Annotated in this window: 59 protein-coding genes and 1 tRNA gene (2 of these 60 running past the window's edge); 32 read left to right on the plus strand and 28 right to left on the minus strand. The window is 68.3% G+C overall.

The features are described from left to right. From ACRYA2_RS06415 to ACRYA2_RS06425, 3 genes are all read left to right on the plus strand, one after another. A protein-coding gene (locus tag ACRYA2_RS06415; RefSeq protein ID WP_433625473.1) for an alpha,alpha-trehalose-phosphate synthase (UDP-forming) crosses the window boundary here: on the plus strand, nt 1-306 show its final stretch. 1197 nt of this gene lie to the left of the window's left edge; only the last 306 of its 1503 coding nucleotides appear in the window; its start codon lies off the left edge, out of view; it ends in the stop codon at nt 304-306. After that, nucleotides 303-1160, plus strand: a complete 858-nt coding sequence (gene otsB, locus ACRYA2_RS06420; protein WP_433625475.1) for a trehalose-phosphatase — start codon at nt 303-305, stop codon at nt 1158-1160. Before ACRYA2_RS06415 ends, otsB begins: the two co-directional genes overlap by 4 nt. A gap of 170 nt (nt 1161-1330) precedes the next feature. Continuing rightward, the gene (locus ACRYA2_RS06425; protein WP_433625477.1) at nt 1331-1930 is read left to right on the plus strand and encodes a hypothetical protein; all 600 of its coding nucleotides are present in this window, start codon (nt 1331-1333) and stop codon (nt 1928-1930) included. Nucleotides 1931-1935: 5 nt separating this feature from the next. On the opposite strand, the gene ACRYA2_RS06430 is transcribed toward ACRYA2_RS06425, so the two are convergent. The 4 genes from ACRYA2_RS06430 to phoU all read right to left on the minus strand — a co-directional run bounded on the left by ACRYA2_RS06430 (nt 1936) and on the right by phoU (nt 7589). After that, a complete protein-coding gene (locus tag ACRYA2_RS06430; protein ID WP_433625479.1) occupies nt 1936-3894 on the minus strand; it encodes an ABC transporter ATP-binding protein in 1959 nt (652 codons plus the stop codon). Nucleotides 3895-4045: 151 nt separating this feature from the next. After that, nucleotides 4046-4315, minus strand: coding sequence for a DUF7538 family protein (locus ACRYA2_RS06435; protein ID WP_113276857.1), 270 nt, complete (start codon nt 4313-4315; stop codon nt 4046-4048). Between the two features lie 149 nt (nt 4316-4464). Continuing rightward, nucleotides 4465-6687: a CDC48 family AAA ATPase gene (locus ACRYA2_RS06440; RefSeq protein WP_113276856.1), complete on the minus strand. Its 2223-nt coding sequence runs from the start codon at nt 6685-6687 to the stop codon at nt 4465-4467. A gap of 224 nt (nt 6688-6911) precedes the next feature. Beyond that, the gene (phoU, locus tag ACRYA2_RS06445; protein ID WP_433625482.1) at nt 6912-7589 is read right to left on the minus strand and encodes a phosphate signaling complex protein PhoU; all 678 of its coding nucleotides are present in this window, start codon (nt 7587-7589) and stop codon (nt 6912-6914) included. Between the two features lie 91 nt (nt 7590-7680). Here phoU and ACRYA2_RS06450 point away from each other — a divergent pair, with 91 nt between their 5' ends. The 4 genes from ACRYA2_RS06450 (at nt 7681) to ACRYA2_RS06465 (ending at nt 11880) form a co-directional block, all read left to right on the plus strand. After that, nucleotides 7681-8211: a CBS domain-containing protein gene (locus tag ACRYA2_RS06450; protein ID WP_433625484.1), complete on the plus strand. Its 531-nt coding sequence runs from the start codon at nt 7681-7683 to the stop codon at nt 8209-8211. 352 nt (nt 8212-8563) lie between these two features. Next, the gene (locus tag ACRYA2_RS06455) at nt 8564-9583 is read left to right on the plus strand and encodes a phosphoribosylaminoimidazolesuccinocarboxamide synthase (protein ID WP_433625487.1); all 1020 of its coding nucleotides are present in this window, start codon (nt 8564-8566) and stop codon (nt 9581-9583) included. A gap of 88 nt (nt 9584-9671) precedes the next feature. After that, nucleotides 9672-10913 (plus strand): Glu-tRNA(Gln) amidotransferase subunit GatD, encoded by a 1242-nt coding sequence (gene gatD, locus ACRYA2_RS06460; protein WP_433625490.1) that lies wholly within the window; start codon nt 9672-9674, stop codon nt 10911-10913. A gap of 1 nt (nt 10914) precedes the next feature. After that, nucleotides 10915-11880: a GNAT family N-acetyltransferase gene (locus ACRYA2_RS06465; protein ID WP_433625493.1), complete on the plus strand. Its 966-nt coding sequence runs from the start codon at nt 10915-10917 to the stop codon at nt 11878-11880. 40 nt (nt 11881-11920) lie between these two features. Here the strand turns inward: ACRYA2_RS06465 and ACRYA2_RS06470 are convergent, their stop codons facing one another. From ACRYA2_RS06470 to ACRYA2_RS06480, 3 genes are all read right to left on the minus strand, one after another. After that, nucleotides 11921-13057 (minus strand): DUF7972 family membrane protein, encoded by a 1137-nt coding sequence (locus tag ACRYA2_RS06470; protein ID WP_472850123.1) that lies wholly within the window; start codon nt 13055-13057, stop codon nt 11921-11923. Between the two features lie 69 nt (nt 13058-13126). After that, a complete protein-coding gene (surE, locus tag ACRYA2_RS06475; protein ID WP_433625498.1) occupies nt 13127-13891 on the minus strand; it encodes a 5'/3'-nucleotidase SurE in 765 nt (254 codons plus the stop codon). 1 nt (nt 13892) lies between these two features. After that, a complete protein-coding gene (locus ACRYA2_RS06480) occupies nt 13893-14165 on the minus strand; it encodes a ubiquitin-like small modifier protein 1 (RefSeq protein WP_433625501.1) in 273 nt (90 codons plus the stop codon). Nucleotides 14166-14353: 188 nt separating this feature from the next. On the opposite strand from ACRYA2_RS06480, the gene ACRYA2_RS06485 reads away from it, so the two are divergent. From ACRYA2_RS06485 to ACRYA2_RS06510, 6 genes are all read left to right on the plus strand, one after another. Next, nucleotides 14354-14995 (plus strand): hypothetical protein, encoded by a 642-nt coding sequence (locus ACRYA2_RS06485; RefSeq protein WP_433625504.1) that lies wholly within the window; start codon nt 14354-14356, stop codon nt 14993-14995. Nucleotides 14996-15032: 37 nt separating this feature from the next. Beyond that, nucleotides 15033-15428: a DUF8135 domain-containing protein gene (locus ACRYA2_RS06490; RefSeq protein WP_433625507.1), complete on the plus strand. Its 396-nt coding sequence runs from the start codon at nt 15033-15035 to the stop codon at nt 15426-15428. After that, nucleotides 15425-15964: a DedA family protein gene (locus ACRYA2_RS06495; RefSeq protein ID WP_433625510.1), complete on the plus strand. Its 540-nt coding sequence runs from the start codon at nt 15425-15427 to the stop codon at nt 15962-15964. Before ACRYA2_RS06490 ends, ACRYA2_RS06495 begins: the two co-directional genes overlap by 4 nt. Before the next feature lie 123 nt (nt 15965-16087). Next, complete coding sequence (locus ACRYA2_RS06500; protein WP_113276845.1) at nt 16088-16417, plus strand: transcription factor S; 330 nt, start codon at nt 16088-16090, stop codon at nt 16415-16417. A 60-nt stretch (nt 16418-16477) separates the two neighbouring features. Continuing rightward, on the plus strand, nt 16478-19171 hold the full coding sequence (gene ppc / locus ACRYA2_RS06505; RefSeq protein ID WP_433625514.1) for a phosphoenolpyruvate carboxylase: 2694 nt from the start codon (nt 16478-16480) through the stop codon (nt 19169-19171). 57 nt (nt 19172-19228) lie between these two features. After that, nucleotides 19229-19591, plus strand: coding sequence for a rhodanese-like domain-containing protein (locus ACRYA2_RS06510; protein WP_433625516.1), 363 nt, complete (start codon nt 19229-19231; stop codon nt 19589-19591). Between the two features lie 95 nt (nt 19592-19686). Here ACRYA2_RS06510 and yciH read toward each other — a convergent pair whose 3' ends face one another. Then, entirely contained in the window at nt 19687-19980 is a 294-nt protein-coding gene (gene yciH, locus ACRYA2_RS06515) for a stress response translation initiation inhibitor YciH (RefSeq protein ID WP_113276842.1), read from the minus strand. A 295-nt stretch (nt 19981-20275) separates the two neighbouring features. Between yciH and ACRYA2_RS06520 the strand changes: the two genes are divergently transcribed. The 4 genes from ACRYA2_RS06520 to ACRYA2_RS06535 all read left to right on the plus strand — a co-directional run bounded on the left by ACRYA2_RS06520 (nt 20276) and on the right by ACRYA2_RS06535 (nt 24631). Further along, a complete protein-coding gene (locus ACRYA2_RS06520; protein WP_433625520.1) occupies nt 20276-21544 on the plus strand; it encodes an eIF2B alpha/beta/delta subunit family protein in 1269 nt (422 codons plus the stop codon). Nucleotides 21545-21775: 231 nt separating this feature from the next. Continuing rightward, entirely contained in the window at nt 21776-22708 is a 933-nt protein-coding gene (gene ddh / locus ACRYA2_RS06525; protein ID WP_433625523.1) for a D-2-hydroxyacid dehydrogenase, read from the plus strand. A 91-nt stretch (nt 22709-22799) separates the two neighbouring features. Further along, the gene (locus ACRYA2_RS06530; RefSeq protein WP_433625526.1) at nt 22800-23486 is read left to right on the plus strand and encodes a PHP domain-containing protein; all 687 of its coding nucleotides are present in this window, start codon (nt 22800-22802) and stop codon (nt 23484-23486) included. Nucleotides 23487-23494: 8 nt separating this feature from the next. Continuing rightward, complete coding sequence (locus tag ACRYA2_RS06535) at nt 23495-24631, plus strand: asparagine synthase C-terminal domain-containing protein (RefSeq protein ID WP_433625528.1); 1137 nt, start codon at nt 23495-23497, stop codon at nt 24629-24631. 17 nt (nt 24632-24648) lie between these two features. On the opposite strand, the gene ACRYA2_RS06540 is transcribed toward ACRYA2_RS06535, so the two are convergent. The 4 genes from ACRYA2_RS06540 to ACRYA2_RS06555 all read right to left on the minus strand — a co-directional run bounded on the left by ACRYA2_RS06540 (nt 24649) and on the right by ACRYA2_RS06555 (nt 26879). Further along, nucleotides 24649-24846, minus strand: coding sequence for a hypothetical protein (locus ACRYA2_RS06540; protein ID WP_433625531.1), 198 nt, complete (start codon nt 24844-24846; stop codon nt 24649-24651). 132 nt (nt 24847-24978) lie between these two features. Next, nucleotides 24979-25131 (minus strand): hypothetical protein, encoded by a 153-nt coding sequence (locus ACRYA2_RS06545; RefSeq protein ID WP_433625533.1) that lies wholly within the window; start codon nt 25129-25131, stop codon nt 24979-24981. Between the two features lie 48 nt (nt 25132-25179). Continuing rightward, nucleotides 25180-25656: an NUDIX hydrolase gene (locus tag ACRYA2_RS06550; RefSeq protein ID WP_433625536.1), complete on the minus strand. Its 477-nt coding sequence runs from the start codon at nt 25654-25656 to the stop codon at nt 25180-25182. Between the two features lie 251 nt (nt 25657-25907). Next, entirely contained in the window at nt 25908-26879 is a 972-nt protein-coding gene (locus tag ACRYA2_RS06555) for a transcription initiation factor IIB (protein ID WP_433625539.1), read from the minus strand. Nucleotides 26880-27176: 297 nt separating this feature from the next. Here ACRYA2_RS06555 and gatC point away from each other — a divergent pair, with 297 nt between their 5' ends. The 3 genes from gatC to ACRYA2_RS06570 all read left to right on the plus strand — a co-directional run bounded on the left by gatC (nt 27177) and on the right by ACRYA2_RS06570 (nt 28918). After that, nucleotides 27177-27455, plus strand: coding sequence for an Asp-tRNA(Asn)/Glu-tRNA(Gln) amidotransferase subunit GatC (gene gatC / locus ACRYA2_RS06560; protein WP_433625542.1), 279 nt, complete (start codon nt 27177-27179; stop codon nt 27453-27455). Next, nucleotides 27452-28720 carry an Asp-tRNA(Asn)/Glu-tRNA(Gln) amidotransferase subunit GatA gene (gene gatA / locus ACRYA2_RS06565; protein ID WP_433625544.1) on the plus strand — a complete coding sequence of 423 codons (1269 nt, stop codon included), beginning with the start codon at nt 27452-27454 and terminating at the stop codon, nt 28718-28720. The genes gatC and gatA overlap by 4 nt, the downstream gene beginning before the upstream one ends. 63 nt (nt 28721-28783) lie before the next feature. Then, the gene (locus ACRYA2_RS06570; RefSeq protein ID WP_433626026.1) at nt 28784-28918 is read left to right on the plus strand and encodes a transporter; all 135 of its coding nucleotides are present in this window, start codon (nt 28784-28786) and stop codon (nt 28916-28918) included. A gap of 42 nt (nt 28919-28960) precedes the next feature. Here the strand turns inward: ACRYA2_RS06570 and ACRYA2_RS06575 are convergent, their stop codons facing one another. The 3 genes from ACRYA2_RS06575 to ACRYA2_RS06585 form a co-directional block, all read right to left on the minus strand. Further along, nucleotides 28961-29140 carry a hypothetical protein gene (locus ACRYA2_RS06575; RefSeq protein ID WP_433626034.1) on the minus strand — a complete coding sequence of 60 codons (180 nt, stop codon included), beginning with the start codon at nt 29138-29140 and terminating at the stop codon, nt 28961-28963. A gap of 265 nt (nt 29141-29405) precedes the next feature. Beyond that, on the minus strand, nt 29406-30476 hold the full coding sequence (locus ACRYA2_RS06580) for a hypothetical protein (protein ID WP_433625547.1): 1071 nt from the start codon (nt 30474-30476) through the stop codon (nt 29406-29408). A gap of 54 nt (nt 30477-30530) precedes the next feature. After that, nucleotides 30531-30932 carry a GtrA family protein gene (locus tag ACRYA2_RS06585; RefSeq protein WP_433625550.1) on the minus strand — a complete coding sequence of 134 codons (402 nt, stop codon included), beginning with the start codon at nt 30930-30932 and terminating at the stop codon, nt 30531-30533. Between the two features lie 149 nt (nt 30933-31081). Here ACRYA2_RS06585 and ACRYA2_RS06590 point away from each other — a divergent pair, with 149 nt between their 5' ends. Beyond that, on the plus strand, nt 31082-31339 hold the full coding sequence (locus ACRYA2_RS06590) for a hypothetical protein (RefSeq protein WP_433625552.1): 258 nt from the start codon (nt 31082-31084) through the stop codon (nt 31337-31339). Nucleotides 31340-31402: 63 nt separating this feature from the next. Here ACRYA2_RS06590 and ACRYA2_RS06595 read toward each other — a convergent pair whose 3' ends face one another. Together ACRYA2_RS06595 and ACRYA2_RS06600 are read right to left on the minus strand one after the other, a co-directional pair. Next, nucleotides 31403-32146, minus strand: a complete 744-nt coding sequence (locus tag ACRYA2_RS06595) for a hypothetical protein (protein ID WP_433625554.1) — start codon at nt 32144-32146, stop codon at nt 31403-31405. Nucleotides 32147-32395: 249 nt separating this feature from the next. Next, nucleotides 32396-32469, minus strand: a tRNA-Val gene (locus tag ACRYA2_RS06600). A gap of 163 nt (nt 32470-32632) precedes the next feature. Here ACRYA2_RS06600 and trpD point away from each other — a divergent pair. Genes trpD through trpG form a run of 4 tightly spaced genes read left to right on the plus strand, consistent with a single transcriptional unit; the run spans nt 32633 to nt 36556 of the window. Beyond that, nucleotides 32633-33637, plus strand: coding sequence for an anthranilate phosphoribosyltransferase (trpD, locus tag ACRYA2_RS06605; RefSeq protein ID WP_433625557.1), 1005 nt, complete (start codon nt 32633-32635; stop codon nt 33635-33637). Continuing rightward, nucleotides 33634-34269 carry a phosphoribosylanthranilate isomerase gene (locus tag ACRYA2_RS06610; RefSeq protein ID WP_433625560.1) on the plus strand — a complete coding sequence of 212 codons (636 nt, stop codon included), beginning with the start codon at nt 33634-33636 and terminating at the stop codon, nt 34267-34269. Before trpD ends, ACRYA2_RS06610 begins: the two co-directional genes overlap by 4 nt. Then, on the plus strand, nt 34266-35960 hold the full coding sequence (gene trpE / locus ACRYA2_RS06615; protein ID WP_433625562.1) for an anthranilate synthase component I: 1695 nt from the start codon (nt 34266-34268) through the stop codon (nt 35958-35960). Before ACRYA2_RS06610 ends, trpE begins: the two co-directional genes overlap by 4 nt. Beyond that, nucleotides 35957-36556: an anthranilate synthase component II gene (gene trpG / locus ACRYA2_RS06620; RefSeq protein ID WP_433625565.1), complete on the plus strand. Its 600-nt coding sequence runs from the start codon at nt 35957-35959 to the stop codon at nt 36554-36556. Before trpE ends, trpG begins: the two co-directional genes overlap by 4 nt. A gap of 87 nt (nt 36557-36643) precedes the next feature. Here the strand turns inward: trpG and ACRYA2_RS06625 are convergent, their stop codons facing one another. Further along, on the minus strand, nt 36644-36853 hold the full coding sequence (locus ACRYA2_RS06625; protein ID WP_433625567.1) for a DUF8029 family protein: 210 nt from the start codon (nt 36851-36853) through the stop codon (nt 36644-36646). A 382-nt stretch (nt 36854-37235) separates the two neighbouring features. Here ACRYA2_RS06625 and ACRYA2_RS06630 point away from each other — a divergent pair, with 382 nt between their 5' ends. Next, nucleotides 37236-40370: an adenosylcobalamin-dependent ribonucleoside-diphosphate reductase gene (locus ACRYA2_RS06630; RefSeq protein ID WP_433625569.1), complete on the plus strand. Its 3135-nt coding sequence runs from the start codon at nt 37236-37238 to the stop codon at nt 40368-40370. A 107-nt stretch (nt 40371-40477) separates the two neighbouring features. Further along, the gene (locus ACRYA2_RS06635) at nt 40478-41761 is read left to right on the plus strand and encodes an MBL fold metallo-hydrolase (RefSeq protein ID WP_433625572.1); all 1284 of its coding nucleotides are present in this window, start codon (nt 40478-40480) and stop codon (nt 41759-41761) included. A 232-nt stretch (nt 41762-41993) separates the two neighbouring features. Here the strand turns inward: ACRYA2_RS06635 and gfo6 are convergent, their stop codons facing one another. From gfo6 to ACRYA2_RS06660, 5 genes are all read right to left on the minus strand, one after another. Next, nucleotides 41994-43076 carry a D-xylose 1-dehydrogenase Gfo6 gene (gfo6, locus tag ACRYA2_RS06640; RefSeq protein WP_433625575.1) on the minus strand — a complete coding sequence of 361 codons (1083 nt, stop codon included), beginning with the start codon at nt 43074-43076 and terminating at the stop codon, nt 41994-41996. A 49-nt stretch (nt 43077-43125) separates the two neighbouring features. After that, entirely contained in the window at nt 43126-43536 is a 411-nt protein-coding gene (locus ACRYA2_RS06645; protein WP_433625578.1) for a Rieske (2Fe-2S) protein, read from the minus strand. A 71-nt stretch (nt 43537-43607) separates the two neighbouring features. Further along, nucleotides 43608-44651 (minus strand): YeiH family protein, encoded by a 1044-nt coding sequence (locus ACRYA2_RS06650; protein WP_433625581.1) that lies wholly within the window; start codon nt 44649-44651, stop codon nt 43608-43610. Continuing rightward, on the minus strand, nt 44648-44773 hold the full coding sequence (locus ACRYA2_RS06655; protein WP_433625584.1) for a hypothetical protein: 126 nt from the start codon (nt 44771-44773) through the stop codon (nt 44648-44650). Before ACRYA2_RS06655 ends, ACRYA2_RS06650 begins: the two co-directional genes overlap by 4 nt. A 214-nt stretch (nt 44774-44987) precedes the next feature. Next, on the minus strand, nt 44988-45449 hold the full coding sequence (locus tag ACRYA2_RS06660) for a DUF8215 family protein (RefSeq protein WP_433625586.1): 462 nt from the start codon (nt 45447-45449) through the stop codon (nt 44988-44990). Nucleotides 45450-45581: 132 nt separating this feature from the next. Between ACRYA2_RS06660 and ACRYA2_RS06665 the strand changes: the two genes are divergently transcribed. Further along, on the plus strand, nt 45582-46277 hold the full coding sequence (locus ACRYA2_RS06665; RefSeq protein ID WP_433625589.1) for a DUF7119 family protein: 696 nt from the start codon (nt 45582-45584) through the stop codon (nt 46275-46277). On the opposite strand, the gene ACRYA2_RS06670 is transcribed toward ACRYA2_RS06665, so the two are convergent. Further along, on the minus strand, nt 46274-47593 hold the full coding sequence (locus tag ACRYA2_RS06670; RefSeq protein WP_433625592.1) for a M20/M25/M40 family metallo-hydrolase: 1320 nt from the start codon (nt 47591-47593) through the stop codon (nt 46274-46276). The genes ACRYA2_RS06665 and ACRYA2_RS06670 overlap by 4 nt on opposite strands. Before the next feature lie 140 nt (nt 47594-47733). On the opposite strand from ACRYA2_RS06670, the gene ACRYA2_RS06675 reads away from it, so the two are divergent. Next, complete coding sequence (locus ACRYA2_RS06675; RefSeq protein ID WP_113277173.1) at nt 47734-48000, plus strand: MarR family transcriptional regulator; 267 nt, start codon at nt 47734-47736, stop codon at nt 47998-48000. A gap of 18 nt (nt 48001-48018) precedes the next feature. Here the strand turns inward: ACRYA2_RS06675 and ACRYA2_RS06680 are convergent, their stop codons facing one another. Next, nucleotides 48019-49869 carry a PINc/VapC family ATPase gene (locus ACRYA2_RS06680; RefSeq protein WP_433625595.1) on the minus strand — a complete coding sequence of 617 codons (1851 nt, stop codon included), beginning with the start codon at nt 49867-49869 and terminating at the stop codon, nt 48019-48021. 157 nt (nt 49870-50026) lie between these two features. On the opposite strand from ACRYA2_RS06680, the gene ACRYA2_RS06685 reads away from it, so the two are divergent. Next, the gene (locus ACRYA2_RS06685) at nt 50027-50203 is read left to right on the plus strand and encodes a hypothetical protein (protein WP_433625598.1); all 177 of its coding nucleotides are present in this window, start codon (nt 50027-50029) and stop codon (nt 50201-50203) included. A 25-nt stretch (nt 50204-50228) separates the two neighbouring features. On the opposite strand, the gene ACRYA2_RS06690 is transcribed toward ACRYA2_RS06685, so the two are convergent. The 3 genes from ACRYA2_RS06690 to ACRYA2_RS06700 all read right to left on the minus strand — a co-directional run bounded on the left by ACRYA2_RS06690 (nt 50229) and on the right by ACRYA2_RS06700 (nt 53444). Next, entirely contained in the window at nt 50229-50657 is a 429-nt protein-coding gene (locus tag ACRYA2_RS06690; RefSeq protein ID WP_433625601.1) for a DUF5810 domain-containing protein, read from the minus strand. 33 nt (nt 50658-50690) lie between these two features. Next, nucleotides 50691-51161: a ribosomal protein S18-alanine N-acetyltransferase gene (rimI, locus tag ACRYA2_RS06695; protein WP_433625603.1), complete on the minus strand. Its 471-nt coding sequence runs from the start codon at nt 51159-51161 to the stop codon at nt 50691-50693. Between the two features lie 300 nt (nt 51162-51461). After that, nucleotides 51462-53444 carry an aconitate hydratase gene (locus ACRYA2_RS06700; protein ID WP_433625606.1) on the minus strand — a complete coding sequence of 661 codons (1983 nt, stop codon included), beginning with the start codon at nt 53442-53444 and terminating at the stop codon, nt 51462-51464. Nucleotides 53445-53647: 203 nt separating this feature from the next. Between ACRYA2_RS06700 and ACRYA2_RS06705 the strand changes: the two genes are divergently transcribed. Further along, nucleotides 53648-54130 (plus strand): deoxyuridine 5'-triphosphate nucleotidohydrolase, encoded by a 483-nt coding sequence (locus tag ACRYA2_RS06705; protein ID WP_433625608.1) that lies wholly within the window; start codon nt 53648-53650, stop codon nt 54128-54130. Nucleotides 54131-54315: 185 nt separating this feature from the next. Next, nucleotides 54316-54323, plus strand: the 5' portion of a protein-coding gene (locus ACRYA2_RS06710; protein ID WP_433625611.1) for a S8 family serine peptidase. Its footprint extends 1762 nt past the window's final position; only the first 8 of its 1770 coding nucleotides appear in the window; it begins with the start codon at nt 54316-54318; its stop codon lies beyond the right edge, outside the window.

Genomic DNA, 54323 nt, shown 5'->3' on the forward strand with positions numbered 1-54323 from the left:
GTGGCGAAAGAGTTCATTGCCTCGCAGGTGCAAGACCCCGGCGTACTCGTGTTGAGCGAACTCACCGGCGCCAGCGAGGAACTGGGCGAGGAGGCACTGACCATCCACCCCCGCGACACGCACGGGTTCGCCGACGCCATCGAGCGCGGACTCCGGCTCCCGTCGGACGACCGCAGCAGGCGAATGTGCGAACTGCAGCGGCAGGTGCACGCGAGCGACGTGTACGCCTGGCTCGACGCGCAGTTCCGCACCGTCCGGGCGATTCGTCGCGGGCGCCAACGAGCGACGCCGCCCCGTGGCCGATGACCGACGCGACGAATCCGCTCGGCGAGCACCTCTACGCCCTCGTCGACCGACTGCGCGAGGCTGACGGACTGCTCGTCCTGCTCGACTTCGACGGGTCGCTCGCTCCCATCGTTGAGGACCCCGACGCAGCCGCGCTCCCGGACGAGACTCGGGAGGCCGTCGTCGACCTGCGTGACGCCCCGAACGTCCAGGTCGGCATCGTCAGCGGCCGCCAGCTGGCCGACCTGCGCGAGCGCGTCGACGTCGACGGCGTGGCCTACGCCGGCAACCACGGACTCGAACTCTGGGCGGACGGCGAGGAGCAGGTCAACCCGACCGCCCGGGAGCTACGCGAGGACGTCGACGCCGTCGTCGAGACGGTCGAGTCGGAACTGGCCGACGTCGACGGCGCGTTCGTCGAGGATAAGGGCGTGACCGCAACCGTCCACTACCGTCGCGCGAGCGAGGACGCCGTCCCGGACGTGAAAGACGCGGTGCGGGAGGCCGCGGTCGACGTCGACGACGTGCGCGTCACCGCCGGCAAGTCGATACTGGAACTGCGGCCGGACGTCGACTGGGACAAGGGCCGGGCGACCGACTGGCTCTCGGATCGCTTCGTGCCCGACGACGAGGAGTGGCTCTCGCTGTATCTCGGCGACGACCGGACCGACGAGGACGCCTTCGACGTGCTGACGGACGCTGACTCCCCGGGGATGGGCATCAAGGTCGGCCACGAACCGCCGACCGTCGCGGAGTACCGCGTCGACGGCCCCGTCGCCGTCCACGCGACGCTGCGGTGGCTGGTGGACTACGGCCTCTCGTTCCTCGACGCCGAACCGGGCGAGCACCCCCGGTCCAGTCGCCCGACGGAGTGAGACCACCGCGTCGCTCTCCTCCCCGTAACTCGAAGTTACGCTCCCGTCTCGCCCGGCGACCGTCGGTACCGACGCCGGCGACGTATCGGTAACCGCGCGACGACCGCGTCGAACGGTCTGAACGGACTGTGCCGTTTATCGACGGATTTGGAGTACGAGCGTACTGTACCATGGCACCCGAAGACGACGCGACCGAGTCCGGCGAGGGCGACGAAGAGCGAACCGAGACCGACGAGGAGCGCCAGCGTCGAATCGCCGACGCGGCCAGCGAGCGAGGCGAGGCGGAGCGAGAGGGACGACGCCGTCCGGACACGTATCGACCGCCACTGGGGTACCCCCAGCAGCGGACGAACGCCTACGGCGGTCGAGGCGGGAGCGGCGGGTACGGGGTCGACGAACCCCAGCAGCGCGGCTGGCAGCAGGTCCCCCGCCGGCAGTTCGGCGGACGCGAACCGGAACGAGGTCGACGTGCAGGGGCGGGCCGCCGCGAGTCGGCATCCGCCCCCGAACGTGGGGAGGGCGACGAACGCGAATCCGACGAGTCGGAGGCCGGACGGAGCGAGGACGAGGGGGAGGAAACAGAAGAGGAGGAGACGGAGATTCCGAAGTACGGCGGCCCGTTCGAACCCGACTGGCAGTCCCGGCGTCGATGGGGACGCAGCGAGGCAGAACTGCGGTCGTACGAGTACCGCATCGACCGGGCGCTGGAACGCCAGCGCGACCTCCAACGGAACAAGAGCGGCCAGCCGTACCACCGCGGTCGGCGGTAGTGCCGTCAGTCGTCGCCGGCTTCCGTCCGGGCGGTGCGGCGCGCGGCGCGCTCGATGAACTCCTCGGGGAGTTCGTCTATCTCGCCGGCCTGGACGCCCCAGAGGTGAGCGTAGAGCCCGTCGTCTTCGAGCAGGTCCGCGTGCGTGCCGCGCTCGACTATCCGTCCACCCTCGAGGACGACGATCTTGTCGGCGTCCTTGATGGTCGAGAGGCGATGAGCGATGGCGAACGTGGTGCGGTCCTCGGTGAGTCTGTCCAGCGAGCGCTGGATGAGCATCTCCGTCTCCGTGTCCACGTCGCTGGTCGCCTCGTCCAGGACGAGGATGTCGGGGTCTTTCAGGATGGCTCGCGCGATGGAGATGCGCTGGCGCTGGCCGCCCGACAGCTTCACGCCGCGCTCGCCGACCTCGGTGTCGTAGCCCTCCGGCAGGTTGGTGATGAACTCGTGGGCCTCTGCGGCCTTCGCCGCCTCGACGATGTCCTCGTCGTCCACGTCGAACGTGCCGTAGGCGATGTTCTCCCGCACCGTCCCGTAGAACATGAACGTGTCCTGGCTGACGTAGCCGATGGCCTGTCGCAGGCTCGGCAGGCTCACGTCCCGGAGGTCGGTGCCGTCGATGCGAATCGCACCCTCGTCGACGTCGTACATCCGCAACAGGAGCTTGAGGACGGTGGACTTGCCCGCGCCGGTGGGGCCGACCAGCGCGAGGGTGTCGCCGCCGTCGACGTCGAAGGAGACGTCCTCGACGATGGTCTCGCTCTCGTCGTAGCCGAAGGTGACGTCGTCGTAGACGACCTCGCCGTCGTCAACCACGAGGTCCTCCGCGTCGGGGTCCTCCTTGATGCGGCTCGGCTCGTCCATCAGTCCGAAGATGCGCGCGCTGGAGGCGTAGGCGCGCTGGTACATGTTGATGATGGAGCCGAACTGCGCCATCGGCCAGATGAACCGCTGGGTGAGCAGCATGAACGTGATGAACTCACCGGCGCTGAGGTCGCCCGTGAAGAGCCACGGACCCGCATCGTTGAGCACCCACAGCCCGCCGACGATGAACGTCAGCGCGAAGCCGAGACCGGAGAGTATCTGGAGCGACGGGAAGAACTTGATGCGCGTGACGATGGCGCCCCAGTTGGAGTCGAAGTAGTCGTTGGAGACGTCCTCGACGCGGTCGGACTCGTAGGTCTCGGTGTTGCTCGTCTTGATGACCTGGATGCCGCCGAGGTTGTTCTCCAGCCGGGAGTTGACCCTGCCGACCGCCGAGCGCACGTCGGCGTACTTCGGCTGGATTATCTCGATGAACTTGTAGGTGAAGGCGGCGATGAGCGGCACCGGCACCATCGCGACGAGCGCGAGCTGCCAGTTGATGCCGAAGAGGATGGCCGCGATGGCGACCACCATGACGCCCAGCCGGAACGCCGAGTTCATCCCGTCGTTGAGGAACCGTTCGAGGCGGTTCACGTCGTTGGAGAGGATGGACATCATCTCGCCGGTCTGCTTGTCGGCGAAGAAGTCCATGTTCAGCCGCTGCATCTTGTCGTACGTGTCCGTCCGGACGTTGTGCTGGATGTTCTGAGCGAAAGAGTTCCAGCCCCAGTTGCGCGCCCAGTGGAACGCCGCGCCGAACGCGAACGCGAGCCCCACGACGACGACGGAGAACCAGAACTGGGCATCCACAGTCGCCGGAGCGATCCGGGCGGCCAGGCCCTCGGACATGAACGGCACCTGTCCGGCGAGCGCCTGCGAGTACGGAATCGTCCCGTCCTCGGCGAACAGCGCGTCGATGGCGACGCCGAGAATGATAGGCGGCAGCAGGTTGAGCACCCGGGCGAAGATGCTCGCCACGACGCCCGTCACGAACGCGAGCTTGTTCTCGGCCCCGTATTCGAGGAACAACCGCCGCATCGGATTCTCCGCCTGCTCCTTCTGCTCCTCGAAGGGGTCGTCTTCTTCATCGTGAATGTCCATTATCGAGACAGAGAGGCCGCTCGATTGATAAGAGTTTCCTACGAATCGAAACAGTGGGAGATGCGACAGGAGCGCTTCGCCGGCGGAGTCGATGGCTCTCCGACCAGTGACAAAAGTCTGACGTTCAGTGCAGGACGTGACGCCCCGGGCGTCACAGCGGCCGGTCTTCGATGGCGGGGTCGAGGCCGGCGTCCGCGAGGTCCTGGCGCACGCGTTCGCGCAGGGGCGTCGGCACCGTTCCGCGCCCGACGGGAACGGCCGTCTCGCCGTCGCCTTTCACCTTCCAGTAGAGCACGCACTCGCTGGGGTCGTAGTACTCGATGCTGTAGTAGTCGTCCGCGCCGCGGTAGTGGACGCGGGCCGCGAAGCCCTCGACCTGCCAGCCGTCCTGTTCGGCGAGTCCGTCCAGCGCGTCGTCCATACCTCGTCGCTGGGCCGCGAGCGTGGTAGCCGTTACGGAATCGCCGGCGGGAACCGCGCTCTCGACCGGGCGCAGAGACGCGTCCGATGCGGCCGCTCGTCACGAACCGACGGAAGAAAGAACGAAGCTGCCGGGACGACGGACTCCGGTTACTGGAAGCCGATGCGACCGCTGGTCCGGCGCTGCGGGCCCGACGAGCCGCCCTTGAACTCCTGTTCCATCTGCTCGTAGTAGTCGAGCAGGTCCTCGGTGATGGTCGCGCGGACGCTCTCCATCGCCGAGCGGAAGTGTCGCATCTCGACCTCCTCGGCGTCGTCGTCCTCGCGCAGCGCCTGGATGGCCGCCTCGCGCCCGATGGATTCGAGGTCGCTTCCGACGTAGCCGTCGGTCATCTCCGCGAGTTCGCGCAGGCTCACGTCCGGTGCGAGCGGCGTGTCGTCCGTGTGAATCTTGAGGATCTGCTCGCGGCCGTCCGTGTCCGGTTCGCCGATCATCACGAGACGGTCGAACCGACCGGAGCGGATGAGCGCCGGGTCTATCATGTCCGGGCGGTTGGTCGCACCGATGACCATCACGTCGCCGGCCTCCTCGAGTCCGTCGAGTTCCGTCAGGAGCTGGTTGACGACGCGCTCGCTGACGTTGCTCCCCATCTCCTGGCTCCGACTGGGGGCGAGGCTGTCGAGTTCGTCGAAGAAGATGACGGTGGGGCTGACCTGCCGGGCCTTCCGGAACGTCTGGCGAATCGCCTTCTCGCTCTCGCCGACCCACTTCGACAGTAGTTGCGGTCCGCGGACGCTGATGAAGTTGGCGTTCGTCTCGTTGGCGACCGCCTTCGCCATCAGGGTCTTCCCCGTGCCGGGCGGGCCGTACAGCAGGACGCCGCTCGGCGGGTCGATGCCCATGCGTTCGAACTTCTCCGGCGAGGACAGCGGCCACTCGACGCTCTCTTTGACCTCCTCCTGGGCCTCTTCGAGGCCGCCGACGTCGTCCCAGGAAATCTTGGGGAGTTCGACGAGGACCTCCCGCATCGCGGAGGGTTCGACCTCGTTGAGCGCGCCGTGGAAGTCCTGGCGCTTGACGATCATCCGGTCGATGAGCGACGGCGGAATCGACTCCTCGTCGAGGTCTATCTCGGGCAGGTAGCGCCGGAGCGCCTTCATCGCGGCCTCCTTGGTGAGGCTCTCGATGTCGGCGCCGACGAACCCGTGCGTGTCGTTGGCGAGACCGCCGAGGTTCACGTCGTCCGAGAGCGGCATCCCACGCGTGTGAATCTGGAGAATCTCCTTGCGCCCCGACTCGTCCGGCACGCCGATCTCTATCTCGCGGTCGAACCGGCCGGGACGGCGCAGCGCCGGGTCGACGGAGTCGACGCGGTTCGTCGCCGCGATGACGATGACCTGGCCGCGCGCCTCGAGGCCGTCCATCATCGTCAGCAACTGGGCGACGACGCGGCGCTCGACCTCGCCGGTCACGTCCTCGCGCTTCGGCGCGATGGAGTCGAGTTCGTCGATGAAGATTATCGAAGGCGCTTCCTCGGCCGCGTCCTCGAAGATTTCACGGAGTTGCTGTTCGGACTCGCCGTAGTACTTCGAGATTATCTCCGGCCCCGCGATGGAGAAGAAACTCGCGGAGGTCTCGTTGGCGACCGCCTTCGCCAGCAGCGTCTTCCCCGTGCCGGGCGGGCCGTGCAGGAGGACGCCCTGCGGCGGCTCGATGCCCAGTTTCTGGAATATCTGGGGATGCTTCATCGGGAGTTCGACCATCTCCCGGACCCGCTGGATTTCGTTCTGCAGACCGCCGATGTCTTCGTACGTTATACCCCCACCGGTCTTCTCGAAGCCCGATATCGGCTCTTCCCTGAGTTCGACGTCGGTGTCTTCCGTGATGAGACACACCCCCTCCGGTTCCGTCTCGACCGCGATGAGCGGAATCGCCTGACCGGGCGAGCGCATGAACGGATGGTTCGTACTCGACATGACGGGCACGATGTCGCGCTCGACGACCGGCCGTTTCAGTATCTGGCGTTTCACCATGCCAGCCGCGTCGCTACCGAACTGGACGCTCGCTTCCTCCGGGGGCGCGAGCACCAGTTTGTCGGCCTTCTCCGCTTCGGCCTTGCGGATTTCGACGCGTTCGCCGATACCGACGTCGGCGTTCTGGCGCGTGAAACCGTCTATTCGCACGGTATCGGTGTTCCAGTCCTGACGGTCTGCACGCCAGACCTTCGCCGCCGTGGTGTCGGCACCTTCGATCTCGATGATGTCTCCTGGACTCAACTTCAGGTGCAGGAGCGTATCAGGATCGAGACGGGCGATACCGCGTCCCGAGTCGTTCGGGTACGCTTTCGCCACCTCTAGTTGCACTTCGTTCATGGTTTTACACTCGCGGGGATGTTCGTGGGTCGTGGTTCGCGAGGCATAAGCCCTTTGTTACCGGGGGTTTCGACCAGAGAGTCACCCGATATCGCCGGACTCATCCTGCGTTCGCTACGGGTAATTACGTGTTGGCCCTACAAAGGGATAGTGGTGTACGTACGGCGCTTTCAAATCGGCTCCCGAATCGACGCGCCGGAGCGGTGCCGCGCAAACGCGCCGACTCAGTAGATGAGTTCGTCGTCGTTCTCTATCATGTACAGCGTCCGGGCGGCGATGTTGACCGCGTGGTCGCCGACGCGTTCCAGGTCCCGGACCGTCAACAGCAGCCGCGAGACGTCCTGGAGCAGTTGCTCGACCTCCTCGTCGGAGTTGGCCTCCAATTCCGTCTCGATGAGGTCGCGGACGACGAGTTCGCTCGCGCGCTCACAGAGGGCGTCCAGTTCGTCGTCCTGCTCGGCCACCGCGTAGCAGTCGTCCGCGTTCTCGGCGTCGTACGCGGCCATCGCGTCCTCTATCATCGAGAGCGCGAGGTCGCCGAGCGCCTGGACGTCGACCTCGGGGAACACGTCCTTTTCCGCCTGGAGCGTGTACTCGCCGAGGTTCACCGCGAGGTCGCCGATGCGTTCGAGGTCCGTGATTATCTTGAACGAGGCGGCGATGAGCCGGAAGTCGCTCGCGATGGGTTCGTGCAGGCGCAGCAGGTCGATGCAGTCGCTCTCGATGTCGAGGTAGAGCTGGTTGATCTCGTGGTCGGTGTCGATCAGCTCGTCGGCCAGTTCCGTGTCTTTCTGTTCGAGGGCGTTCAACCCCTTGCGGACGCGCTCCATGACGAGTTCGCTCATGTAGAGCACGTCCTCTTGCAGTTCGAGGAGACCCTCCTCGTAGGACGTTCCGGGCATACTTCCTCTTTACCGGAGTCGAGTGATGAACCTTGTGGAGGGTCGGGGAACGGACACAAGAGCTTACACGCATCCTCGCCTCCCCCCGAACATGGCAGTCACTGCTCGCGACCTGATGACGACGGACGTGGAGACAGTTAGCCCCGACGACGACATCAGCGAGGTGCTGACGCGTCTCGCCCGCGCGGAGTTCAACGGCTTCCCCGTCGTCGAGGACGGAGACCTCATCGGCATCGTCACCCAGAGCGACCTCGTCGACCTGTTCCAGCCCAGCGACCGGACGCTGTGGATTCCCATCGGCTTCCCGCCGTTCCTCGAGAGCCTGGAGTACGCCATCGACCTCTCGTGGGACGAACTCGACACCGGCATCGACCTCGTGAGGAACGCCGGCAAGCCCGTCCGGACGGTGATGACCGAAGACGTCGTGACCGTCGAGCCGGACGACGACCTCGACCACATCCTCGACCTGCTGGCGGACGACGAGCGCGACATCAACCGTCTGCCGGTGGTGGAGCGCGCGGAGCGTGGCTCCGCGAACGGGTCGAACGGTGACCTCGTCGGCATCATCGCTCGCCAGGACGTGCTCCGGACCGTCCGCGACGAGCGCCGGGCGTCGGAGTAGAGCCGGCCGCGCTCGCCGCTCGGCGGTCGTCGATTCAGGAGAGCAGTGATGCGGGATGCTAGCTCGATGCACACCCATGAACCACCGTTTCGACGGAGGTTCGCAGGGTATTTGTTCCCGAATGCATATAAATCTTTGCTGAGATGAAGGCGGCGACCGGGCGGCGACGCGTCAGGCGGCGCACTGCCGACCGAACCGGGCAGCGTTCCCGTCGCCGTCGCGACACCGAAGTCGCGTGGACTCCGTCGACCGGCCGGCCATCCCACGTTCGTGCACAGTACTCCCCGTGCCGAGACGACGGTTCAGCACGGAGATGGAAACTACTTAGTCGGGTCACGGCAACTCCACCTGCATGACGAGTGTCAAGGAGTTCCGGGTCGAACGCGAGCCGACTCCGGACTCGCTCGGGCAGGGGGCGTTCGTCTTCACCGACGACTACTCGGTGTTCGACTGGGGGAAGATGCCGGACGAGATTCCCGACAAGGGTGCGAGCCTCTGTACGATGGGGGCGTTCAACTTCGAACTCCTGGAGGAGGAGGGCGTACCCACCCACTATCGCGGAGTCGTCAGCGACGGGAACGTCGTCTCGGTCTCGGACACCACGTCGCCACCGACGGAGATGGCCATCGACCTCACGCAGGTGCCGAACCTGCCGCGAGAGGGTCGGAACTACGACTACGAGATGTTCCACGGCGCGGCCGACGACAACTACCTCGTCCCGCTGGAGGTCGTCTTCCGCAACAGCGTCCCCGTCGGCTCCAGTCTGCGGCGACGCACCGACCCCGAGGACCACGGACTGGACTTCCCGGAGTGGCCCGATGGCGCGGTCCAGCTGGAAGAGCCTATCGTCGAGTTCTCGACGAAGTTCGAGGAGAGCGACCGCTACCTCTCCCGCGAGGAGGCCGACCGCATCGCGGGCGCCGCCGACGTCGACGAACTCGAATCGGTCGCCCGCGAGGTGAACCGCGTCGTCACCGAGCGGGCCGCCAAGGCCGAACTCACCCACGAGGACGGGAAGATAGAGTGTCTGTACTACGAGGGCGAGGTTCGCGTCGCCGACGTGGTCGGCACGTTCGACGAGAGCCGGTTCACGTTCCACGGCCAGCCGGTCAGCAAGGAGTTCCTCCGGCAGTACCACAAGCGCGAGCAGCCCGCCTGGGCCGACGCGGTAGCGGACGCCAAGGCGGAGGCGAAGCGCCGCGACGTCGCCGACTGGAAGTCGCTGTGCGACGAGCGGCCCGCGCCGCTGCCCGACGAGGTCGTCTCGGCCGCCCGCGACCTCTACGTCGCCGGCACCAACGCCTACGTGGGCCGCGAACTGTTCGACGCGCCGCCGCTCGACGAGGCCGTGATGAACGTCTCCGACCTCTGACGTCGGCCAGGTGTCGGCGCGGACGCACGCTCGCACCGAACGACCCGGAACGGGGGGATTCAAGTCTGGCGGAGCGTAACTCCGAGACATGAACGCAGGGGACCGCGTCCGCGTCGAGCGGGCGGACCAGACGTACGAAGGGGTGCTGTTGCCCTCGACGACGCAGGACCACCTCGTCGTCAAACTCGACGGCGGGTACAACGTCGGCGTCGACCGTGAAGACGCGTCGGTCGACGTGCTCGAATCGGACGTCTACGAGATAGAGGAGGGCGAGACGAGCGAGTCGTCGGTCGTGGAGTTCGACGACGACCTGCCGACGATATCGCTCATCAGCACGGGCGGCACCATCGCCTCCACCGTGGACTACCGCACCGGCGCGGTCACCGCACAGTTCGACGCCGAGGACGTGCTCCGGGCGGTGCCCGACCTCGCCGGTCGCGCGAACTACCGCGGCCGCGTCGTCGCCAACATCCTCAGCGAGAACATGACGCCGGACGTGTGGCAGGACCTCGCTCGCGCCGTCCACGAGGAGATAGAGAACGGGGCCGACGGCGTCGTCGTCATGCACGGTACGGACACGATGCAGTTCACCGCGAGCGCGCTCTCCTTCATGCTGGACACCCCCGTTCCGGTCGTGTTCACCGGGAGCCAGCGCTCGGCGGACCGGCCCTCCTCGGACAACGTGATGAACGCGGTCTGCTCGGTGGAGGCCGCCAAGTCAGACGCCGCCGAGGTGATGGTCTGTATGCACGCCTCCGAGAGCGACGACGTCTGCGCGCTCCACCGCGGTACCCGCGTCCGGAAGAACCACACCTCCCGCCGGGACGCCTTCGAGACGGTCGGTGCGAAACCGCTCGGCGAGGTCGACTACGACACCGGCGAGGTCGCGTTCCGGCGCGAGCACGACGAGCGCGGCGCAGCAGACCTCGCGCTCGCGGCCGACGTCGAGTCCGATGTCGAACTGCTGAAGTTCACGCCCGGTACGGACGAGTCCGCGCTCGACCTCGCGGAGGGGAAGGCCGGCCTCGTCCTCGAAGGCACGGGCCTGGGGCACGTCCACTCCGACTGGGCCGACCGCATCGCGGACCTAGTCGACGACGGTACCACCGTGGTCATGACCAGCCAGTGCATCCAGGGACGGGTCTGCGACCGCGTCTACGACACGGGACGGGACCTGCTCGACGCGGGCGTCGTCGAGGGGGAGGACATGCTCCCCGGCACGGCGAAGGTGAAGTTGATGTGGGCGCTGGCGAACGCCGGCGACCCCGCGGCGACGATGCGGGAACCGCTCGCGGGCGAGATACGCGAACGGTCGGTGCCCTGGGAGTGAGATGACGGGCGCGACCGTCGAACTCAGGGAGGCGACGCACGACGACTTCGAGGCGGTCGCCGAGTTCACCCGGGACACGTGGCCCGAACGTGACGGCGGCGACTACATCCCCGACGTCTACCACGACTGGATAGAGGGCGACGACAAGCGAACGGTGGTCGCGGACGTCGTCGAACGGGATTCGACGGGCGGTCGGGGGTCGTCCGACGAGGTCGGCGACGCCATCGCCGGCATCGCCCAGGGCGTCCTGCTCTCGGACTGGGAGGCGTGGGGCCAGGGGATGCGCGTCAACCCCGCGTTCCGCGGCGAGGGCGTCGGGATGCGCATGACGCGCGACCTCTTCGACTGGGCGCGCGAACGGGGAGCGACGGTCCTCCGGAACATGGTGTTCTCGTGGAACGTCGCCGGTCTCGGCCAGTCCCGGGCCACCGGCTACGACCCCGTCACCGAGTTCCGGTGGGCGACGCCCGACCCGGACCCGGACGCCGACCCGGCCCTCGACGTGACCGCGGACCCGCGGGCGGCGTGGCGCTACTGGACCGACAGCGCGGCCCGCGAACATCTCGCGGGGCTGGCGCTCGACGCTGAGGAGTCGTGGGCGGTCTCCGAACTCACTCGCGAGGACCTCCGCCGGGCCGCCGACGAGGACGGTCTGTTCGTCGTCCAGGCCGACGGAACGAGGGGGCTCGCGTATCGCGTCCGAGAGTACGACCGCGAGGGCGACGACGGCGGCGAGGAGAGGTGGGTCGAGTACGGCGTCGGAGCGTGGGCGGACGTCGACGCCGCCCGGAGCCTATTCGCCGCCGTGGCCCGGGACGCCGCCGAACGCGGCGCGACCCGGACGCGGATGCTCGTGCCCGAGACCACACGGTACGTCAGCGACGCCGCCTACTGCCGGACGGGGGTCGCCGACGAACCGGACTTCGTGCTCGCGGCCGACCTCACTGCCGACCACCGTCGTCGATAGCGTCGAGTCCGGCGACGGGGTGACCCCGTCGGTTCCGGACTCAGTCGTCAGCGGTGGGGGTTTCGGGGTCCGTTATCTCCCAGTCGTCCTCGTTCTCGTGTTCCCAGTCGAACTCGTCGATGGCCGCGCCGCGTTCGAGGATGAACGGACCGGCGGCGAGCGTGTTGAGCGTCACCGTCACCGCACGGATGACGTACGCGGTGAGGATGACGAACGGCGCGAGCGCGACCATGTACGCGAAGCTGACGAACAGCGGGAGCGGCGGGATGCTGAACGCGCGCCAGATGGGGAGCGCCATCTGGCGCGGGAAGAGCCTCGCGTCCAGCGCCAGCAGGACGTAGGACGTGAACACGATGGCCGGCAGTGAGACGTACAGCAGGCGACTGGAGAGGCGCGCGAGTTCGCGCTTGTAGTACAGCGACTTGAAGTACTCGCGGCCGGTCGCGAAGAATTTCAGCGTGTCGACGAGGTCGTCGATGGCCTCGGCTTCCTCGTCGTCGAGCTGGTTGCGGTACTTGCGCTTGAACCGGCGGGCGGCGTGGAGCTGGCGCGAGTAGTCGTAGTTCAGGCCGGCGAGCAACACCTTGAACGTGCCGAACTGAGCGTCCGCCAGCGTCTCGCCGGCACGTTCGGCGTCGGCGGTCACGCGGTCGGCGAACGCCCTGGCCTCCTCGCGGAACTCGCCGTCGTCGCTGTCTTCGGCGATGTTGGCGAGCGCCATTGCCTGCCGGTCGATGACCTGGAGGATGGCGCGGAGGAACTCCGCCGGACGAGCGGGGCTCACGTCCGATTTCATGAACTGGTCGATGCGGTCGCGGTACCGAATCGAGGCGTCGATGCGGTCGCGCTGGTCCTCGATGTCGGTGATCTCCTGAGAGAAGACGATGGAGTTGATGGAGACGACGATGGAGACCAGCAGGATGATACCGCTCAACAGCGTGTTGAAGAGCGTCTGCACCGTGTTCGTCTCCGTCAGCAACCTCCGCATGTCCACCCCGGTTCCCTGAACCGACATCACCAGGAGGACAGCGAGGACGCACAGTAGCAGAAACAGCGTCACGGAGGTACGCCTGCCGAGAAGGAGAAACCACCTGCTAATCTTCTTGAAAATCGACCTTCGGTCTCTCATCTCCGATTCCGGGAAGAGAGACTCGAAGGAGTGGTCGTCAGGATTCATATTTCTCGTTCTATTTTACTCGTAGCGAGGGGTAAGGGCTTCTGGTTTACATATCATGCCGACAGTCGTCTACGCGAAATCGTCGGCGATATCGGCGAGCGTCTCCATCTGGCGCGTTTCGTGACCGACGCCGAGCGGCGAGACGCTGACCTCGCCGTCGGCCAGCGCGCGACGGTCGGTTCCAACGGGGTCGTCGAGTTCCTCGGGGCGGTCCGGGCGCAACGGGTCGTAGAAGCAGTCCCGGAGCGCGAGTTCGTCGCCGTCCTCCTCGACGCGGACGTCGAAGTCGCTGGTCGGCCGGGTGACGCGGAGCGGGGGACGCTCGTCGGCCACGGGCACGTTGACGTTGAGGTAGGTGCGGTCGGCGAGCGCGTCGGCGCGCTCTACCAGGAACCGCGCGACGTCGGCCGCCGGGTCGAACTCCCCGTCCTCGAACTCGCGGTTGCCGACGACCGGGTCGTACAGCGAGACGGCGACGCCCGGCACGTCGAGGAACGCCGCCTCCTTCGCGGCGCTGACCGTCCCGGAGCGTCCGAGTTTGTGCGCGCCGACGTTGGGACCGTCGTTGACGCCCGAGACGACCACGTCCGGTTCCGGGGCGAGCGTCCGGAGGCCGACCGCGACGCAGTCGCAGGGCGTTCCGTCGACGACGACGCCGCGGTCGCGCTCCTCGACCCCGACCGCGTGGGAGTTCGCCCGACCGACGCCGCTGCGGTCCTCGGCGGGGGCGACGACCGACACCCTGGTCACGGACGGAGCGGCGGCGAACTCGTCGTACAGCGCGTCCAGACCGGGTGCTCCGACGCCGTCGTCGTTCGTCAGCAGGACGTGCACGTCACCCTCCGCTCACCGGCGGGAACAGCGCGAGTTCGTCGCCTTCTTCCAGTTCGGTCCCGAGACCGTCCTCGTTCGCCACGTTCGTCCCGTTCCGGAGGAGGTTGACGTGGTCGCGTAGCCGACCGTTCTCGACGACGCGTTCGCGCAGCTCCGGACGCGCTTCCAGCAGCGCGTCGAGCGCGTCGCCGACCGTGTCGCCCGGTTCGGCGTCGACCGCCACCTCCTTTCCCCCGGCGACGTCAGCGAGGTCCGCGAAGAGCTTCCACTGCATGTCTCTTCGAACGGGACGGTCCGGCAAGTTCCTTTCCTTCCAGTGGGGAGCGACGAGCCGCGGTCGCGTTCCCACCGGAGGGCCGCGAGAGGTCGTCGAGCGTTCGACGGCGACGCGTCCCGCGTGGCGGGGAAACCTCACCAACCGAACAGTTAAGTCGAGCGTGTGAGAAGAACGCAAGGACTCGAATGGCGAGCGAAGATCCGAAGCAGGCGTCTGACGGAGAGGGCCTCCGAGAGGAGTTCGCGGCGAAGATAGAGGACGTTCGCGAGCGCGTCATTCAGGTCAAGCGCGAAACGGACGCGAAAGCTCCCGCCGACCACGGCCATCCGGACCTCCGGGACGACGTCGAGGACCTCCGGACGGCCGTCGCCGAGGTCGAAGAACTTCGCGAGCGGGTGGTCGAGAACCGCGACCGTATGGACTCCGGCTTCGAGAACTACGAGGAGGTGCTCTCCTACCTCACCGAGACGACCGACGAACTGGAAGAACGCCTCGACGTGCTCGCGACGGCGCTGGTCGGCGTGCGCGACCGCACCCGGAAACTCGCCGTCGACGAGGAGAAGCGGGCGGCCGTCGCCGAACTGGCGCGCACCGCGAACCGCAACGGCGTCGAGACCGCCGTTTGCGAGAGCTGCGAGCTGAGCGTCACCGTCTCGCTGCTGTACGAACCCGAGTGCCCCCACTGCGGTGCGTCGTTCGGCGACCTCCGGCCGAAGGAGGGCTGGTTCGGTTCGTCGACGCTGCTCGTCGGCGACCCGCCGGCGCTGGAGGGGGAGACGCTCGACGACGACGTCGACGACCTGCTGACGGAGGACGACGAGGAATGACCGACGGAGGTAAGTCTCCCGGGGAGGTAACGGGAGCGTGAGCGACGACGAAGAGCCGCTGGCAGACCTCGCCGCGGAGGTCGACGGCCGCCGGGACCGCGAACGCGAGGCGGACGACGACGCGTTCACGGAAGTCGACGTGGCGGCGATCGACCGCGAGAAGCTCTGGGCCGACCTGCGGGGCGAAACCGCCCCGGACCGGACCGCGGCCGGAGAGGCGGACGACGACGACCGCGACGTCCGGACCGTCGACAAGAGCATCTGTCACGGCTGCCCGCATTTCGGCGACCCGCCGGCGCTCCGCTGCACCCACGACGGAACCGACATCCTGTCGGTCGTCGACAGTGGACGGTTCCGCGTGGCGAACTGTCCGGTGGTCGTCGAGGAGTCCGAACTCGACCTCGACGCGATGGAGTTCGACGCCCGGGAGTGAGCGTCGCCACCCGCGACACGATGAATTTCGCCAACACGATACTGGAGTTCGTCCACCAGTACGGCTATCTCGCGCTGCTCGCGTTCGCCTTCCTCGAATCGTCGATGCTGTTCCCGTTCGCGCCGAGCGAACTCGTCGTGCCGGCGGCGGCGGGCATCCTCGTCCAGGGGCCGCTCTCGTTCGCCCTGTTCGTCGCGGCGGCGACGGTCGGGGCGACCCTCGGCGGCCTCGTCCCCTACCTCCTCGGTCGGGAGGGCCACGAGGCGGTGGACCGCTACGGGCGCTACGTCCGCGTCTCCGACGACGAGGTCGACCGCGGGGTCCGGTGGTTTCGCCGGTGGGGCGAGACGGCGGTGTTCTGGGGCCGACTGCTGCCCGTCCTGCGGTCGATAATCTCGATTCCGGCCGGGTTCGCGGAGATGGACCGCTGGCGGTTCCTCGCGTACACCGCCGGGGGAGCGGCGCTGTTCAACGCGATAATCGCCGCGCTCGTGTTCTTCGGTCGCGACGAACTGCTGCACGCCCTGCCGACGTGACCGCCGAATTCGGCGGCGGCGGTGGGCGGAGAAACTCCGGGAACCTCGCCCGACCCGTGGTCTGACGGCGCTACCGCAGGTCCAGTACGTGGCGCTTTTGAACGCCGAACGAGTAGGGCGAGTATGCAATTCTGCGACGACTGCGGCTCCATGATGAAGTCCATGGGGTCACAGATGGTCTGCGCGAACGACGACTGCCAGGCGACGGTCGTAAAAGACGAGGAGAAGGCGGCCGAGTTCGTCTCGACCGAGGAGCAGAGCGGCGACGAGGTCATCGAGACCGAGGAGGGCGCGAACTTCGAGGGGAAGCCAACCGCCACCGACGTCACCTGCGAGGAGTGCGGTCACGGCGAGGCGTGGTACACCATCAAGCAGACCGGGGCCGCCGACGAACCGCCGACGCGCTTCTTCAAGTGCAAGGAGTGTGGCTACCGCTGGCGGGAGTACAACTGAACCGTTCGCAGTTTTTGCGGTGGCAGGGACGTTTTACTTGTGGGTGCGTAATGTTGTGCTATGGATTTGCACGCCAGAGACGTTCGTCGGGACGTACGCGAACTCGCCGGGCTGCTCGGCGAGGCGCTGGAACGCCACGCGTCCGAGGAGGCGTTCGAGACCGTCGAAGCCCTTCGCACCGACGCCATCGACTACCGACGCGGTGACGCCGACTCCCGCGACCCGCTCCGCGACTGCGTCGAGCGACTCCCGCCGGACCAGGCCGTCCACGTGGCGCGGGCGTTCGCCCTCTACTTCGAACTCATCAATCTCGCCGAGGAGCGCCAGCGCGTCAGGGCCATCCGCGAGGGCCGCGAAGGTGGCACGCTCTCGAACGACGTGGCGGCCGCCGCGGAACGGTTCGCCGCCGAGGACGTCGACTCGGAGACGGTCCAGACGGTACTCGACGACGTGTTCGTCGAACCGACGTTCACCGCCCACCCGACCGAAGCCCGCCGGAAGACGGTGAAGTCGAAGCTCCGCTCTATCGCCGAACTGCTGGAGGAACTCGACGAGCACCGGCTCACCGACCGCGAGCAGGAGCGCCTCGAACGCAGCCTCGACGCCGAGATAGTCGGCCTGTGGACCACCCGGCAGGTGCGCGAGCGCCGCCCGGAGGTGGCCGACGAGGCGCGCAACGTCCAGTGGTACCTGGAGAACGTCCTGTTCGACGTCATCGGCGAGGTGTACGACGAACTGGAGCGGGCGTTCGCGGACTTCGACGCGGACGTCTCCCGCCTCGTCGAGTTCCGGTCGTGGGCGGGCAGCGACCGCGACGGCAACCCCCACGTCACGCCCGATGTGACCGCGGAGACGCTGGAGAACCAGCGCGGCATCGCCTGCCAGCGGTACACCGAGGCGCTGGAGCGGCTCATCGGCGTGCTCAGCCAGGACGGCGAGCGCGTCCCGACGACGGCGGCGTTCGAGGAGAGCCTGGACGCCGACCGCGAGCGACTGCCCCGGGTCGCGGAGGAGGCGAAGGAGCGGTACCCCGACGAGCCGTACCGCCAGAAGCTGGCGGTGATGGTCCACCGCGTCGACCGCGTGGGTAGCGTCCGGCCGGGCGGGTACGACGACGCCGACGAACTGCTCGACGACCTCGAGACGGTCGCCGACAGCCTGCGGGCGAGCGGGATGGAGGACGTCGCCGACACCGAGGTCGACCCCCTCCGTCGGCAGGTCGAGACGTTCGGCTTCGCGCTCGCGAGCCTCGACCTCCGGGACCACCGCGAGAACCACACGAAGGCGGTCACCGAGGCCCTGGAACGCGAGGGCATCGACTACGCGGGGATGGACGAGAACGAGCGCCAGGAACTGCTCACCGAGGCGATGCTGGACGACGAACGGCTCCTGTCGTTCGACGGCAGCCTCTCCGAGACGGCTGAGCGCGTGCTGACGCTGTTCGAGCGACTCGGCGAGTGGCAGCGCGAGTACGGCGCGGACGCCATCGACACCTACTGCATCAGCATGACCGAGCAGCCGAGCCACGTGCTCGAAGTGCTCTTCCTGGCCGACCAGGCCGGCGTCGTCGACCTCCCGGGCCACTCCGGGCTAGACGTCGCGCCCCTGCTGGAGACCGAGTCGGCGCTGTCGAACGCCCGGACGATTCTCGGGACGCTGTTCGAGAACGAGGCGTACGCCGCCTCGCTGGAGGCCCGCGGCGGCACCCAGGAGGTGATGCTGGGGTACTCGGACTCGAACAAGGAGAACGGATTCCTCGCCGCGAACTGGGAGCTCAACCGCGCTCAGACCGACTTGGCGGCCATCTGTGCCGACTACGACGTCGACATGCGGCTGTTCCACGGGCGCGGCGGCTCGATATCCCGCGGCGGCGGCCCGATGAACGAGGCGCTGCTGGCGCTGCCGCCCGAGACCGTGTCCGGCGAGGTGAAGTTCACCGAGCAGGGCGAGTCCATCGCCGAGAAGTACGCCAATCCGGCCGTCGCCGAACGGGAACTCGAACAGATGCTGAACGCCCAGATTCGGGCGCGCCACGCCACCGTCGCCGACGAGCGCGACGCCCCCGACGAGGCGTGGGTCGACGCCATGGACACCGCGGCGTCGGCCGCCCGGGAGGCGTACCGCGACCTGCTCGACGCGGAGGGGTTCGTCCGCTACTTCGAGGAGACGACGCCCATCACCGTCATCGAGGAGCTGAACCTCGGCTCCCGACCGGCGTCCCGGTCGGGCGAGCGCACCGTCGAGGACCTCCGGGCCATCCCGTGGGTGTTCTCGTGGACCCAGACGCGCTGCATCCTGCCCGGCTGGTACGGGCTGGCGTCGGGAATCGACGCCTACCTGGAGAGCGCAGCGAACGAGGACGAGGCGCTCGCGACCCTCCAGGAGATGTACGAGGAGTGGCCGTTCTTCCGGACGACGCTCGACAACGCCGCGCTGGCGCTCGCCCGGACCGACCTGGAGATCGCCGAGGAGTACGCCGCGCTCGCCGGGAGAGAGCGACGCGAGCGGTTCTTCCCCGACATCCGGTCGGAGTACGAGCGCGCGGTGGAGCTCGTCACCGCCATCGCGGGGCGCGACGATCTGCTCTCGCGAACGTGGCTCCGCGAGAGCCTCGACCGGCGCAACCCCTACGTCGACCCCCTGAACCTGCTTCAGGCGCACCTGCTCGGCCAGACCCACCGGAACGAGACCGAGAAGCGTGCGCTCCGGCTGACGGTGACCGGCATCGCCGCCGGGATGAAGAACACGGGATAACGCCGCCGGTGGGGGCTACCGGGGCGCTTATTCGGGCGGCGACCCAACGTGGCGTCGATGGACGCCGAAATCTCCCCAGCGGAGGTGTACGAACTCCTCGACGACGAGGACGTCCGAATCGTCGACATCCGACCCGAAGCGCAGTTCGAACGCGGCCACGTCCCCGGCAGCGAGTGCATCCCGTTCCACGCGCTCGCCGACCGCATCGACGAACTCGACGGCGCGGACCGCATCGTCACGGTCTGTCCGGAGGGCAAGTCGAGCGTCCAGGCCGCGCGGCTGATCGCTTCCTACGAAGGGGTCCCCGACGACGCCCGCGTCGAGAGCATGGAAGGCGGACTCAGAGCGTGGGAACGCGAGCTGGAGTCCAGCGACGCGCCCGACGAGGACGGAGAGACCGCCTCCGACGCGCCGTTCTAATCGGTCGTCGGGAGCGAAAAGACAGAACGTCTACGGGTCCGGAGGGGCCGCGTGATACTCCTCGACCCGCGAGAGCGGCAGAGTCGGCGACGCTATCAGGCGACGTTGAATCCTTTATCGCGGAGGAAATCCTCGACGCGCCCGGTGTGGTTGCCCTGGAGTTCTATCTGGCCTTCTTCGACGGTCCCGCCGCAGGCGAACTTCGATTTCAGGTCAGAGGACAGACTGTCCAGGTCGACGTCTTTGGGGTCGAATCCTTCGATGATCGTTACTTCCTTTCCGTAACGGCGCTCGTCGATGCGGATGTTGATCTGCTGGGACTCTTTCGCAACGTCCTCGCAGACGCAGAGCTCCTGGGGCAGCCCGCACGTCGAGCAGACTTCCGACATTACGTTTGGGCGTACGAAATCAACCTATTAAACATTGTCGGGAAGATTGCCATATCATGTAGTATTTAGACACGGAACGACGGTCCCGGAGTTCGTCCCGCCACGGCGACGCACGACCGGCTGACTGCGCGCGACCGGGACGCTACCGCGGAATCCGTCGCCTCTCGCCACTCCCTCACCGGCGACGGAAGGGTCGGTCAGCAGTTCGTTACGAACCGCTTACATCTTCACAGCAGACGCAGTCCGGAGAGGGGCCACCCGCACGTTCAAGGCCGAGAAGGGGGACAGGTCCGGTATGGAAGAGACGGACGTGGTCACCTGCTTCCTGCGGAACCGGGGCGACGTGCTCCTGCTCCGCCGGAGCGACGAGGTCGGGTCCTACTCGGGCCGGTGGGGGGCGGTCGCCGGACACGCCGAGGGCGACCCCGACGCTGCGGCGCGCGCGGAGATAGACGAGGAGTCGGGCCTGCTCGACGCCTGCACGTTCGTCCGGTCGGGCGACGCCTTCGACGTCGAGGACGAGGACCTCGACACGCGCTGGGTCGTCCACCCCTACCTCTTCGACTGCGACAGACGCGCGGTCCGGACCGACCAGGAGACGACGACGGCCGAGTGGGTTCCCCCGACCGAAATCCTCCGGCGCGACGCCGTCCCGCGGCTCTGGACCTCCTACGCCCGCGTCGCGCCCTCTATCGAGTCCGTCGCGGCGGACGACGAACACGGCTCCGCCTACGTCTCGGTGCGCGCGCTCGAAGTCCTGCGCGACCGGGCGGGAGCCGTCGCGGCGGGCGAGCGCGACGGCGACTGGTCCGACCTCGCCGCCCTCGCCGAGGCGCTGTGCGACGCCCGGCCGAGCATGGCCGCGCTGGGCAACCGGGTCGACCAGGCGATGGCGACCGCGAGCGACGACCGCACCCCCGCGGCGGTCGAGCGGGCGGCCGCCGTCGGGGTCGAACGCGCGTTCTCGGCCGACGACGAGGCGGCCGCCGTCGCCCGCGAGCGAATCGAGGGCGACGCCGCGCTGACGCTCTCGCGCTCGGGCACCGTCCTCGCCGCGCTCGACGCGGCCGAGCGGGTGTTCGTCGCGGAGTCGCGGCCGGCCCGCGAGGGCGTCGGCGTCGCCGAGGAACTCGCCGGGGGCGGTGACGCCCCGGTGACGCTCCACACCGACGCCGCCGTCGCGCACGTGCTGGCGACCCGGGACGTGGACGCGGTAGTCGTCGGGGCGGACACCGTCCTCCCGGGCGGCGACGTGGTGAACAAGACCGGGACCCGCGCGACCGCGCTGGCGGCCGACCGCGAGGACGTCCCCGTCTACGCGGTGGCGGCCAGCGACAAGGTGGCGACCGACGACGACCCCGCGCTGGAGACGGGCGACCCCACCGCGGTGTACGACGGCAGCGCCGACGTCGAGGTGCTGAACCCGACGTTCGACGTGACCCCCGCCGACTGCGTCGCAGGCTACGTCACCGAGCGGGGCGTCCTCGACGCCGGCGGCGTCCGGGACGTGGCGGACGAACACCGGGAGCTGTCGGCGTGGCGCGAAACCGGCGGAGAGCAGTGAGACGCACAAGAGTCAAATCGCTTGGGGGACTACCTCCGTCCGGGCGGCGGTGACGAAAGTTACCCCCTCCGAGCCCCTTGTGACGAGGCACTTCTCCCGAGCCGCCCTTCCGACGACCCCGACCAGCGGAGCGGGCAGTTCTCCTCGACTACCGGGTCGGCGTCGGACGTTTCGCGTGCCTCGATTTCCTCCGTGCGAAGATTCAACCCGCCGCCGACGCTACTCGCAGCCATGCAGGTGTCCGAACTCGGCGTCCACGAGTCCGTGGTAGCCATCTTCCCGCCGGAGCGACTCCGCGACGCGCTCGCGGACCGCGACCCCGACGTTCGCGTCGTCGGCGACGACCCGGACGACCTCCGGACGTGCGACGCAATCGTCACGTTCGAGCACCGCGACGCCTTCCTCGACGCCGTGGACTGGGTCCACTCGATCCAGGCGGGGTACGACCGTTTCCCGCTAGAGGAGTTCGAGGAGCGGGGCGTCGTCCTGACGAACAGCACCGGCATCCACGACACCAGCGTCGGTGAGACGGTGCTCGGGATGATGCTCTCGCTGGCGCGCCGCCTCCACGCGTTCGCCCGGAACCAGACCGAACGCGTCTGGGACCGTCCGGCGTGGGACGAACCCTTCACGCTCGACGGCGAACGGCTGTGCGTCGTCGGTCTCGGGACGCTCGGCCGCGGTATCGCCGAGCGGGCGGACGCCGTCGGGATGACCGTCGATGGGGTGCGGCGCTCGCCGGACCCCGTGCCGCACGTTCGGGAGGTTCACGCCGCCGCCGACCTCCACGAGGCGGTCGCGGACGCGCGGTTCGTCGCACTGGCGACGCCGCTCACCGAGGAGACGCGGGGGCTGATGGACGGGGCGGCGTTCGAGGCCATGCACGAGGACGCTTACTTCATCAACGTCGCGCGCGGCGAGTGCGCCGACCAGGACGCGCTGGTCGCGGCGCTGCGCGAGGGAACCATCGCGGGCGCGGCGCTGGACGTGTTCGAGACGGAGCCGCTACCGGACGACTCCCCGCTCTGGGAGATGGACGACGTCGTCGTCACGCCCCACGCGGCGGCCGCCGAGCGCGACTACTACCGCCACATCGCCGACCTCGTCGGCCGGAACGTCCGGCAGGTCGCCGCCGGCGAGTCGTTCGTCAACCGGGTGGCATGACCGAGGGACAGCTACCGGGTCGGTGACCGGTCGGTCGGCCGTCGATTTCCAGACCGGGGCGCTTTTGCCACCGCCATGCGAACCCACTCGCGTGCTCACGGTCGAGCTCCACTGCCACTCGGAACTCTCCCACGACGGTCGCGACCCGGTCGAGCTCCTGCTACAGCAGGCCGAGGCGGTCGGTCTCGACGCGCTCGCGGTCACCGACCACGACCAGATCGAGGCGAGCCGTCGTGCCGCGAAGCTGGCACCCGACTACGGGCTCGTCGGCATCCCGGGCATCGAGATAACGACCCGGGCCGGCCACGTGCTCGGACTCGGCGTCGACGAGCGGGTCCCGGCCGGTCTCCCGTTCGGGGAGACGCTCGACCGCATCCGCGCCCAGGGCGGCGTCGCGGTCGTTCCCCACCCGTTCCAGAAGTCCAGGAGCGGCGTCGCCGCCAACATTTCCCGGCGAGAACTCGCCGAGGCGGACGCCATCGAAGTGTACAACTCCCGGCTGCTGACCGGGCGCGGGAACCGCCGCGCCCACGCGTTCGCCGACGCCCACGGACTGCCGATGACGGCCGGCAGCGACGCCCACATCAGCGAGATGGTCGGCCAGGCCGTGACGAAGATAGACGCCGACGGCCGCAACGCCGGTGCCATCCTCGACGCCATCGAGGCCGGCCGCACGGAGATCGACGGCAAGCGAACGCCGTGGCGCATCAGCTTCCGACAGGCGGCCGGCGGCGCGAAGCGCCGCGTCCTCAGCCGCGTCACCGGCTTCCTGGGGTGAGACGCCGGATGGCAGGGGAGAGCGGGCTATCCGGGGCCGAGGTCGAACTCGTCCGCCGGGCCGTCGACGCCGGCGACCCCCTGCCGGGAACGCGGGGGTTCGCAGGACGGCTCCTGGACGGTCGCCTCGTCCGGGACGTGCTCGGGCGCGTCCCGCTCTTCTCGGAGGCCGATGACGCGACGGCGTGGAGCCACGACCCGACCGACCTCGACGCTCCGGACCCCGTCCCGGCGGGACACGCCCGGGTTCCGGCGAGCGACGCGAACGACGGAGCGGCCCGCGACGAGCGACTCTGGAACCTGCCGGACCCGCCCCCAGTTGACGACCGGCGCGAGGCCGTCGACGCGGTTCGAACGGCCGTCGACGCGTCGCTTTCCGACGCGCCCGCCGACGGGACCGCGGTGGCGTTCTCGGGCGGCGTCGACTCCGCATTGGTCGCCGCGGCGCTCGACCGGCCCTGCTACGTCGCGGGATTCCCGGAGAGCCACGACGTGACCGCGGCCCGCGAGGCGGCGGCGATGCTGGACTGCGACCTGACCGTGGTCGAACTCGACCACGACGCGGTCGAGCGCGCTGTCCCCGCCGTGGCGCGCGCGACCGGGCGGACGAACGCGATGGACGTGGAGATAGCGCTGCCGCTCTTCCTGGTCGCAGAGCGAGTCGCGGCCGACGGCCACGACCGCCTCGCGGTCGGACAGGGCGCGGACGAACTCTTCGGCGGGTACGACAAGGTGGCGCGCGCCGACCACCGCGTCGCGGCCGACACCGTGCGCGGCGCGGCCCGCGAGACGGTCCGGAGTCTCGCCGAGCAACTGCCCCGCGACGCGCTGGCGGTCCGGGCCGGCGGCGTCGAACCGGTCGCCCCCCTGCTGGACGACCGAGTGGTCGCGGCGGCGCTCCGGTTGCCGGGCGAGTTGCTGGTGAGCGAGTGCGGCGAGCGCAAGTGGGCGCTCAGGCTCGCCGCCAGGGAGTTCGTCCCCGACCGCGTCGCGTTCAGGGAGAAGAAAGCGGTGCAGTACGGGAGCCTCGTCGCCCGGGAACTCGACCGTCTCGCCCGGCAGGCCGGGTTCAAGCGCCGTCGGGACGACCACGTCACGAGCTACGTGGAATCGCGCGTCCGAGCCGAACGGGCGTCGCGCGACTGAGGTGCGTCACCCGCGAGTCAGTGCGTGTTCTCGGTCGCGGCCACGTCGTCGAGTTCTCGCTCGAGCCACGAGTCGCGATAGCCGATGCTGAAGCCGTCGCACTCGGGACAGGCCTGTCGGTCCAGCGCGTACGTGGCCCCGCAGGTCTTGCACTCGAACGGCTCCGGTTCGGCGTCCCGGACGAACGGCACCGTGAACCGACTGACAAATTCCATTTCTTATTGGTCAGAGAACGTTATACTGTTTTATTATACGTCGCATAACCCCCTCTAGTCGGCGCTTACTGGCCATCTTCGTCCTGTAGTTCCTCTCACCTGTATTACTTCTGTGACGTCCGGCGACGACGGTCAGGTGCCGGCACGGAGGACGCGCTGGCCGCCGCATTCGGAGCAAAGCTTGCACTTTTCGGCGTACGCCCGACCGCAGTCGGGGCAGACGTACGTGGGTTCGTCTTCCTGGTCGTCCGAGAGTCGGTGACGGAGGCGGGCGATGAGGCTCACGGCAGACGCCACCCACCGTGACGACGTTATTATACACCGCTTAATCCCCTACCAGCGTCGGGACGCGACGCGTTCGATGGCCTCGTGGCCGAGCGCGACGACCTCGTCGGTCAGTCCGTCGTGCGCTCGCAGGTCGTCGCGGTCGAACCACTCCCAGCGCTCGCTCGCGGCTTCGCCGTCGTCGGGAGTCAGCGCGCGGTCCTCGGCCACGCCGTAGTAGACGAAGTCGACGTGCTGGTGGGCCACCTCGCCGTCGAGACGGTCGATGTCGTACAGCATGACGTGCTCGGCGGGCGGGAGTTCGCGGCCGAAGTCGGGAGTCACGTCCGTCGCGGGTGCGAGCAGGTCCACGGCGAGGCCGGTCTCCTCGCGGACTTCGCGGCGGGCTGCCTCGCGCGGCAGTTCGTCGCGGTCGAGGTGTCCGCCGGGCGGGAGCCACATGTCGAGGCGGTCGTGGTTGTGGAGGAGCGTCGCGCCGTCGTGGACGACGAACGTCGTCGCGGTGAAGTGACGTGTCGTCTCCATGCGCGAGACCAGCGAGCGAGGGAATTTCGCCCTTGCGGTTCACGGTCCCGGCGAACAACAGTCGCGGCAACCGGAGGGTCGTACCCGTCGACGTACCGCCGAGGGCGACCGACCGACCAGCAGCCGACAACTGGGCGACCGGCAGTCGGGGGCGGCGGGAAACGGCCGAAAATCGCCGCGAGCGCGTCGTCGACGCGCCGCTCGAGAGACGGGCACCGACCGGTTCCGCGTACGGGCAGAGAACAGGAGTTTCAGGGCGCGACGGTGCCTTCTTCGGCTTCCAGCAGTTCGTGGTAGCGGTTGCGGATGGTGACCTCGCTGATGCTGGCGACGTCGCTGACCTCGCTCTGGGTCACCTTCTCGTTGGTGAGCAGGGCGGCGGCGTAGACGGCGGCGGCCGCCAGGCCGACCGGCGACTTGCCGCTGTGGAGGCCCTTCTCGGTCGCCGTGTCCAGCAGCGAGCGTGCGCGGCGCTCGGTCTCCTCCGAGAGGTTGAGTTCGGAGACGAATCGCGGGACGTAGCTCTTCGGGTCGGCGGGTTCGATCTCCAGGCCGAGTTCACGGACGACGTAGCGGTACGTGCGGGCGATTTCGTCCTTCTCGACGCGGGAGACGGCCGCGACTTCGTCGAGGCTGCGGGGCGTGCCGGTCTGCCGTGCCGCGGCGTACAGCGACGAGGTGGCTACGCCCTCGATGGAGCGGCCCGGCAGGAGGTCCTCGTCGAGCGCGCGGCGGTAGATGACCGACGCCGTCTCCCGGACGTTCTCGGGGAGACCGAGTGCGGAGGCCATGCGGTCGATTTCGCCGAGCGCCTGCTTGAGGTTGCGCTCTTTGGAGTCGCGGGTGCGGAAGCGCTCGTTCCACTTGCGCAGACGCTGCATCTTCTCGCGCTGGCGCGACCCCAGCGAGTTGCCGTAGGCGTCCTTGTCGCGCCAGTCGATGTTCGTCGACAGCCCCTTGTCGTGCATCGTGTTCGTCGTCGGGGCGCCGACGCGGGACTTCTCGTTCTTCTCCTTGGAGTCGAACGCGCGCCACTCGGGGCCGCGGTCGACGTTGTCCTCCTCGACGACGAGGCCGCACTCGGCACAGACCGTCTCGCCACGTTCCTCGTCGGTTACCAGTTGCCCGTCGCACTCGGGGCACTGCTGGCTCTCGTCGACCGTTTCGTCGGTTCGTTCACTGCGTGTTTCTTCGCGGTTCGTTCGGGTTCGTGTGTCAGTCATGGGCGTAGTATCGGGAACACCGCAAAAACGTGGAGAGCCCAGAGAATCCGATAGACATATCTCGTATGGTTTCCTGCTACTTAAATCCAGTGGATTGTGGAGCGGTTTTTCTCGACTGGAATCGGCCGTATTAATGGACTGCGTCGGGACAGAACCCGGATATCGAGTTTTTCTCCGACGGAACAATTCTGTCGGCGTTTATCTGTTACGTGGTGAACGGACGAGCGGCGGGCGTGGCGAGAATCCGGAGACGGGTGTATCGAAACCCTTACCGCGCGTCCGGGGCTTCCTCAACACATGAGCGACACGGCCCCAGGCCCCGACGAGGTCCGCTACGTCGCCCGGCTGGCGCGCGTCGGCGTCTCCGACGAGGAAGCCGAGGAGTTCGCCGAGCAGTTCGCGGACATCCTGGGTTACTTCGAGACGCTGGACGAGGTGCCGGAGGTGGAGCGCGACGTCGAGCTCGTGAACGTGATGCGCGACGACGAGGTGCACGACGGTCTCTCCCAGGAGGAGGCGCTGGCGAACGCGCCGGAGACCGAGGACGGTTACTTCAAGGGACCGAACGTCTCATGAGCCACAACGCGTTCATCACCGAGGAGACCATCGAGGGCGACGACGACGGCCCGCTCTCCGGCAAGACGGTCGCGGTGAAAGACAACATCAGCACCGAGGGCGTCCGGACCACCTGTGGCTCCGAGATGCTCGACGACTACGTCCCGCCGTACGACGCGACGGTCGTCGCCCGACTCGCGGACGCCGGGGCGACCGTCGCCGGCAAGGCGAACATGGACGAGTTCGGCATGGGCACGACAACCGAGACCTCCGCGTTCGGTCCGACCGAGAACCCGGTCTCGGAGGGACGGGTTCCCGGCGGCTCCTCCGGCGGGAGCGCCGCCGCGGTCGCGGCCGGCGAGACGGACCTTGCACTCGGCACCGACACCGGGGGCTCCATCCGCTGTCCCGCCGCATTCTGCGGCGTCGTCGGCATCAAGCCCACCTACGGTCTCGTCTCGCGATACGGCCTGATCGCGTACGCCAACAGCCTCGAACAGATCGGCCCCATCGCACCAACGGTCGCGGAGGCCGCCGAACTGCTGGACGTCATCGCCGGTCCGGACGACCACGACGCGACCACGCGCGAGGAGGGAGCCGACTCGAACTACGCCGCTGCCGCGGACGGCGACGTCGAGGGGCTGACGATCGGCGTCCCGACCGAACTCGTCGAGGGCGCCGACGAGGGCGTCGTCGAGCAGTTCGAGGCCGCGCTGGACGACCTCGAATCGCAGGGTGCGACGGTCGAGAAGGTCTCGCTGCCGTCGGTCGAACACGCCGTCGAGGCGTACTACGTCATCGCCATGTCCGAGGCGTCCTCGAACCTCGCACGCTACGACGGCGTGCGCTACGGCCACTCCGGCGGCTTCGAGGGTAACTGGAACGAGACGTTCGCGAAGGCGCGCGAAGAGGCGTTCGGCGACGAGGTGAAGCGCCGCGTCCTGCTCGGCACCTACGCGCTCTCGGCGGGCTACCACGACAAGTACTACAAGAAGGCCCAGGACGCCCGGGCGTGGGTGAAACAGGACTTCGACGCGGCGTTCGAGGACGTGGACGTGCTGGCGAGTCCGACGATGCCGACACCGCCGTTCCCCATGGGCGAGAGCCTGGACGACCCGCTGAAGATGTACCTCGCGGACGCCAACACCGTCCCGGTCAACCTAGCGAACCTCCCCGCCATCTCCGTGCCGGCCGGCGAGACGGACGGTCTCCCCGTTGGCGCGCAGTTCATCGGTCCGAAGTTCGACGAGGAGACGGTCGTCCGGGTCGGTAGCGCGCTGGAGTAGCTTTCACGCCGTCTCGAGCCGACAGCCACAATTCATATTCGGTTTCTCGCCGTACTTCGTAGTATCGTGAACACGTCGACGATAGTCATCCTCGCCGGAATCGTACTGTTGTTCGTCCCGATACCGCCGATAGCGACGATTCTCGGGATCATCGTCATCGCCCTCGGGGTGGCGCTCCGGTTCCTCGGCGGTAACTGAACGACTCGACGAGCGGTCCGAGTACGGCCCGCGCCGACGCCGTCACTCCAGCTCGTCGAGGTCGAAACTGTACTCGTTCTCGCGAGTGGGCGGACTCGACCAGTTGGACAGGTCCGGGAAGAAGAACCACACGAGTACGACGATGCCGACGAACGCCGGTAACACCGCGAAGAATGGGATAGTGGCGTCGAGCGAGCGAGCAACGGCTGACATGTCGGACACTGAGTGAGCGAGTCCCACGGTACTCTATCTCAACCTACACGACTTATCCTTGATATCTGTTTTGGAATATTTCAGACACGAGTCCGCGCCGGAACGTTCCGGAGCGACCGACCACCGCCGGAGGGACAAGTTGGAAGCGCGACCGCCGCTGACCGAACATATAATCTCTCTCTCATATGTTACGTTATCTGTGCGATTACATATAGTTCGGGAGTTCGACGACAGGACCCGTCCCCGACGGGTCCACGCCGACTCGCTACCGACGCTACGGCTCCGTGGACGCCTGCACGTCGGCGTACACCTCGTACCAGAGCGAGGCCGACTCCGACACCGCACGGCTGCCCTCGACGACCTTCCCGACCGTCCCGGGCTGACCGGCGACGCGGCTGAACGCCGCGAACGACTGGGTCGCGGCCTCCTGGGTCCTCGCCCAGTCGACGCTCGCCGCGACCACGCCGAGGTGCTCGACGGTCTCCCGGTTCTCGGCCAGCACCGCTCCCGTCCGACGAACGCCGTCTTCGAGCGCGTCGCCGACCGGTCCGAGGCGGTTGCCGACGCCCGACGCGACACCGACGACCGGTTCGAGGCGGTCGTCTGCCAGCAGTTCCCCGATCGACTCGTCGTCCCCGGAGTACTCCCGGAGTAGCGCCGCGAGGAGGCTCACGCCGCCGCCCAGCGCCGCGCCGGCGATCTTCCCTTCGGTTCCCAGCTTTCCACCGACCCTGTACTCCGTCTTCGCGTGCCGGACGCCGTCGAGGTAGCGGCCGGCGTCGACCCCCTCCGTGACCGACTCGACCCGCTCGCCGACCGGACCGGACGGGTCGTCCGGGTCGAACGCGCCCCGGGTGCTGCTGTAGGCGCCGTACGCCGTCCCGACGCCGGCCCCGACGGCGGCACCGTACGGACCGGCCGTTATCCCGTATCGCGCGCCTTCGAGGGCGTTTCTGGCCGCGTATCGGCGGTCGACGTCCTCGACGATGGCCTGAATCTCCTCGGCCACCGCGGCCGCCGACGCCGACTCCCCGGTCGGGGCCGCGACGTCCGGCGGATCTATCGCGACATCCGACGGAGTGATTCCGACGTCCGGCGGCCCGACCGCGACGTCCGGGAGGTCGAAGCGCTCGAACGCCGTCTCGACCGTCTCCCGCGTCGCGTTCGTCGCGTCGGCGACCCCGTCGCGGGCGACCGATCCCGCGCTCGTCGTCTCACGGACGACCTCGCTCCCCGTCGAGGCCGCCCGCCGTGACGCCTCCGTGGCCCGCTCTTTCACCGCTTCCCGCACGTCCCCGACGGACGCCGACTCGGCCGCGTCGCCGACGCGCTCTCTGAATCCCATACGGATTCGTGACGGCCAGCACGGGTAGGTCTTGACCTTGCGATGTCACCCTTGTCACAGCCCCGGGTCGAACACCCAGAATTCGCTTCCGACGAAGTTCAGCGCGCCGCTGAGCGTGACCGCGACCGCGAGCGCGAGGAAGCGGTCGACGAACAGCCCGAGCAGCGACAGCGCGACGACGTACACCGCGAACCCGACAACGTACACCGAGAGATGCCGGAGGTAGCCGCGGAGATAGCCGTACTCGACGTCGCTGAAGGTGAACCGGCGGTTCAGGTTGTAACTGGAGAAGTTCGCGACGGCCCAGGAGATCACGCCGGCCAGGACGTACTGGAGAGCGGGCGTCGTCACCGCGAAGACGAGGAGGTTGACGACGAACCCGGAGACGCCCACGGTCGCGAACCTGGCGAGACGCGCCAACCGGTCGCGAGTCGCGAGTGCTCCGCTCGTGTCCATCCGTCGTCCCTCCGACGAGAGCGCGGCGCACGGCCGTCGGTGGTTCGCATCGTAGCGAGGGGAGACGGGTAGAAGTGACGGCCTTCGCCGTCGTCGACGAGTCCCGCTCGGCGATAGCTTGAAACGTCGCCTCCACATAGGGGACGGCCGTGACCCTCCTCGCCGCCATCGCCGTCTTCGTCGTCGGGTTCCTCTCCGGCACGGTGGTCCGCTGGTTCGCCGGGCTCGCCGCCGTCGTCGCGCTCGTCCTCGTCGTCCTCCAGATTACCCCCGACCCGATACTGCCGCTCGTCGACCACGTCGTCCGGCGGTACTACGTCGGCAACGAACTGCTGTTCGTCTCGGGGTTCCTGTTCGGCGTCGACGCGAAGAAGACGAAGGAAGTCGTCGTCGAGCGTCGCAGCTAGAGTCGTCAGTTCTCCGAACCGGCGAACGGCGAGTCGCGCCGTTCGCGGCACGGCGAACGCCCGTCAGACTGCCCCTTCTCTACCGGTCCCAACGTCCGCAAGCCGAACTCGTGAATCATCGGACCGCCCCAGGGCGACACCGAACCAGAGGGTCCACAGGCTCATCACGATCGTGGACGCTATCCAGACCGGACCGCCCAGGGCGATTCCGAGCAGTAACCCCAGGACGACGAACCCCACGAAGGCCACGACCCCTGCAGCGGCACCGATCCACGAGGCCCACACGGGAATCACAGAACGGGTACTCCGAGCCTCGTTGCCGGCGATTATGGCGACGGCCAGTGCCAGGAATCCGAACCCGACGGCTTTGCCTTCGGCGAAGAGCTGCCACGCTTCGAACGTCGCTGTGTCACCGGCTACGGCGGCCTCGGTGATCACGGTGGCCTCTGCGACAGCAGTCGTCGTGACCCACAGCGCGCCCACGACCAGCACGGCCCACGCGGTCATCGTCCATCCGTTCTGGGTGAGACGCGACCCCGCCGTAAGCACGATTAGACCCGCTATCGCGAAGAGGGTGAGCGCCATCGCTGCCGTCCAGTGGGCCGCTACCCACCGGGTGGGTCCGTCGGCGATGGTCGCCATGAACTCGCCTGGATCGGGGGAAAGCGGTGGGTGGAGGACGAGGCTCACCACGAAAACGAGGGACCCGACCGCGAGCCAGACTCCCGCTACTTTCGTGCCCGTGTGCCACGCCTTTCGGCCGACGGTTTCCTCGACTTGTTCCGAATGGTGTTCCGATTCACTCATGGGTACTCCCTGGAAGGGAGTACGACGCTCCAAGATATAAGCTAGCACGTACCAATGGCCGTTAGTTGAGGATACCGGTCCGGTTCGGTTCGTTCGACCACGTTCCTACCGGTCGGAGACGCTCACTCGTCCACGGGCGTTCCTCGTCGGCAACTGGAACCTCACACGTTTCTCGTTCGAACGTCCAAAAGCATCTTCCGCGATACCGCGACTCGCTTCGCTCGTCGAGAGCGTCGCGGAGAGAAGTAGTGGGTTTGGGCAGATTTGAACTGCCGGCCTCCTCCATGTCAAGGAGGTGTCATAACCAACTAGACCACAAACCCAGTCGGCTTCTCGAACGCATCTCATCGTTTGCGACAGGGATAATTGAAGGTTTCGGAATCCGGCGCAGTCGGCGAGTTCCCTCCGGGCCGGCCGGCCCGGCAGATTTAAGGAGATGTACGAACTTGTCCATTACAACTCGAAACAGTACATCGGTGTTCCAAAATGCAGGCACATATCGAACGCGTCGCGGACGGACAGGATCTCACGCTCGACGAGGCGCGCGAGGCGGCGACGGCGGTCTTCGAGGGCGCGACCGACGCGCAGATCGGCGCGCTGCTGGCCGCGCTCCGCTCGAAGGGCGAGACGGAGTCCGAGATCGCCGGCTTCGCCCAGGGGATGCGCGACGCCGCCCGGACCATCGACCCCGACCGGTCGCCGCTGGTCGACACCTGCGGCACGGGCGGCGACGACTACGACACGATCAACGTCTCCACGACCGCCGCCATCGTCGCCAGCGGTGCCGGCGTCCCCGTGGCGAAGCACGGCAACTACTCCGTCTCCTCCTCCTCGGGCAGCGCGGACGTGCTCGAAGAGGTCGGCGTCACCATCGACGCCGAACCGCCCGCCGTCGAGTCGGCCATCGAGGAGCGCGGCATCGGATTCATGCTGGCGACCGTCTTCCACCCCGCCATGAAGGCCGTCATCGGCCCGCGCCAGGAACTCGGCATCCGAACGCTGTTCAACGTCCTCGGCCCGCTGACGAACCCCGCGGGGGCCGACGCGCAGGTCGTCGGCGTCTACGACCCCGACCTCGTCCCGGTGCTCGCGCGCTCGCTGGCGAAGATGGACGTCGAGCGAGCGCTGGTCGTCCACGGTTCCGGCATGGACGAGATAGCCGTCCACGGCGAGACGACCGTCGCCGAGGTCGACGGTACCGATGTCGAGGAGTACGCGCTCTCCCCGTCCGAGGTCGGCGTCGAGCGCCACGACGTCGCCGCGGTCGCGGGCGGCACGCCCCAGGCGAACGCTCGCGACCTGCGCGGTATCGTCGAGGGCGACGTTCGCGGCGCGAAGCGCGACATCGTCGTGGCGAACGCCGGCGCGGCCGTCTACGTCGCTGGCGAGGCGACCTCACTGGAGGACGGGGTCGAGCGCGCCGCGAAAGCCATCGACGACGGTGACGCCGGCAGGCAACTGGCGTCGATGACGCGGACGGTGTCGGCATGACGCGGGTGAAGATCTGCGGACTCACCGACGAGGACGACCTCCGGCACGTCGTCGCGGCGGGCGCGGACGCGGTCGGTCTCCTGGTCGACGTGCCCGTGGACTCCCCCCGCGAGATATCCCCGGAGCGGGCCGCCGAACTCGCCGCCGCCGTCCCGCCGTTCGTCACGACCGTGCTGGTCACGATGCCCGAGGACCCCCAGCGCACCGTCGACGTCGTCGAGGCGGTCGAACCAGACGCGGTGCAGGTCCACGGCACCGGCGTCGGCGACCTGGCGTATCTCGCGTCGATGGTCGACGCGCGCCTCGTCCAGGCCGTCGACGCCGCGGCCGACGACCCGTCGCGGTACGACGCGGTGGCGGACGCCATCCTGCTCGACGCAGCGGCCGCCGGCGGGACTGGCGAGACGCACGACTGGGAGCGCGCCCGGGACGCGGTTGCGGACCTCGACTCGCCGGTCGTGCTCGCGGGCGGCCTGACGCCCGCGAACGTCGCCGAGGCGGTCGACACCGTCGACCCCTTCGCGGTCGACGTGGCGTCCGGCGTCGAAGCGACCGGCGGTCGGAAGGACGCGGACGCGGTCGAGTCGTTCGTCGAGAACGCGCGGAAGGAGAGCAGGACCGTCACGCCATGATGGACCGCGAGACGTTCGTCGAGCGGGCGACGCGAGACGAATCGCGGTCCGACGCCGGCGACGCGCCGGTCGTCGTCCACCTCTCGACCGCCCTCGACGTCGACGTGGACCCCCTCGCGGCCTACGCCGCGCTCGGCGACGGCGACTACGACTTCCTCTTAGAGAGCGCCGAGAAGGTCGCCTCCAGCGACCCGAACGGCGCGTTCGCCGCCGAGGCCGAGGACCGCCACGCCCGCCACTCGTTCGTCGGCTACGACCCGGCGGCGGTGGTGACGGTCGAACGGGACGGGACGCGTGTCGACGCGCTCGGCGACGACCGGTACGAGGAGCTCCTCGGGTCGTCGCCGAGCGCCGGCGCGGCCGAAGCGAAGGGGGACACCCTCGACAGGCTCCGGGGCGCGCTGCCGGACCTCGAACGACGGGGATTCTCGGGCGACGAACGCTTCGCCGGCGGGCTGGTCGGCTTCCTCGCGTACGACGCGGTCTACGACCTCTGGCTGGACGAGCGCGGGGTCGACCACCCCGACTCGCGGTTCCCGGACGCCCAGTTCGTCCTGAGCACGTCGACGCTCGTCTTCGACCACGTCGCCGACGCGCTCTCGCTGTCCGTGACGCCGGTCGTCTGGCCGGACGACGACGCCGGGACGGTGTACGACGACCTGGTCGCGGAGGTCGACCGCGTGCGCGAGGCGCTCGCCGACGCCGCACCGCCCGAGACGGGCGGATTCGTCCCCGACGGGGAGACCGCCGGCCCGCGCGATGCGTACGAGGACGCGGTCCGGGCGGCCAAAGAGCACGTCGCAGCGGGCGACATCTACCAGGGCGTCGTCTCGCGCGAGCGTCGGCTCCGCGGCGAGGTCGACCCCCTGGGGCTGTACGACGCCCTGCGCGAGGTGAACCCCTCGCCGTACATGTACTGTCTCGGGTACGACGACCTGCACGTCGTCGGCGCAAGTCCGGAGACGCTCGTCTCCGTCAGGGACGGCGAGGTGGTGGCAAACCCCATCGCCGGCACCTGCGAGCGCGGCGCGAGTCCGATGGAGGACCGCAAGCTCGCAGGCGAACTGCTGGCCGACGAGAAGGAGCGCGCCGAGCACGCGATGCTGGTCGACCTGGCGCGCAACGACGTCCGCCGCGTCAGCGAGGCGGGCAGCGTCCGCGTCGAGGAGTTCATGAACGTCCTGAAGTACAGCCACGTCCAGCACATCGAGAGCACGGTCGTCGGCGACCTCGCCGCGAAGGCGACCGCCGCCGGACGGTCGGCAACGACGCCGGCGCGTCCGCCGGACGCCTTCGACGCGACCCGGGCCGCGTTCCCCGCCGGGACGCTCTCCGGCGCGCCGAAGATCCGGGCGATGGAGATAATCGACGACCTCGAACGCACGCCCCGAGGTCTCTACGGCGGCGGCGTCGGCTACTACTCGTGGACCGGCGACGCCGACGTGGCCATCGTCATCCGGACCGCGACGGTCGAGCGCGGCGGGGAGGACGCCGCGGGCGACGCGGACCTCGTCACGGTCCGGGCCGGCGCGGGCGTCGTCGCGGACAGCGACCCCGCCGCGGAGTTCGACGAGACCGAACAGAAGATGGACGGCGTGCTCGCGGCGCTGGAACGCATCGAGGTGGACGAGGCGACCGACGACCGGACGGCGGACGACGCGGCCGCGGAGCCGCCGGGGGTGTCGCGATGACCCGGGTGACGTTCGTCGACAACTTCGATTCGTTCACCTACAACCTCGTCGAGTACGTCAGCGAACGCGCCGAGACGACCGTCCTCCGGAACACTGCCTCGCTGGAGGAGGTGCGCGCGACCGACCCGGACGCCGTGGTCGTCAGCCCGGGACCGGGCCACCCCGAGAACGACCGCGACGTGGGCGTCACCCTCGACGTGTTCCGGGACCTCGCGCGCGAGGTGCCGACGTTCGGCGTCTGTCTCGGGCTCGAAGCGGCCGTGTACGCCTACGGCGGCACGGTCGGACGTGCCCCGGAACCGGTCCACGGCAAGGCGTTCCCGATAGACCACGACGGTCAGGGGGTCTTCGACGGCATCGAGCAGGGCTTTCGCGCCGGCCGGTACCACTCGCTGGTGGCGACCGAGGTTCCCGACTGCTTCGACGTGACCGCGACGACGACGCACGGCGTCGACGAGGAGCTCGTGATGGGCGTGCGCCACCGCGAGCATCCCATCGAGTGCGTGCAGTTCCACCCGGAGAGCGTGCTGACGGCGCACGGTCGCGACGTCGTGGCGAACTTCGTCCACCGGGTCCGGACGACGGCGCCGGCCTGACGTCGCGACTCCTCGTCGCGTTCGTCGCGCCACGCGACGCGACCGAACCGGTCTCCGGAACCACCGTTCTCTCCGACCGTCGACGGGCTAGACGGACAGGACCCCGAAGCCGTACAGCGCGGCGGCGACGACCAGCGCGACGAGCACGAGTCGCCAGGCCATCTTGAGGAGAACGCGGCCGACGAGGAGGACCACCAGAACGACGCCGAGTCCGACGAGCGCCATCTCGGGGGTCACTCCGAGTAGCGGAACCAGCGTCGACGGCGGTGCGAGCGTTGCCCGAACCGATGTGAGCATATCCGGGACGTCCGTAGCGGCGAGGGTTAAACGTACCGGAGGTGAGGATAGGCCCCAGAAGGATAATCGCAAGAGGGCGGCCTTTCAACAGACGATTACGAGAAGTAACGGGTAGTTATTAGACACTTTCACCCCGGTCTGAACACTCTTATAACCTTCCGGGCCTTACCAGAGAGTGATAGACCGTGGCCAATCCAGGGCCGGTCAAGCGTTCACTCCGAACGACCAGCGGCGCCCTTCTGCAAATGGACTTGCAGTAAGGAAAGCAAGCTTAATTTAGGAGGGAGAAGATGCATTCTCCGTTACGAATGGAACGGTACTACCCAACCACCGACAGCCGAATCGCGATACAGAGCACCGAACCGGGGGCGGTGACGGACGCATGAGCGGCGCGCACGACGCGGACGCCGGCGAGGTCACGCTACCGGTCAAGCGCACCGAGGGCGAGACGCTCGAAGACCGCCTGACCGGCAACGCCTACCACAACATCCTCCAGGCGCGGTACCTCCGCAAGAACGCCGACGGCGACCTCATCGAGGAGCAGGAGGACCTGTTCCCGCGCGTCGCCCACAACATCGCGCTGGCGGAGGCCGTCTACGAGGCCGATCGGCGCGGGGTCGAGATAACCGTCACGCCCGACCAGCTCAAGCCCGACCACCCGCGACGCGACGAGCTGGCAGCCGAGGTGTTCGGAAAGGGGACGACGGCCGACGACGACGTCGAGACCGAACTGTCCATCTACAACGTCAACAAGTTCGCCTACGAGACGGTCGTCCCGGAGCTCCCCGACGAGATCCGCGACCACGTCGAGTCCGTCGACGAGGAGTTCACCGACCTGATGGAGAACCTCTCGTTCATCCCGAACTCGCCCACGCTGATGAATGCGGGCGACGAACTCCAGCAGCTCTCCGCCTGCTTCGTCGACTCCCCCGAGGACGACATCGACGACATCCACCAGACGGCGAAGGAGGCCGCCCAGGTGTTCCAGTCCGGCGGCGGCATGGGCTACGCGTTCTGGAAGCTCCGGCCGTACGGCGACGCGGTGGGGAGCACGGGCGGCATCGCGTCCGGCCCCATCACGTTCATGCGCACGTACGACCAGATGTGCGAGACCATCGCGCAGGGCGGTGCCCGGCGCGGCGCACAGATGGGCGTCATGCGCGTCTCCCACCCGGACGTCATCCAGTTCATCCACGCCAAGAACAAGGACGTCAGCCTGGCCGAGACGCTGCGGCTGAACGACCCCGACGACTACACGCACAACTCCTTCAAGGACGCCCTGGAAGAGGCCCGCGACCTCATCGACGAGGACGGCCGCGTGCCCAAGCACCTCCGGAACGCCGCCGAGGGACATCTCTCGAACTTCAACATCTCCGTCGGCGTCACGGACGACTTCATGGAGGCGCTGGACGCGGGCGAGGAGTTCACGTTCACGAACCCGCGCACCGGCGAGGCCCACGTCGCGACCGAGCACACGAAGGAGCTGTACGAGATGTTCGGCCTCGGCGAGTACGTCGAGGTCGGCGAGGAACTGTCGATTCCCGCGGAGGTCCTCTGGGACCGCATCGTCGACGGCGCACACGAGAACGGCGAACCCGGCGTCATCTACCTCGAACGGGTCAACAAGGAACACTCGTTCGACGTGGAGAAACACCCCGACCACCGGATTCTGGCGACCAACCCCTGCGGGGAGCAGCCGCTCGAAGAGTACGAGGCCTGCAACCTCGGCCACATCAACCTCTCGACGCTCGCCGACCAGGACGGCCCGGACTGGCGCGTCTGGTACGACGAGCACGGCGACGACTACGGGTCGCTCGACGAGGCCGTCGACGCGTTCCTCCGCGAGGCCATCGACTACGAGGAGTTCGACCACCGCATCGAGTGGGGCACCCGCTTCCTCGAGAACGTCGTCACGATGTCGGACTTCCCGGTCGACAAGATAGAGCAGAAAGTCCGGGAGATGCGCAAGATCGGGCTCGGCATCATGGGGCTGGCCCAGCTGTACATCCAGCTCGGCGTCCGCTACGGCAGCGAGGAGGGCAACGAGATGGCCCGCCAGCTGATGACCCACATCAACCACGAGTCGAAGTGGGCCTCCCACGAACTCGCGGAGGACCGCGGCTCGTTCGACGAGTGGGACAAGAGCAAGTACGCGAACCCGACCGAGTACCGCGAGTGGTTCGAACACCAGACCGGCCTGGACGCGGACAACTGGGAGGACGGTTTCCCCATCCGGAACCACAACACGACGACCATCGCGCCCACCGGCACGACCTCGATGGTCGGCAACACCACGGGTGGCTGTGAGCCCATCTACAACGTCGCCTACTACAAGAACGTCTCCGACGACGTGCAGGGCGACGAGATGCTCGTGGAGTTCGACGACTACTTCCTGCGGACGCTGGAGGCGAACGACATCGACGTCGAGGCCGTCAAGCGAGAGGCCCAGGAGCAGATGGCCGAGAACGAGTTCGACGGCGTCGAGGGACTTGAAACCGTGCCAAACGCCATCGGCGAGCTGTTCGTCGTCACGAGCGACCTCTCCGGCAAGGACCACGCCGCCGTCCAGTGCGCCTGCCAGGAGGGCGTCGACAGCGCCATCAGCAAGACCTGCAACTTCCCCAACTCCGCGACGAAGGAGGACATGGACGAGGTGTACCGCTACATCTACGAGAACGGCGGGAAGGGCGTCACCGTCTACCGCGACGGCACGCGGAGCAAGCAGGTGCTGACGACGCGCGCCGACAACAAGGAGTTCGCCGACGAGGAGGAGGCCGCCGAGACCATCGTCGCCCAGATAGAGGAGGTGTTCGGCGGCATCGACGGCTTCCTCGACAACGAGGACGTCCGTGCGGCCATCGGCGACGACCTCGACGTCGGCTTCGAACCGTCCGACGCCGACGTCGAACTGGGCAAGAAGCGACCGCGCCCGGACGTGCTCCACGGCGTCACCCAGCGCATCGACACCGGCTACGGTAAACTGTACGTCAACATCAATGAGGACGAGCAGGGCCAGCCGTTCGAACTGTTCGCCAACATCGGCAACTCCGGCGGCTTCACGGCCTCGTTCACGGAAGCGCTGGCGAAGACCATCAGCACGGCGCTCCGGTCGGGCGTCGACCCCGACGAGATCGCCGACGAACTGCGGGGCATCCGCAGTCCGAAGGTCGCCTGGGACAAGGGCGAGCAGATAAACTCCATCCCGGACGCCATCGGCACGGCGATGCGGCGCTACCTCGACGGCGAGGTGGAGAAGGCCTACCCCCAGCAGCAGACGCTCGAAGAGACGGCCGACGAAGCCGACGTGACCGGCCCGAACGTCGACGTCGCCCGCGAGACCGACGGCAGCGGCGCGGCCGCGGCCTCCGGCGTGAGCACGAAAGAGAACGACGCCGACCAGCAGAGCATCATCGACGCCGGGGAGAGCCCCGAGTGTCCCGAGTGTGGCTCGCTGTCGCTGTACTTCTCGGAGGGCTGCAAGACCTGCGAGTCCTGCGGCTGGAGCGAGTGCTCGTAGGGAACTGACCGCACTCTTCGGTTTCGCACGCCGGCACAGGTTCGACGGGGGTACTGCAGTGCGAGCAATCGACGCATGAAAAGGCGTGCGGCGAGTACGGACCGACGATGAACGTCGAATTTCTCGGCGGTGCGCGCGAGGTCGGTCGGAGCGCCGTCCTCGTCGACGACTCTCTCCTGCTGGACTACGGAATCCTGACGGGGAACCCGCCGCAGTTCCCGGTCGGGGACGTCGACCCGGACGCCGTCGTCGTCTCGCACGGCCACCTCGACCACGCCGGGGCCGTGCCCGCCCTGCTGTCGGGTGACGACCGCCCACCGATTCACTGGACGCCGCCGACCCGGGAGCTCACCCTGACGCTGGCCCGCGACACCCTCAAACTGCACGGTGTCTCCGGGAGCGGAGCGACCGGAGGCTCGCGGCGTCGCGGACGCCGCGGTGGAAGCTACGACTGCCCGTTCACCGAGGCGGAGGTCGAGCGCGTCACGCAGGTCTCCGAGACGCACGGCTACCGCGAACCGTTCGAGGCGGCGGGCTACGAGGTCACCTTCTACGACGCCGGCCACATCCCGGGGAGCGCGCACGTACTGATCGACGACGGCGAGACGCGACTGCTCTACACCGGGGACTTCCACACGGAGAACCAGCGTCTGCTCTCTGGAACGACGGCGCGCCCCGACGCGGACGTGGTAGTCTGCGAGAGCACGTACGCCGACGTGGCACACGACGACCGCGCCGCGGTCGAGCAGCGGTTCGTCGAGAGCGTCGAGACGACGCTCTGGGAGGGCGGCACGGTCGTCGTCCCCGCGTTCGCCATCGGACGCACCCAGGAGATGCTGCTCGTCTGCGAGGCCCACGACGTCCCGTGCTACGTCGACGGGATGGGCAAGCAGGTGACGAAGATGCTTCGCCGGCATCCGGAGTTCGTGCGCGACGCCGACGCTCTTCGGCGGGCGAAATCCCACGCCCGGTTCGTCACCGGCCGCGACGGCCAGCGAAAGCGCATCGCCGACCAGAACGCGGCCATCGTCACCACCAGCGGGATGCTCTCCGGCGGCCCGGCCATGACCTACATCCCCGAAATCCGGCGGAACCCGACGAACATGGTCACGATGACCGGGTACCAGGTCGAGGGGACGCCCGGACGCGATCTGCTGGAGACCGGGAGCGCCGAAATCGACGGGCGCGTGATGCCAGTCGGCGCGCAGGTCGAGCAGTACGACTTCTCGGCGCACGCGGACCACGACGGCCTCCGGTCGTTCCTCGACTCCTACCGGGACGCCGAAATCCTGGTCAATCACGGCGACGATTGTGAGGCGTTCGCCGAGGAGTTGCGGGAGGACAGGGTCGACGCGAGCGCGGCGGAGCTCGGCCGCAGCTACGCACGGTAGTTCGTCGAGGCGGAACGGCTTCGGCCGTTTCAGAAGAGGCCGACGCCGGCGCTGAAGACCCACTCGGACAGGCCCAGCACGACGTACTACAGCCTGACGGAGGAGGGAGCGCGCTCTGTCCCGTCTTCGACGACATCGAGAACTGGGCCGACAGTTGGCTCTGACGGAGTCAGACTCCCGTCTTCCCCTCTTCGTCGGCGCGGCGCTTCCGGTCGAACTGCGGGCTCGTCCGTTAGAGGTCGACGCGCCGTCCCGTCTCGGCCGACTCGTAGACCGCTTCGACGACCTCCACGTCCGCGAGGCCGTCACGGCCGTCCGGTTCCGGCTCCGTCCCGGTGAGGACGCAGTGGGCGAAGTAGTCGAACTCCTCGGTCGTCTCGTTCACGAACGGTCCCGTGTACTCGACGGTCTCCTCGCCGCGTTCGAGCGTGACGGTCGGGGTCACGCCCGCGTCGAACGCGGGATTCACCTGCACCTGTCCCTCGGTGCCGACGAGTCGCAGTCGGTCGTCCTGCTGGGCGTCGTAGCTGGCCGTGCAGGACGCCGTCGCGCCCCCGGGGAAGGTCAACAGGAAGGCGACGTGTTCGTCGACGCCCTCGAACGCCGCGTCGGGCGCGTGCGTCGTCGCCTGGACGGCGACCGGGTCGGCGTCGAGGAGGAACCGGCTCGCGTTGAGGGGGTAGACGCCGACATCCATCAGCGCGCCGCCGCCGGCGAGGTCGGGGTCGAGCCGCCACTGGTCGGCGTCCGCGTTCTGGTCGAGGATGTGTCCCGTGAACCAGGCGTGAATCTGGACCGGGTCGCCGACCGCGCCGTCGCGGACCAGTTCCCGGACCCGGCGCATCGTCGGCTCTACCTGCGGTCGGTAGGCGACCACCAGCGTCACGCCCGCGTCGTCGCAGAGTTCGACCATCTCCCGCGCCCGGTCGGCGCTCACCTCCATCGGCTTCTCGCAGACGACGTGCTTGCCGAGGCGAGCGGCCGTTCGCGTGTAATCGAGGTGGAGGCCGTTCGGCCCGCCGACGTAGACGGCATCGAAGGCGTCCGACCGCTCGCCGTCCTCGAAGGCGTCGTAGTCGAGCGTCACGTCGACGCCGTACTCGCGGGCGACCGCCGACGCCGTCTCCGGCGAACCGCTGACGAGCGCGGTCACCTCACAGAGGTCTGCGTTACGGACCGCCGGCAGCACTTCCGACCGCGTGAACCGGCCGAGACCGACCAGCGCCAGCCGGACCGTCCCCTCGTCGGTCGTCTGCCAGTCGCGTTCGGCGACGTCGGTGAAGTAGCCGTCCATGTCCTGTCCGTCCGTCCCCATCGCCTAAAACGAGGTGGCGGGCGCGAGGCGTACCGCCGGCCCGGAGCGTTCAGAACGTCAGGTGCGAGGAGGTGCCGGGCGCGTCGTCGTCGATGCCGCCGTCGTGGAGGTATCGGCAGTCGTCGTCGACAAGGTACACGTCGCCGTCCTCGACGGTCACGTCGACGGCGACGAGCGTCGACCCCGCGGCCTTCCCGTTGTCGCAGTGACCGGTGCAGGCGTCGAACATCGACCCGTGTTTCGGACAGATTATCTCGCCGTCCCGCATCGCGGCACCGAAACCGCGGTCGAGTCGCTGGTCGGTCTCGTGCTGACAGAAGTTCTTCCACGCTTCGACGCAGTCGTCACCCCGGACGAGAACGACCTCCTCTTTTCGCCCGTCCTCTTCCCGCACTGTGAACAGGAGGGTCCCGTTCTCGGGGATCGCTTCGACCGCCGCGAGGCGTGATTTGACGCCCATGGTCGCGTGTCACACGCCCGGTAATTAACCGTGTCCATCGGTTCGGTGGGGTCTCGCCGGGCGGACGACGGTCACGGGCCGAACGCGGTTCGTATCGCGACGAGCGAGACGCTGCTGACGAGGAGGAGGGCCGTCAGGACGACGGCGACCGGTCGGAGGCCGGCGTCCCGAAGGTCGTCGAAGTCGACCGTGAGACCGAGGCCCGCGAACGCGACGAGGAACAGCCACTCGTACGCGGTCGTCAACTGAGCCGTCTCGACCCGCGAGAACGCGCCCGCGGACGACAGGGCCACGACTGCGAAGAATCCGACGACGAACTTCGGGAACGACCGCCAGAGGAGCGCGAGCTTCGACCGGCGCGTCGTCCGCGGGGACGACGCGTCGCCGGACGGCCCGTCGACGTAGTACAGCGAGTAGGCGAGGACCAGTCCGCCGAGCAGCAGGTTCCGTGCGAGCTTCGTCACGGTCGCCCACCGTCCCGCGGCCTCCGACACCGCGAACCCCGCCGCGGTCACAGGCCCGGTGCTGAACATCGTCAGGCCGGCCCAGACGCCGAACACGCGGTCCGAGAGCCCGAGGACGCCGCCCAGCGCCGGATAGACGAACAGCGTCAGCAGGTCGAAGAGCAGGACGGTCGCCGCGGCGTAGGCTATCTGGTTCTCGTCGGCCCGGACGCTGCCGCTCACGCCGACGACCGCGGAGACGCCGCAGATGCCGGCCCCCGCCGCGAGCAGCGACCCGAGACGGCGCGGAACGTCGAACAGCGTCCGGGAGAGCCCCTCGACCAGCAGGACGGTCGCCGTCACGCCGACCACGACGACGAGCGCCAGCGTCGGCCCCGCGTCGAGCAGGGCGCCGAGCGTTATCCGTGCCCCCATCAGGACGATGCCGGTCTCCAGCCAGAGCTTGTTCGTCTCCACGCCCGGGAGGAAACTTGCCGGAACCCCCACCGTGTTCGCCACCAGCGCGCCGACGGCGACGGCGGCGATGAGAGGGTCGAGATACGGCACCGCAGCGCCGATCAGTCGCCCGGCGAGGCCGACGACGACGAGTGCGGCCAGCCCCGGCAGGTACGCCCGCAGCGGCGTCGCCTCGTCGCTCGCGGCGGCCGTCACGGGAGCGCGACCCCGAACTGAACCGCCGCGATGAGGAGACCGCCGAGGGCGACTGCCTTCCATCCGCGGTCGAGCCTGCGCCATCGGTCGAGCGACGACTGGAAGAGTGGTGGGCCGAGCATTGCCTTCGGGCAGTGGTTCGAACTGCCGGCGTATAAGTTGGCGGCAAATCGCTCCGAGATAGCGGCAACATGGTCCGGTAGCTGCAAGCCGACGCCCGTCGTCGCCCCGACGGGCGTCTCGGCGGACGTTCGTCGCCTCGCTGCTCGCGGCGGACGAGCGGTTCGTCGGCAGCGCCGGATGCGTCTCCGCCGAGAAGCGACGCCGTCGCGGCCGCTATCGGCCCGACCGGCGAGCGCCGAGCGCGGCGACCAGTCGGGGGAATCCGGCGGCAGCGGCCAGAGCGACGAGCGTCGCTACCGCCGCGGTGACGACCGGCGAACCCAGCGAGAGGTCCACCGCCGCCCCGGCGTACGCTGCGGCGAGGACGACGGCGTTGTAGTAGACGAACCGGACGGCGACGAGCACCGGGGAGACTGGCGGCCACCGGCCACCGAACCGGTCGTCCCGCATCGTTCCGGTGGCGAGCACGAGCGTCGCCCAGACGAACATCGCGGCGTACTTCAGCGAGACGTTCGGCTCGGCGTCCATCAGCGAGAGCAGGGCCGGCAGCGCGAGAAACGTCACCTCCCCGAGCGCGAAGAAGACGTCCTCCAGCCAGCGCTCGACTCCCTCCTTCTCGTCGCGCGCACGAACCTGCCGTTCCTGTGTCGCGTAGTCGGTGCTGGCTCTCGACACGGCGCGAGTTTCGGCGTCGTCCCACATAAAAATACGGCGCGCGGCGGCCGCCCCCCGCACCGACGACCGCGAAAGAGGGAGTAATCACCCGAACCACCCCCTTTTTGCCGTCACCACTCCAAAGGAATCTCCATGACCGACGACTGGGGTAACGAGAGGTCGACCGACGACTGGGGCGACGAGAAACCGCCGACGGACCGCGAGTCGCCCGTCGGCGAACCCGTCGTTCGCGGCGACGCGTCCGTCACCGGCGAGCGCGCCGAGGAGGCGAAGGCGTTCGACCCCGACGACCCCGAGAGCGTCGCGGCGGCCGCGGAGACGGTCCACGCGTTCGCGACCGACAGCGCGGGCGACGAGGACCAGGTCTTCATGCTCCGCGGTGCCGCGGCCTGCGCCGCGCTCGTCCGCGCGGAAACGTCGTACAAGGGGGCCGCCGAGCGCGCGGGCGGCGACGTCAGCGTCTCGTTCATCCGGAAGTGGGCGCGGGTTCACGACCTGCCGCAGTCCATCCGTCGCCACGTCGCGCTGGGCCACATCGCGCCGACCGCGGCCAAGCACATCGCACGCGTGGGCGGCGACGCGCGCTTCCACCTCGCGTGGGCGACGCTCGACGGCGATCTGACCGTCCGTGAGGTGCGCTCCGTCGCCAGCGCGGTCAACGACGGCGTCCCAATCGAGCGCGCGCTGGCGGACCACGGCGTGACGCCGGGTGAAGTGACGCTCTCGCTGCCGCCCGCGGCGTACCGGGAGCTCCGGCGGGAGGCCGCGCTCGCCCACGACGACCCGGGCGAGGTCGTCGCTCGCGCGCTCAAGGAGTACCTCGACTAGCCCAGGAACGTGCGTGCGGCGTCGGCGAGCACCTCGCTCGCCGTCAGCACGTCCGGCCAGTCTATCGTCTCGTTCGGGAAGTGCGCCTGCTCGATAGTGCCCGGGCCGAACACCGCCGTGGGGATGCCGGCGGCGACGTAGTGACGCGAGTCCGCACCGTACGTCGCTCCGCGCGGGGCGGCGTCGAGGTCCCGCTCGGCCATGGCCGACTGGAGTGCGGCGACCACCGGTTCGTCGGGAGATATCTCGGCCGACTCGAACTGGATGGAGAAGCGCTCGAACGACGGGGGATGCTCGCGGAGCCACTCGTCCTCGTCGACGACCTTGGCCAGTCGCCGCTCGTACGCGGCCTCGACCTCCGCGACCGACTCGCCCGGCGCGACACCGATGCGGACCTCCGCTTCGAGCGTCGCGGGGACGGACGACGACCACGTGCCCGCGCTGACGGTGCCGAACGTGACCGGCCACGGGACGGGAAACTCCTCGTAGAGGGGATGGTCGACCGACTCGCCGCGCTCTCCCTCCAGGGCTTCGAACGCCCGCCGGATGCGCTCGAACCGCGGCAGGACGCTCTCCCCGCGCCAGCGCGTCGCGGCGTGCGCGGAGCGACCCGTGAGTCGCAGGCGCTTCATCACGGTGCCCTCGGTGGCGACCACGGGGGTGAGGTCGGTCGGTTCGGCCACGATGGCCGCGTCGCGCTCGAAGGGGTAGGGGTTCGAGAGCGCGGCCGCGGCCGCGCCGATGCCGCCCTCCTCCTCGCCGACGACGCTCTCGACGACGAGGCGTCCGTCGAGGTCCGCGCGGTCCGCGCGCTCGGCGAGGCGGCGCGCCGCGAAGACGCAGGCCGCCAGCCCGCACTTCATGTCGGCCGCGCCGCGGGCGGTCAGCGTCGGGTCGCCGGACTCGTTTTCCCCCCAGGTCGGCTCGAAGGGGTCGGTGTCCCACGACTCGCGGGCGACCGGCACCACGTCCGCGTGCCCGTTCAGCACCAGCGTCGGGTCCGAATCGTCCGTCGAGCGTCGCTCGACGCTATCCCCGAACTCCAGAACCCCCGCGACGCTCGGGCGCTCGTCGAGGCCGGGGCCGCCCGCGCTCGCCTCGGTGTTCTCGACGGCGTCGGGGTCGTCCGGGAACGACGGATGTTCGGCGAGCGCCGCCGCGTCCGCGGTCCACTCGTAGGTCTCGAACCCCCACTCCTCGAGGCGGTCGACCAGCCACGCCTGGGCCGGGCCCTCCTTCCCGCCCGTCGTGTCGAACGCGAGCAGCCGCTCGGCGAACGCGCGCAGTTCGTCTTCGGTCTCGTCTGCGAACTCCATGGGAAGACCGTCGGGCGAGGAGGGCTAAAACCTCCGGTCAGCGGCGGGGAGCGCCGACGGGCGGTCGTCGGCCCCGACCGGTGCATGTCACAGTGTCTCAATAGTTTTATGCTGCTGGCCTGTTTCGATTCGTAACGATGATGTCCCAGACACAGCGGGAGGAAATCGACGACCTGCCCCCGAGCGCGAAGCTCGTGTTCAAAGTTCTGGAGTACAAGGGATCGCTCACGCAGAAAGAGATAGTCGACGAGTCGATGCTGTCGGCGCGGACGGTGCGGTACGCCCTCGAACGTCTGGAGGACATCGGCGTCGTTGAGGAGGACATCTACTTCGCGGACGCCCGCCAGAATCTCTACGAGATAACGGTGCAGTCCGACGCCGACGCCGAGTGCTGCGCCGACGCCTGACCGCACCGTTCGGCGCTCTCAGGACGTGACAACCGTTATCTGTCGTTCCCTGTCGATGGCGCGCTCCAGTTCCTCGGCGATGGCGCTGCCGCGCGACACCTGGATGTCGCCGCCCCGACCCACTGTCGCGGTGAAGAGGTACTCGCCGTCGGCCTGGACCTCGACCGTCTCGCCGGCGTGGCCGTCGATGGGGATGACCACGTGGCGCGACGTTATCTCCGGCGTCACGACCTCGCCGCGCGGCTGGGCCGCGTTCGCGCCGGCTCCGCCCGCGCCCGAGGCGGACGAGGGTTTCTCGTCGTGGGTTCGCACGTCGATGTCGATGCCGAGACGGTTCTCGATGTCCTCGATGCGGCCGCCGCCCTTGCCGATGACGTAGGAGATGTCGTCCTCCTCGACGTACACCGTCGCGTTGTTCTGGCCCTGGAGGTCCACGTCCACGCGGCCGCGGGCGACCGACTGTATCTCGCGCTCTATCTCCTGGCGCGCGAGGGCGTCGACGCCGCCCTCGTCTCCCTCGCCCTCGTTCAGGGGGACGGTGACGACCTGGCGGTTGAACGTGTAGATCTCGTACTCCGGCCGGCCCGTCTCGAAGTCCTCGATGAGGATGACCGGACGCGCGAGGTCCTCCTCCATCAGCCCCTCCGGCACCTTCACCTGGGTCGTCACGTCGTACACCGTCTCGACCTCGCCGGCCTCGATATAGACGACGGTGTCGACGATCTGGGGAATCATCCCGAGTTCGACCCGGCCGACGAGGCGCTGGAGCGCGTCGATGGCCCGCGTGGCGTGGACGACGCCGACCATGCCGACGCCGGCGAGGCGCATGTCCGCGAACACCTCGAAGTCGTCGGTCTTCCGGACCTCGTCGTAGATGGTGTAGTCGGGGCGCACCATCAGCAGCGAGTCGGCGGTCTTCTCCATCTCGCCCCCGAGTTCGGTGTACTGCGTGACCTCCGGGCCGACCTGGAGGTCGCGGGGCTTCTCCATCGTCTTCACCGCAAAGTCGCTACCGGCGAGGAACTCCGCGACCGCCTGCGCGAACGTCGACTTCCCAGCGCCGGGCGACCCGGCGATGAGGACGCCGCGCTGGCGCTCCATCAGGCGCTCTTTGAGTTCGTCGGCGAACTCGTAGTCCTCCATGTCGGTCTTGACGATGGGCCGCACCGCCGTTATCTCCCAGGCGTCGGCGAACGGCGGTTCCGCGATGGCGATGCGGTAGTCGCGGAACTGGACGATGGTCATCCCCGGCTCGTCGAGTTCCACGAACCCATCGCTGCTCTGCTTGGCGACCTGGAGTATCTCCTCGCCGTACTCCTTCATCTGCTCCTCGGAGAGCTCCTCGTCGCCGATCTCCTGGTAGTGCATGTCGCCGATCTCGCCGCGCTTGGCCATCGGGCGGCTCTCGGCGCGGAGGTGGACGCTCATCGTCGTCTCGTCGAAGTAGTCCTCGATGCTCAGCCGACCGACGTCGCGGGTCTTCGGCGCGACGTACTCCACCTCCAGACCCTTCGCCGCCGCGACCTCGCTCTGGACGAGGTCGCTGGTGAGGAAGACGGCGTCGTGGTCGGCGGCGAGTTCGCGGATGACCGCGTCTATCTCGCCGCGGTGGGCGTACCCCTTCTCCTCCGGACCGGGGCGTTCGCCGACGTACTCCAGTTCTATCTCGCCGCCGTCCGCGAGGTCGGCGAGCCGCTGGAGCTCGGAGAGGCCGTCCCAGCCGCTCTCCATCCCCTCGTTGGCCTGCGATTCGAGTTCGCTGACGACCGCCTCCGGGACGAGCACGGTCGCTCCGGCGAAGTCGCCGGCGTCGACTTTCTGCGAGATGCGTCCGTCGACGACGGCGCTCGTGTCCGGCACTACGTTCATGGGTGTCTCTTCGGACGGTGTCCTGATAAGGGTTTCAGCGGCGGGCGGCGTGTCGGCGGCCGACCGGCGTGCGACCGCGCGACGACGGGCCGGACCAGTCCCGAAGCAAGGTCCGTAGCGGTCAGGTTTTTGCACTCCCGGTTCCTAACGAACGTCGATGCGCCACGACCACCTCGTCCTCACCGTAGACGCCGACACCCGGAAGCGGATAGAGGCCGACTGCGACGACGAGACCGTCGACGAGTGGCTCCGCGACGCCGTCGAACGCAAACTCGACGCCGACGAGGACGAGTACGAGGGAAGCTACGAGTTCGTCGACGACTGCGCCATCTGACGCCCGGCGGCCGGACCCGACCCGGTTACTCGTCGTCGGACTCGCCCGCCCCGGAGTCGTCGTCCTCCTCGGAGAGCATCTCCTCCGTCATCTGGCGCGCCTCCGCCAGAATCCGCTGGGCGTCCTCGTCCATCGGTCGCCCTCCCTGCGCCCCGGCCGTCCGGCCGTACCCGCCGGCGCGCTGGAGTTCGTCCTCGAAGAGCGCGTCGTCTCCGGCGTGGTCGTGGTCCGTCGGTCGGGTGTCCTCGAACACCTGCGGGAACTCCGTCTCCGCGACCCGGTCAGTGATGGTCGGCGCGAGTTCGTCGGGCCCCTGTTCCTCCCAGCCCGGGGCGTGTTCGTCGAGCCACGCCGCGTGTTCGTCGTCGCCGAGCATGGCGGTGAACGCGAGGTGGTTGGCGAGATGCTCCCCGTCGGACTGGGGCGTCTCGCAGACCGGACAGGCGTATCCCATGCTCGCAGGTAGCGGCCGCGGACTGAAAACCCTTCAGTTTAGCTCGACCACCATCACCAGCGCGTCCTCGCCGTCGTCGTAGTAGCGCGGCACCGTCCGGAGGTACTGGAAGCCGAACTCGCGGTACAGGTCGATGGCCGACTCGTTGCTCTCCCGGACTTCGAGCTTGACGCTGTGTGCGCCCCGGGACTCGATGCCCGCCAGCGCGCGTTCGAGCAGCTTCGACCCGATGCCCTCGCCCCGCCGGGACGGGTGGACCGCGATGTCCTTGACGTGTCCGAGTCCCTGTCCGTGGTTCGGCACCACGTCGGCGACGATGTACCCGACCACCTTCGCGTCGTCCTCCGCGACGAGGAACGTCGACTCGTCGAGGTAGCGTTCGAACGCCGAGAACGGCCACGGCTGGTCGAACGACGCCTTCTCGATGCGGAAGACGGCGAGTAGGTCCGGCTCCTCCGCGGAGCGGATGGAGATGGTGTCCGCCGCGCTGGCGGTTGTCGTCACACGTATGTCTTCGACGCGGGGGAATAAATGATTCATGCCCCACCGCTACCGCGTCGCGGCCAGCGTCCCGCCTCGCTCGCGGCTGCAGTGGTCGACCACCCGCGGGGATGCCGCCTTCGCGCCCGCACGGCGACGTCTTCCCGTTCCCGTCCCACCGACGCGAGAACTATCGCGGGCCGCGAGCGTGCGGCGAGCGAGGCTGCCGCTGTAGACCGTCGGCGAAAGAAGAGTCGCTTTTCCGCACTCGGGGCGCACAGCGGGGACGCCAGTCGGCGCGTGCCGCCGTCGGTGACCGTCGCGTCAGTCGTCGGCGGGCGTCGCGCCGCTGCCGCCGGACTGGGCCTGCTTCTTCGTGTGCGCCAGCTTGCCGCCGTCCGCGAGGATTTCGCGCTCGCGCTCGGAAGCGTCGAGGTAGGCCGTCGCTTCCCAGTCGTCGTTCACGCGAACCGTGAACTCCTCCTGGCCGGAGCGGACGGCCTCGGCCACGTCGTCGACGATTTCGACGTCGTCGCCCTGCTCTATCTTCTCGTAGGTCTCCTCGTCGATGGTGAGCGGGATGAGACCGAAGTTGAACAGGTTCGCCTTGTGGATGCGGGCGAAGCTCTGGGCCAGCACGCCCTCGACGCCGAGGTACATGGGGCACAGCGCCGCGTGCTCGCGGGAGCTACCCTGTCCGTAGTTCTCGCCGGCGACGAGGAAGCCGCCGTCGGCGTCCAGCGCGCGCTCGGCGAACGAGTCGTCGACGCGCGAGAGAGTGAACTCGGAGAGCTTCGGGACGTTCGACCGGTACATCAGGATGTCCTGGGTTGCGGGGATGATGTGGTCGGTCGTGATGTTGTCGCCCATCTTCAGGAGGGCCGGCCCCTCGAGGTCGGCCTCCATCGTGTCCTTCAGCGGCACGTCGCCGATGTTCGGACCCTTGACGAGTTCGTCGTCGACTGCCTCGTCGGGCGAGATGAGGTCGGGGTCTTCGCCGCCGGTGTCGTACCGGTCGCCGAGTTCGAAGCCGGGGTCCTCGAGGTCGCCGAGTTCGTCGGCGAGGTCGCGCGGGTCGACGATTTCGCCCTTGAGGGCCGCCGCCGTGGCGACTTCGGGCGAACAGAGGTAGACCGAGTCGTCCTCGATACCGGAGCGTCCCTCGAAGTTGCGGTTGAACGTCCGGAGGCTCACGGAGTCGGAGGCGGGCACGTGACCGATGCCGATACACGCGCCACAGGTCGCCTCGGAGAAGTTGACGCCGGCCGCCATCAGTTCGGCGACGTGGCCCTCGCGGGCGAGCATCTCGGAGGCCTGCTTGCTACCGGGCGCGACGATCATGTCCGTCTTGCGGTCGATGGTACGACCTTCGAGCATCTTCGCGGCGGGGAGGATGTCCTCGTACGCGCCGTTGGTACAGGAGCCGATGATGACCTGGTCGACCGACTGGCCGGCGACCTCGCGGACGGGCACCACGTTGTCGGGCATCGACGGCTTGGCGATGAGCGGTTCGAGGTCCGAGAGGTCGACGACGATTTCGTCGTCGTACTCGGCGTCCTCGTCCGGGCTCAGTTCGACGTACTCGTCGCCGCGACCGAGCGCGTCGAGGTACTCCTCGGTCTTCTCGTCGGTCGGGAAGATGGAGGTGGTCGCGCCGAGTTCCGTCCCCATGTTCGTGATGGTGGTGCGCTCCGGGACGGAGAGGCTCTCGATGCCCGGACCGGTGTACTCCAGCACTTTGCCGACGCCGCCCTTCACGGAGAGCCGCCGGAGCAGCTCGAGGATGACGTCCTTGGCGGTCGCCCACTCGGGGAGTTCGCCTTCGAGCCGGACGTTGACGACCTCGGGCATGTCGATGTAGTAGGAGCCGCCGCCCATCGCGACCGCGATGTCGATACCGCCCGCGCCGATGGCGAGTTCGCCCAGGCCGCCGGGGGTCGGCGTGTGGGAGTCGCTGCCGAGCAGCGTCTTCCCGGGTGCGGCGAAGTTCTCCTTGTGGACGTTGTGACAGATGCCGTTGCCCGGCCGGGAGAAGTGAGCACCGAAGGTGCCGGCCGCCGAACGGAGGAAGCGGTGGTCGTCGGTGTTCTTGAAGTCGAACTGGTACGTCTGGTGGTCGCAGTACTGCGCCGCCAGCTCGGTCTGGACTTCGTCCAGGTCCATGGCCTCGAACTGGAGCCAGACCATCGTTCCCGTGGTGTCCTGCGTGAGCACTTGGTCGATCTCGATCCCGATCTCCTCGCCTGTCTCGAGTTTCCCTTCGACGAGGTGGTCGTCGAGAATCTTTTCCGTCAGTGTCTGTCCCATAACGCGCGAATATCGACCCTCCTCGCGTATAAATCCCGCGTGTTCGTGTTACTTCGGAAACGGGTAAACTCCCGCGCCGGCTGGCAATACTCGCGGAAACGCCGGCCTGGAACGCCGCCGTCGGGAACGCCACCGTCGGTCGCCGGGAGGGGCCGACGCGGAAATCCGGCAAGGTTATACAAGGGGCGGGGGTGGGTTGGGTCATGTTCCGTAGTGGAACCTTCGTCGCCGAACGCATAGCGGAGACTGCCGACGAGCAGGTTCAGCCGAACGGCGTCGACCTGACGCTGGCGGCGGTGTACGAGCAACGCGACTCGGGTCGCATCGGGCGCGACGACAAGGAGGTGGGCGACCGACAGGAGATCGAACCCGAGCAGGTCGGCGAGAACGTCCCCGAGACGTACTACCTGCGCCGGGGGACCTACATCGTCCAGTACGGCGAGACCATCAGCGTCCCGGACGGCCACGTGGGCTTCCTCTACCCGCGCTCGTCGCTGATGCGCAACTCCTGTATGCTCCACACCGCCGTCTGGGACGCGGGCTACGAGGGCAAGGGCGAGGGGCTGCTCGAGGTCCACCACGACGTCGAAATCGAGCGCGGCGCGCGTATCGGCCAGCTCGTTCTCGCGGAGGCGGACCACGAGGGGACGTACGACGGCGACTACCAGGGCGAGAACGTCGAGTAACGCCGCCGCGACTTCTCCCAGCGTTCGGGTGTCTCCCCTACCGTCGGGAGCTCCGCGGTCGACGGACGAGCGCCGTCAGACGGTAGCGTCGGAGATCCGCTAGTACTGAAAAAATCCAATACCATTAAAAATTTCAAGTAACGGCGAATAATGTTTTCCTTCTTCTATAAGTTTGGACGACTACAATGGTGGA

The organism is Halomicrococcus pelagicus, assembly GCF_050954125.1.

Bases quoted from the DNA above. Each gene is read 5' to 3' on its own strand.
- trpG (WP_433625565.1), top strand. From the start codon at position 35,957: ATGACCCGGGTGACGTTCGTCGACAACTTCGATTCGTTCACCTACAAC.
- ACRYA2_RS06520 (WP_433625520.1), top strand. From the start codon at position 20,276: ATGGAAGAGACGGACGTGGTCACCTGCTTCCTGCGGAACCGGGGCGAC.
- otsB (WP_433625475.1), top strand. From the start codon at position 303: ATGACCGACGCGACGAATCCGCTCGGCGAGCACCTCTACGCCCTCGTC.
- ACRYA2_RS06670 (WP_433625592.1), bottom strand. From the start codon at position 47,593: ATGGAGTTCGCAGACGAGACCGAAGACGAACTGCGCGCGTTCGCCGAG.
- ACRYA2_RS06455 (WP_433625487.1), top strand. From the start codon at position 8,564: ATGACGAGTGTCAAGGAGTTCCGGGTCGAACGCGAGCCGACTCCGGAC.
- ACRYA2_RS06510 (WP_433625516.1), top strand. From the start codon at position 19,229: ATGGACGCCGAAATCTCCCCAGCGGAGGTGTACGAACTCCTCGACGAC.
- ACRYA2_RS06465 (WP_433625493.1), top strand. From the start codon at position 10,915: ATGACGGGCGCGACCGTCGAACTCAGGGAGGCGACGCACGACGACTTC.
- ACRYA2_RS06675 (WP_113277173.1), top strand. From the start codon at position 47,734: ATGTCCCAGACACAGCGGGAGGAAATCGACGACCTGCCCCCGAGCGCG.
- ACRYA2_RS06440 (WP_113276856.1), bottom strand. From the start codon at position 6,687: ATGAACGAAGTGCAACTAGAGGTGGCGAAAGCGTACCCGAACGACTCG.
- ACRYA2_RS06655 (WP_433625584.1), bottom strand. From the start codon at position 44,773: ATGCTCGGCCCACCACTCTTCCAGTCGTCGCTCGACCGATGGCGCAGG.
- ACRYA2_RS06580 (WP_433625547.1), bottom strand. From the start codon at position 30,476: ATGGGATTCAGAGAGCGCGTCGGCGACGCGGCCGAGTCGGCGTCCGTC.
- ACRYA2_RS06685 (WP_433625598.1), top strand. From the start codon at position 50,027: ATGCGCCACGACCACCTCGTCCTCACCGTAGACGCCGACACCCGGAAG.
- ACRYA2_RS06690 (WP_433625601.1), bottom strand. From the start codon at position 50,657: ATGGGATACGCCTGTCCGGTCTGCGAGACGCCCCAGTCCGACGGGGAG.
- ACRYA2_RS06485 (WP_433625504.1), top strand. From the start codon at position 14,354: ATGGCGAGCGAAGATCCGAAGCAGGCGTCTGACGGAGAGGGCCTCCGA.
- trpD (WP_433625557.1), top strand. From the start codon at position 32,633: ATGCAGGCACATATCGAACGCGTCGCGGACGGACAGGATCTCACGCTC.
- ACRYA2_RS06680 (WP_433625595.1), bottom strand. From the start codon at position 49,869: ATGAACGTAGTGCCGGACACGAGCGCCGTCGTCGACGGACGCATCTCG.
- ACRYA2_RS06645 (WP_433625578.1), bottom strand. From the start codon at position 43,536: ATGGGCGTCAAATCACGCCTCGCGGCGGTCGAAGCGATCCCCGAGAAC.
- ACRYA2_RS06555 (WP_433625539.1), bottom strand. From the start codon at position 26,879: ATGACTGACACACGAACCCGAACGAACCGCGAAGAAACACGCAGTGAA.
- gatD (WP_433625490.1), top strand. From the start codon at position 9,672: ATGAACGCAGGGGACCGCGTCCGCGTCGAGCGGGCGGACCAGACGTAC.
- ACRYA2_RS06625 (WP_433625567.1), bottom strand. From the start codon at position 36,853: ATGCTCACATCGGTTCGGGCAACGCTCGCACCGCCGTCGACGCTGGTT.
- ACRYA2_RS06435 (WP_113276857.1), bottom strand. From the start codon at position 4,315: ATGGACGACGCGCTGGACGGACTCGCCGAACAGGACGGCTGGCAGGTC.
- ppc (WP_433625514.1), top strand. From the start codon at position 16,478: ATGGATTTGCACGCCAGAGACGTTCGTCGGGACGTACGCGAACTCGCC.
- ACRYA2_RS06635 (WP_433625572.1), top strand. From the start codon at position 40,478: ATGAACGTCGAATTTCTCGGCGGTGCGCGCGAGGTCGGTCGGAGCGCC.
- gatC (WP_433625542.1), top strand. From the start codon at position 27,177: ATGAGCGACACGGCCCCAGGCCCCGACGAGGTCCGCTACGTCGCCCGG.
- ACRYA2_RS06480 (WP_433625501.1), bottom strand. From the start codon at position 14,165: ATGCAGTGGAAGCTCTTCGCGGACCTCGCTGACGTCGCCGGGGGAAAG.
- gfo6 (WP_433625575.1), bottom strand. From the start codon at position 43,076: ATGGGGACGGACGGACAGGACATGGACGGCTACTTCACCGACGTCGCC.
- ACRYA2_RS06585 (WP_433625550.1), bottom strand. From the start codon at position 30,932: ATGGACACGAGCGGAGCACTCGCGACTCGCGACCGGTTGGCGCGTCTC.
- yciH (WP_113276842.1), bottom strand. From the start codon at position 19,980: ATGTCGGAAGTCTGCTCGACGTGCGGGCTGCCCCAGGAGCTCTGCGTC.
- ACRYA2_RS06700 (WP_433625606.1), bottom strand. From the start codon at position 53,444: ATGGGACAGACACTGACGGAAAAGATTCTCGACGACCACCTCGTCGAA.
- ACRYA2_RS06535 (WP_433625528.1), top strand. From the start codon at position 23,495: ATGGCAGGGGAGAGCGGGCTATCCGGGGCCGAGGTCGAACTCGTCCGC.
- ACRYA2_RS06705 (WP_433625608.1), top strand. From the start codon at position 53,648: ATGTTCCGTAGTGGAACCTTCGTCGCCGAACGCATAGCGGAGACTGCC.
- ddh (WP_433625523.1), top strand. From the start codon at position 21,776: ATGCAGGTGTCCGAACTCGGCGTCCACGAGTCCGTGGTAGCCATCTTC.
- ACRYA2_RS06665 (WP_433625589.1), top strand. From the start codon at position 45,582: ATGACCGACGACTGGGGTAACGAGAGGTCGACCGACGACTGGGGCGAC.
- ACRYA2_RS06550 (WP_433625536.1), bottom strand. From the start codon at position 25,656: ATGGAGACGACACGTCACTTCACCGCGACGACGTTCGTCGTCCACGAC.
- ACRYA2_RS06540 (WP_433625531.1), bottom strand. From the start codon at position 24,846: ATGGAATTTGTCAGTCGGTTCACGGTGCCGTTCGTCCGGGACGCCGAA.
- ACRYA2_RS06450 (WP_433625484.1), top strand. From the start codon at position 7,681: ATGGCAGTCACTGCTCGCGACCTGATGACGACGGACGTGGAGACAGTT.
- ACRYA2_RS06595 (WP_433625554.1), bottom strand. From the start codon at position 32,146: ATGAGTGAATCGGAACACCATTCGGAACAAGTCGAGGAAACCGTCGGC.
- phoU (WP_433625482.1), bottom strand. From the start codon at position 7,589: ATGCCCGGAACGTCCTACGAGGAGGGTCTCCTCGAACTGCAAGAGGAC.
- gatA (WP_433625544.1), top strand. From the start codon at position 27,452: ATGAGCCACAACGCGTTCATCACCGAGGAGACCATCGAGGGCGACGAC.
- ACRYA2_RS06630 (WP_433625569.1), top strand. From the start codon at position 37,236: ATGAGCGGCGCGCACGACGCGGACGCCGGCGAGGTCACGCTACCGGTC.
- ACRYA2_RS06500 (WP_113276845.1), top strand. From the start codon at position 16,088: ATGCAATTCTGCGACGACTGCGGCTCCATGATGAAGTCCATGGGGTCA.
- trpE (WP_433625562.1), top strand. From the start codon at position 34,266: ATGATGGACCGCGAGACGTTCGTCGAGCGGGCGACGCGAGACGAATCG.
- ACRYA2_RS06610 (WP_433625560.1), top strand. From the start codon at position 33,634: ATGACGCGGGTGAAGATCTGCGGACTCACCGACGAGGACGACCTCCGG.
- ACRYA2_RS06470 (WP_472850123.1), bottom strand. From the start codon at position 13,057: ATGAATCCTGACGACCACTCCTTCGAGTCTCTCTTCCCGGAATCGGAG.
- ACRYA2_RS06430 (WP_433625479.1), bottom strand. From the start codon at position 3,894: ATGGACATTCACGATGAAGAAGACGACCCCTTCGAGGAGCAGAAGGAG.
- ACRYA2_RS06425 (WP_433625477.1), top strand. From the start codon at position 1,331: ATGGCACCCGAAGACGACGCGACCGAGTCCGGCGAGGGCGACGAAGAG.